The following is a 55,486-nucleotide window of genomic DNA, read 5'->3' as shown; positions in this document are numbered from 1 at the left end:
GGGCGTAGGCGGCGGCGGCCTCGCGGACCCAGGCGCCCTCCTCGTGGGCCTGGATGCGGCGGGCCATGCGCTGGGTGTTCATGGGGCCGTTGCCCTTGATCACGGACATGAACTCGTCCCAGTCCAGCTCGCCGAAGTCGTAGTGGCCGCGCTCCTCGTTCCACTTCAGGTCCGGGTCCGGCAGGGTGAGGCCGAGGGCCTCGGCCTGCGGGACGATCATGTCCACGAAGCGCTGGCGAAGGTCGTCGTTGGAGAAGCGCTTGACCTTCCACGCCATGGACTGGCGGGAGTTGGGGGAGTCCTCGTCCGGCGGGCCGAACATCTGCAGGGCCGGGCCGTAGAAGCGGTCCACGGCGTCCTGGGCCATCTGCTTCTGCTCCGGGGTGCCGTGCGAGAGCTCGTAGAGGATCTCCCAGCCCTGGCGCTGGTGGAACGACTCCTCCTTGCAGATGCGCACCATCGCGCGGCCGTACGGGCCGTAGGAGGCGCGGCACAGCGGCACCTGGTTGCAGATCGCGGCGCCGTCGACGAGCCAGCCGATCGCGCCCATGTCCGCCCAGGTGCGGGCCGGGTAGTTGAAGATCGAGGAGTACTTCGCGCGGCCGGAGAGCAGCTGCGCGTTCAGCTCGTCCCGCGGGGTGCCGAGGGTCTCGGCGGCGGAGTACAGGTACAGGCCGTGGCCGGCCTCGTCCTGGACCTTGGCCATGAGGATCGCCTTGCGCTTCAGGGAGGGGGCTCGGGTGATCCAGTTGGCCTCCGGCTGCATGCCGATGATCTCGGAGTGCGCGTGCTGGGAGACCTGGCGGGTCAGGGACCTGCGGTACGCCTCGGGCATCCAGTCGCGGGGCTCGATGCGTGAGTCCTCCGCGATCAGGCGATCGAAGTTCTCCTGGCCGGCCGCATCCTCGGGGGACGGGACGGAGGCCAGGTGCTGGGGGGAGCTGGTCTGCGTCATGGGGATCACCTCACGCTGAGTGCGGGCTGGTTCCGTGGTCAGGGCGCACCGGGGCGCATCGAATTACTGACCGCTCGTTCAGAATAGGCCAGGGTGTGACCTCGGTCAACACGCCGAAGCCGGCGCGACCCGGGTGCGACGCGGCCGCCGGGACGGTGCGAGAGGGTTGGCTCCTGCACAGGCGTCCCGACGGCGTCCCCCATCCCCGGATCGCCCCTCGCCGCAGTCGCGGGGCCCGGGCCCTCCCTACGGTGGCCGCATGTCACCCCTCATCGGACCTCAGCAGATCGCCACGGCCCTGCGGGCCGTCGGACTCGACGACGACGCCGCCCGCCTGGTCGCGTGGGCCGACCCCGCCCGGCGCGAGCGGGAGGCCGCCGAGCAGGCCCTCGCCGACCTCGCCGTGGCCCAGACGCAGCTGCGCACGGCGCTGGGCGGGCTGGTCAGCGCCGCCACGGACGTGCGCTCGGCGCTGCACACGGCATGGCGCGGCGAGGCCGCCGGCGCCTATGGGGAGGCCGTGCGGCGGGCGGCGACCCTGGCGGCGGGGCTCGAACGGGAGGCCGGGGAGTGGCTCGCCCTGCGGGCCACCGCCGAGCGGGAGGCGGAGGACGCACGCCGAGACGCCGAGGCCCGGGAGTGGGCGGCCGAGGAGACGGCGCTGGCCGTCCTGCGCTCGTTGGCGGTGGCGGCGTGACCGGCGGGCGGGGTGCCGGCCCGGGGGCGGTGGCCTTCAGCACGCACGGCGGACCGGGCTCGATCTACGCGGAGGCCGAGGAGATGCGCGTCGTGGCCGGGCGGCACGAGCACGCCGCCGACGAGGCGGCCGGAGCCTCGTGGCAGGTCGACGCGGCCGCCTTCGGGCTGGGCCGGTCGGCCACGTGGCTCGCCTCCGCCGCCCTGCTGCAGGACCGACTGGCGGAGGCGGTCGGTCGGGTGCGGAACCTGTCGGAGCAGTGCGCCGAGCTGCACCGTGACCTGCTCTCCGCGGCGGCCCGCTACGAGGAGGCCGAGCGCGCGGCGGCCGGCATCATGGCCGCCGAGGACGCCTCCCTGGGGGAACTGCCGGCGCTGCTCTGGCGGGACGGCCATGACGGCCTCACCACCCGCGAGGCGGAGCGGCTCGTGCAGGACGTCGTCCAGGCGGTGCCCGAGGCCATCGTGGCCGCCATGCTCGCGGCCGCCGGGTTCCCCTTGCTCGCGGCCCTGGCACGGATCGACGTGAAGATGCTGACGAGGGCGCAGAAGCGCGTGCTGAAGCGGCCCGTCTCCTCCGCCGCGAAGAAGGGGACGGATGCCGCGTCGGACCTCACCGAGGCGCTGCGGGTCTCCCCGGACGAGGCATGGACCGTGACGGCGGACGCCCTGACCCTCGCCGGCGCGGCGCCCCGGGGCGCGGTGACCCCGCACGGGGCGCCGCAGGACCGGCCGACGGCGCCCGCCCTGCTGGACGGCTCGGCCACGGGGCTGGCCTCGCTCATCCCGCGCGCGGAGGGGGACGGAGACCTCACGGTCACGGAGGTGGTGCGAGAGAACGGGAGTCGGGCCTGGGTGGTGGGCCTGCCGGGCACCCGCGGCGGCCTGATCCCGGATCCCGAGTCGACCGACCCGTGGGACGCCGGCGGACTGTTGGACGCCCTCGGCTCCGAGTCCGAGGTCACGGCCCCGGCGGTGCGGGCGGCGCTCGAGGCGGCCGGCGTCCCGCACGGCGCACCGCTCGTCCTGGCCGGCTACTCCCAGGGCGGGGTGCACGCCGTCAACCTGGCCGGTCGTGAGGACTTCACGTCCGTGTATCCGGTGGCCGGCGTCATGACGATCGCGGCGCCGTCGGGCAACGCGGTGGAGACCGGGCGGACCGCGGTGCTGGAGTTCTCCTCGGACGGGGACCTGGCCGTCGCCGCGGACGGGGCGCCCACCCCCGTCTCGTCGCGCCGGGCCGAGGTGGTCTTCCACCCGGCCGGCCACGGATGGGATGCGCCCGGGGGTGGCTTCCGAACCGCCTCTCCGCTGGCGGTCGAGGACGACCTGGGCGTCGCCCACGACTTCGACGCCCAGGTGGACCTGATCCGGCAGTTCGAGGCCGCCGAGCCCGCGTCCCGGGCGGAGGTCGCCGGGCTCTCCGCCGCGTTGGCCGGGCTGACCGCCGGCACCGTGGCCTCGAGCCGGGCGGTGCGCCTGCGCCGCACGCCGCCCGAGCGGGGCCACCTGCCCCCGGGATCCCGGTGAGCGCGCCGGCGGCGGGGTGCCCGTCGCCCGCTCGCTCAGTTCGCGTCGAGCAGCACGCCGGCGAAGAACGCGTTCAGGCGGTCGACCTCGTCCAGGCCGAAGACGCCGGAGACGTACTGGTCCGGGCGGACCACGACGACGGCGCCGTCACGGCTGATGCCGCGGGCCTCGAAGATGTCCTCGCCGTGCGTGGGCCGGCACGTGGCGAAGATGTTGTTCAGGTCGTGCAGGCCGAGGGAGCCGGTGGTCGGCCGGAAGATCGACGGCACGTCCGGGTGGGCGAACTCGGTCTGCTTCTGCTGGTACACGACCTTGATGTCGAAGCGGGCGTCCTCCGGCCCGTCCGACGGGGTGTGGCGGTTGCGGAAGGACCGCGGGTCCTCCTCGATCGCCTTCGCCCACGCCGCGACCTTCGAATCCTCGGCGCGCGGGGAGGCGGCGTCGGCGAACACGTAGACGCGCCAACGGCCGTCCGCGCGGTGCAGGTGGCCCAGGTGCTTGACGTTGGTGTCGCACGAGCGCTCCACCAGCGCCGACTTGAAGCGCTTGCCGATGGGGTAGCCCTGCGCCAGCGCCTGACCGGTGGCGTCCGTGGTGAGGAGGGAGGGCCGGTACTGCGTCATGAAGCCGGCCGGGAACTCGGCGGTCTTCGTGTAGAACTCGGCCACCTCGTTCGGGTCGCCCAGCTCGGAGGTGGGCTTGGCCATGAGCGTCGACCACTCCTTGTCGAAGTCGATCAGGTTCTTGGCGATCTCCTTGCGCTCCTCCGAGTAGGTCGGCACGAGCTCGGCCGGGGCCATCCCGGAGAGCACCTGGCCCAGCTTCCAGCCGAGGTTCCAGCCGTCCTGCATGGACACGTTCATGCCCTGGCCGGCCTTCGCGGAGTGGGTGTGGCAGGCGTCGCCGAGCAGGAACACGTTGGGGTGGGCCACGCGCTCGCGGTTGTCGAAGCCCGAGGTGAGGCGGTGGCCCACCTCGTACACCGAATGCCAGGCGACCTCCTTCACGTCCAGCGTGTAGGGGCGCAGGATCTGCTGGGCCCGGCGGATGATCTCCTCGAGCGGGGTCTGGCGCACCTGGTGGTTGTCGTCCGCCGGGACCTCGCCGAGGTCCACGTACATGCGGAACAGGTGGCCGCCCTCGCGGGGGATCAGGAGGATCGAGCCGCTGGACGAGTGGATCGCGCACTTGGTGCGGATGTCCGGGAAGTCCGTGTCGGCCAGCGCGTCCATGACGCCCCACGCGTGGTTCGCGGCGTCGCCGGTCAGGGTGTGGCCGATCGCCTTGCGGACGCGGGAGCCCGCGCCGTCCGCGCCCACCACGTACTTGGCGCGCACCTGGCGGGTTGGTCCCGAGGCGGGGTCCTCGAGGGCGTTGCCCTGGGCGTCCACGGTGCGGCGCAGGGTCACGAGCACGGGGTGCTCGCCGTCGTTCGTGTCCTCGAGGGTCTCGAACGCCCAGCCGTAGTCCGGCCGCGCGCGGGTGGGGGAGTTCTTCATGTACTCGGCGAACCAGTCCAGGATGCGGGCCTGGTTCACGATCAGGTGCGGGAACTCGGAGACGCCCTCCGGGTCGTCCTCGGCCAGCGAGGTGCGCACGATCGTGTCCGCGTCATCCTCGGCCGGGTTCCAGAACGCCATGGAGGTCAGGTCGAAGGCCTCGTCGATGATCTCGCTCGCGAAGCCGAAGGCCTGGAAGGTCTCCACGGAGCGTGCCTGGATGCCGTCCGCCTGGCCGATCTCGAGGCGGTGGGGGCGGCGCTCGATGATGCGGGTGTGGACGTCCGGGAACATCGCGAGCTGGGCGGCGGCGATCATGCCGGCCGGGCCCGAGCCGACGATCAGCACGTCCATCTCGTCCGGCAGCTCGGCGGGGCGGTCCAGGCCGATGCCGGCCGCCACCTGGACGCGCGGGTTCGTGGAGACGTAGCCGTGGTGGTGGAAGAGCATGAGGGTCCTTTCGCTGCGGGGGATGTCGCTGCGCGGCGCGCGTGCCACCCGACGGCGTGTTCTCTCAGAGAACACGGTGTTCCCCCTGGGAACACATGTGTGCCAGACTGTACGCGGACGTGACCGGGTTCACAACCGGCGCGCGGGTCGAACACGCCCCGGGCGCGTCACGTCCGGCACGCGAGGCGAGGAGCACGGATGGCGGAGCACGACGGCGGCCCGGTCCGGGAGGGCGCGCCCTCCCAGACGCTCTCCCGCGCGCTCACCCTGCTCGAGACCGTCGTGGAGGCGCCCGAGCCGCCCACCATCGCCGACCTCGCCGACGGCCTGGGCGTCCATCGCTCGGTCGCCTACCGTGTGCTGCGCACCTTCGAGACCCACGGCCTGCTGCGCCGCGACGGCCTCGGCCGCGTCCACGCCGCCCCCGGCCTGGCCGTCCTCGCCCGCCGGGTGGAGCAGGATCTACGCGCGGCGGCCATGCCGCACCTGACCGCCGTCTCCACGGACCTGGGCATGACCGCGTTCCTGGTGGTGTGGGACGGCGCGCACTGCCTCACCCTGGCCACGGCCGAGCCGCCGAGCGGCAACCTCGTCACGCAGCGGCCGGGGACCCGGCACCCCCTCGGGATCGGGGCGCCGGGGATGGCGATCGCCGTCGCCCTGACCGGACAGGAGTGGGCGCGGCTGCCCGGCGAGGCCCCGCCCGAGCGGCCCGAGCTCGACGACGTGCGGGAGCGCGGCTGGGCCGTCAGCTCCGACGAGGTCATCACCGGCGTCTCCTCGGTGGCCGTGCCGCTGCGGGTCCCGGGCCAGCTGCCCGCCGCCCTCGCCGTGGTCTACGCGACGCGGCCGGAGGACCCCGCGCGCCTCGGAGACCGGCTCGGTGAGGCGGCCCGGGCCGTCGCCGTCGCCTTCGGCGCAGCCTGAACCCCGGGGCCCGTGGGGCGGATCACAGCGTCCGCGGCCCGCATTACCCTGGTGGCCATGACTGATGACGCACCGCAGACGCCCGCCGTGGTCGCCCCCCACAAGAAGGTCGGCATGCTGCCGCCGTACGCCGCCGGCAAGCCGCCGGTCGCCGTCCCGGGCCTGCACCCCTACAAGCTCTCCTCGAACGAGAACCCCTACGCGCCCGTGTCCGGCGTGATCGACCGGGTGCGTCAGGTCGTGACCGGCCCGGAGGGCGCGCCCAGCACCCTCTGCCGCTACCCGGACACCCTCTCCACCGGCCTGCGCCAGGCCCTGGCCGCGCACCTGGACGTCCCGGCGGACGACGTCGTGACCGGCGCCGGCTCCCTCGGCGCCCTGGCCCAGGTCATCACCGCCTTCGCCGGCCACGGCGAGGCCGGGGAGGGCGACGAGGTGATCTTCGCGTGGCGCTCCTTCGAGGCCTACCCGATCGTGGTGCGCACCGCCGGCGCCGTGGACGTGCAGGTGCCGCTCACCGCGGACCACCGCCACGACCTGCCGGCCATGCTGGAGGCGATCACAGAGCGGACCCGCGTGATCCTGCTCTGCACCCCCAACAACCCGACCGGCCCCGTGCTCACGACCGCCGAGGTCGAGGACTTCCTGGCGCGCGTGCCCGCGCACATCCTCGTGGTCATCGACGAGGCCTACGTGGAGTTCGTCCGCGACGAGGACGCGGTCAAGGGCCTGGAGATGTACCGCAAGCACGCGAACGTCGTCGTGCTGCGCACCTTCTCGAAGGCGCACGGCCTGGCCAACCTGCGCGTGGGCTACTCGGTCTCGCAGCCGGAGATCACGAAGGCCCTGCGCACCGTGGCCACCCCGTTCGCGGTGTCCACGGTGGCCGAGGAGGCCGCGATCGCCTCGCTCGAGCACCTGGACGAGGTCCTCGAGCGCGTGCAGGTCGTCGTCGACGAGCGCGAGCGCGTCGCCGCCGCTCTGGCCGGGGCCGGCTGGGACCTGCCCTCTTCGCAGGCCAACTTCGTGTGGCTGCCGCTCGGTGAGCGCACGCAGGCGTTCGCCGAGGCCGCCCAGGCCCAGGCCCTGTCCGTGCGAGCGTTCGCGGGCGAGGGCGTGCGCGTGAGCATCGGCGAGCAGGAGGCCAACGACCGCTTCCTCGAGGTCGCGCGCGACTTCCTGACGTGAGCGGGTCGGCGCGAGCGGCACGTTGGACCGGCTGATCCGGGTCCGCTTCGCGTTCGACGCGGAGCGTCCGGTGTTGACCGTGGCGGCCCTGGCCCGGCGCACCGAGCTGCCCCTGGCCACCGCCTATCGGTGGGTGGACCGGCTGGTGCGCGCCGAGCTGCTGCAGAAGGACGAGGACGGCGTGGTCCGGCCCGGCCTGCGGCTGTGGGAGATGGCCTCCCGGAGCGCGCCGAGCATGTCCCTGGCCCGGACGGCCATGCCGTTCCTCGTGGACGTGCAGTCGGTCCTGCGGCAGCACACGCAGCTCGCGGTCCTCGACGACGACGGCGTCCTCGTGCTCGCCCGGCTCTCCTCCCAGGGGGCCGTGGTGAACCAGGCGGACGTCGCGGGTCGGCTGCCGCCGTTCACCACCGCCCTGGGACTCGTGCTGCTCACCCACGCCCCGGTCGAGACGGCGGAGCGGTTCATCGCCCGGCACCGGGACCGGCTCGGCGCCGTCGTGGATCACCATCCCCTCGAGTCGGGGCGTGCGGTGCCCGCGGGCGTGCGGGCGCGGGTGGCCACGCCCAGCGAGCCGCGGCTGCGAGCGCTTCTGGCGGATGTGCGGCGGGAGGGGTACGCGGCCGTGGACGGCGCGTTGGACGAGGAGTCCCGGGGGGTCGCCGTGCCGGTCCGCGGGGCCGACGGCGTGGCGGCGGCCGCGCTCGGGGTCGTCGTCCCCCGCGAGGCGCCGTACACCCCGGGGGTGCCGCCCCTGCTGATGACGGCCGCCCGGGGGATCGCCCGCGGACTCGGCGGCCATTCTCACTGAGTGAGAACGGCCGGGCGCGGGCCGTGTCCTGCGCCACAGGATGGTCGGGACCTCCGCCGCCGGCCCCGGCCGCGCGGCCCGACCCGCCCGGCCCGACCGGTGACGTCCCCCGGAAAGGACGCCATGACCCAGCCCCCCGTGACCCGCACCCGCGTCGGCATCGTCGGCGGCGGGCCCGCCGGCCTGATGCTCTCCCACCTGCTCGCGCGGCAGGGGATCGACAACGTCGTCCTCGAGTCCCGTGACCCCGAGACCATCGCGCACACCCACCGCGCGGGCATCCTCGAGCAGCCCAGCGTGGAGATGCTGACGGACATGGGCGTCGACGGCCGGGTGAGGACGGTGGGCGACGAGCACCGCGGCATCATCCTGCGCTTCGACGGCGAGTCGCATGCCCTGGACTTCCCGGAGCTCGTGGGTGCCACGGTCACCCTGTACGCGCAGAACGAGGTCTTCGTCGACCTCGCCGCGGCGCGGCGGCGCGACGGCGGCGACGTCCGCTTCGAGACCGAGGTGCTCGAGGTGCTCGACGTCGACTCGGACACCCCCGGCGTCCGGTTCCGCTCCGTGGCCGCTGGCGAGGAGGGGCCGGTCGAGGAACTGCGCTGCGACATCCTCGTGGGCGCGGACGGCTCGCGTTCCACCGTCCGCAAGGCCCTCCAGCGCGACACCGAGGGCGAGGACCACTTCCACGCGTACCCCTTCGCCTGGTTCGGCATCCTCGCCGAGGCGCCCAAGTCCTCGCCTGAGCTGATCTACGCCCGCTCCGAGCATGGCTTCGGCCTGATCTCGCAGCGCTCGGAGACCGTGCAGCGCATGTACTTCCAGTGCGACCCCTCGACCCGCGTGGAGGACTGGTCCGACGACCGGATCTGGGACCGGCTGCAGCGCATCGTGGCCGGCCCGGACGGCTTCACCCTCAAGACCGGCCCCATCATCGACAAGACGGTGCTCGGCTTCCGCTCCTATGTGCGCACACCGCTGAGTCACCGCAACGTCTTCCTCGCCGGCGACGCCGGACACACCGTCCCGCCCACCGGGGCGAAGGGCCTGAACCTCGCCTTCGCGGACGTGCGCGTCCTGGCCGAGGCGCTCGAGTCGTGGGCCGCCACGGGCTCGCGCGACCTGCTCGACGCCTACTCGGAGACGGCGCTGACCCGCGTGTGGAAGGACCAGAACTTCTCCTACTGGATGACCACCATGCTCCACGCCCGCCCGGACGCCTCGGAGTTCGAGGACATGCGCGTGCGCGGTGAGCTCCGCAACGTGGTCCAGTCCCGTTACGGACGGCAGTTCCTCGCCGAGCAGTACACCGGCTGGCCCTCCGCCTGAGCCCGACCGATCCCCGACCCCGCAGAGAAAGGAGCCGACGTGAGCATCGCCGCCCAGGCCAAGGACGACGACACGTTCGACAGCGCCCACGTGCTCGATCCAGCCGCCACCCGCGACTCACAGGGGCAGATCAGTGAAGAGATCGCGGCCGTCCATGCCCAGGCCCAGGGCGAGACCCAGCCGCGGCTCGACTTCCCGCCCTATCGCTCGTCGGTGTTCCGCCACCCCACCAAGTCGCTCGTGCACGCCGACCCCGAGACCGTGGAGCTGTGGTCCCCGGCCTTCGGCCACCGCGACGTGCACCCGCTCGAGGCGGACCTGACCGTCGGCCAGAACGGCGAGCCGATCGGCGAGCGCATCAAGGTGCGCGGCCGCGTGCTCGACGACGACGGCCGCCCCGTGCGCCACCAGCTGGTGGAGATCTGGCAGGCCAACGCGGCCGGCCGCTACGTGCACAAGCGGGACCAGCACCCCGCGCCGCTGGACCCGAACTTCACGGGCATCGGCCGCACACTGACCGGCGCGGACGGGACCTACGAGTTCACCACCATCAAGCCGGCCCCGTACCCGTGGAAGAACCACCGCAACGCGTGGCGCCCGGCGCACATCCACTTCTCCCTGTTCGGCACGGACTTCACGCAGCGCATGATCACCCAGATGTACTTCCCGGGCGATCCGCTGTTCCCGCTGGACCCGATCTACCAGGGCATCACGGACCAGGCCGCCCGCGACCGGCTCGTGGCCACCTACGACCACTCGGTGACCAGCCACGAGTGGAACACCGGCTACTGGTGGGACATCGTGCTCACGGGCAGCCACCGCACCTGGATGGAAGACGAGGAGGGCGATCACTGATGCGGATCGACGAGACCACCGAGCGCACCGCCGACGGGAGGCTGGTCCCCACCCCGGGCCAGACCATCGGCCCGTTCTTCGGCTACGCGAACGGCTACGAGCAGGTCCACCTGCCGTGGCGCGACGGCCACCAGCTGGTCCCCGCGGGCCGCGCGGACGCGATGCGCCTGTTCGGCACCGTCTACGACGGCAACGGCGATCCGATCCCGGACGCCATGATCGAGATCTGGCAGGCCGACGCCGAGGGCGTCATCTCGCAGGAGGACGGCTCCCTCGTCCAGGACGGCTTCACCTTCACCGGCTGGGGCCGCTGCGCCGTGGACAACGCGGGCCGCTACACCTTCTCCACCGTGGAGCCCGGCGTGGTGAACGAGGACCGCGCCCGGTTCATCCACGTCGTCGTGTTCGCCCGCGGCCTGCTGAACAAGCTGCACACCCGCGTGTACCTGCCCGAGGACGCCGAGGCGATCGTGCAGGACGCGTTCCTGACCTCCCTCGACGAGGACCGCCGTCGCACCCTGATCGGCACCCGGAACGACGACGGCTCGCTCGAGTTCGACATCTGGATCCAGGGCCCCGGGGAGCACGCACCGAAGGAGACCGTGTTCCTGCAGTTCCCCGGCATCGAGTACCCCGAGCTCGACTGACGCCGGCCTCGGCCGCAGGCCCGGCCCCTCCCACACGCGGGACGGGTCGGGCCTGACGCCGCCTCCGGAGCCCGATCCCACCCCTCCGACCCCAGGAGCCCGCCATGACCTCAGCCGCCGTCGCCGACGTCGGCCTCCTGGATCCGGCCTGGGCCGGCAGTCGGGCGGAGGCCGCCACCGCGGACCGCACCTTCCTGGGGCACCTGCTCGACGTCGAGGCGGCATGGGTGCGCGTGCTCGCCCGGCACGGGCTCGCCACGGAGGCGGAGGCGGCGGCCGCCGCGGCGGCGGGCGACCCGGACGCCTACGACCTCGCCGCGCTCGCCCGCGGGGCCCAGGGCGGCGGCACCCCCCCTGATCCCGGCGCTGAAGGCGCTGCGCGCGCAGCTGCCGGCCGGCTCCCGCGCCGTGCACCTGGGCGCCACGAGCCAGGACGTCGTGGACTCCGCGCTGATGGTCATGGTGGGCCGGGTGGGCGCGATCCTGGCCGAGGACCTCGCCGCCGCGCAGGACGCGCTTGCGGAGCTGGCCCGCGCCCACCGCTCGACGCCGATGGTCGCCCGATCCCTCGCCCAGCACTCCCTGCCCTCCACCTTCGGGCTGCGCGCCGCGAACTGGCTCGACGGCCTCGGCCAGGCCGCGGATCGGCTCGCCGCCGCCGTCGCGGACCTGCCCGTCCAGTGGGGCGGCGCCGCCGGCACCCTGGCCTCCCTGTCCGGGCACGTCGACCGCGCGCACCGCGCGGGGACCCTCGGCCCCGAGGTCACCGCGTTCACCCTGGTCGAGGACCTCGCCGCCGAGCTGGGCCTCGCCGCCCCCGCCGGGCCCTGGGACACGAACCGCATGGCCGTCACGGGCGTGGCCGCGGCCCTGGCCGACGTCGTGGCCGCGTGCGGGAAGATCGCCAACGACGTGCTGACATCGGCGCGGATCGAGAACGGCGAGCTCGGTGAGCCGCTTGCGGCCGGCCGCGGCGGCTCCTCCGCGATGCCGCACAAGCAGAACCCCGTGCTCTCCGTGCTGATCCGCTCCGCCGCGCTGTCCGCCCCCGGGCTCGCGGCGCGGGTGTACACGGCGGCCGGCGCCGCGGACGACGAGCGCCCGGACGGGGCCTGGCACGCCGAGTGGCCCGCGCTGCGCCGCCTGCTGCGGGTGGCCGGCGGGACCGCGGCCCTGACCCGCGAGCTCGTCTCCGGCCTGCGCGTCCACGAGGACCGCATGCGGCGCAACCTGGAGCTCACCGGCCCGCTGCTCGTCTCCGAGCGGATCATGGCCGAGCTGGCTCCGGAGCTGGACGAGGCCTCCGGCGAGCCGGGCTCCGGGAAGCGGCTGATCCAGGACGTCGTGGACCGCTCCCTGGCGTGCGAGGGGAACTTCCGCGCCCTGCTGCGCGCGGCGGTCCCGGAGTCCGTTCCGGACGCCCGCCTCGACGACCTCCTCGACCCCGCCGCCTACACGGGGGAGGCCGAGGCCCTCGTGGACCGCCTCCTCGCCGCCCGCCGGGGCACGACGACGCCGCCCCGCACCTGAGACCATCTCCGTCAGAACCGGCCGCGCCCCTCGGGGTGCGGCGCCGCCGCAGAGGAAGGACCGCCCATGAGCACCCCCCGTGTCACCACCACCCTCCTGAAGCCCGCCCAGGACCCCGCCCGCGTGCTCGTGGTCGGCGCCGGCCTCGGCACCGGCGTCCAGGCCCTGTGGAGCCTCGCCGCGCAGCAGCTCCCTGAGGACACCGTGGTGGTCGGCTACGACCTGCCCGGCCACGGCGCCTCCGAGCCCCACGCCGAGCCGTTCTCGATGGCGGAGCTGGCGGACGCCGTCGTCGCCGCCGTGCAGGCGCTGCAGGAGGACGGCACCGTTCCCGCGGACCTGCCCGTGCACTTCGCGGGCGTCTCCCTCAACGGGTGCGTGGCGCTGCAGCTGGCCCTGGACCACGCGGACACCGTCTCCGGTGTGGCCGTGATCTGCTCCGCCGCGAAGATCGGCGAGGCGGGGTCCTGGCGCGAGCGCGCCGAGCTCGTGGAGCGTGCCGGCACCCCGACCCTCGTCGAGGGCTCGGCGCAGCGCTGGTTCGCCGACGGGTTCATCGCGGCCCACCCGGAGCGGACGACGGGCCTGCTGCACACCCTGCAGGAGGCGGACCGCCATTCCTACGCGCGCCTGTGCGAGGCGCTGGCCGACTTCGACGTGCGCGGGCGCCTCGGGGAGATCGCCGTCCCCGTCCTCACGATCCACGGCGTGGCGGACCAGGTCACCCCGCCCTCGGCGGGCGAGGAGATCGCCGCCGCGGTGCCGGGCACCGTGACCCACGTGTTCGACGAGACCGCCCATCAGGCCCCCCTCGAGCAGCCCGAGCGCACCGCCGCGGCCCTGGCCGCCTTCCCGGCGCGCTGAGCCGCCCGCCCCCTCCCGCCCTGCCCCGCACGACGACGCCCCCACCACGAGGAGAGACTGCGCATGAGCGCCGAGCAGCCCATCGGGCACGACATGGACCGCACCTCCCAGGAGGTGCTCGACGCGGGCAGGGCCGTGCGCCGCGAGGTCCTGGGCGACGCCCACGTGGACCGCGCCGAGGCGAGGAAGGACGCCACCACCGAGGACTTCCAGAACCTGATCACCCGCTACGCATGGGGGACGATCTGGACGCGGCCCGGTCTGGACCGGCGGATGCGCTCAGCCGTGACCATCTCCGCCATGGTGGCCGGCGGCTACTGGGACGAGTGCGCCATGCACCCGCGCGCCGCCCTGCGCAACGGCCTGACCCGGGAGGAGATCCAGGAGATCCTCCTGCAGACCGCGGTCTACGCCTCCGTGCCGGCGGCGAACATCGCGTTCAAGCTCGCCCAGGAGGACGCCGACCTCGCCGAGGGCAGGCCGCTCTGAGCGCAACGTTCACAGCGCGCACGAGGCCCCATGCCCGGGAAGGACATGGGGCCTCGTCTGCGCGCTGATCAGTCGAGCTCGACGACCACCGGCTGATCGAGGGAGAGGCCGCCCCCGGAGACCTTGACCTGGGTGATCTCGGTCCCTGCCGGAACGTCGAACCACAGGTAGCCGCTGGCCACGTTGCCCGGGTTGGTCGGCTCGATGTTCATGCCGTTCTCGGTGCCGTAGATCGATGCGTCCGTGCTGTAGCTGTACTCGGCCCCGTCTGCGCTGACGAGCTTCACGCTGTCGGCGAAGAACGTCCGCTCCTCCTTGGCGTTGTTCTTCGCGCTGATCTGCACGGGCACGAACTCGCCCTGGGCCTCCGTGGAGAAGCCGGACGGGCCGACGCTCGCGACGGGCGTATCGACCGACTCAACGGTCGTGGCCCAGTCGCCCACGGTGAACTCCTGGCCGAGGCCGACCTTGGCTGCCTCGTCGCTGGAGCTGGTCTCGCCCTGGGAGGCGGCCTCTCCGCCCCCCTCCGAGGTGCTGTTCGAACCGCCGCCCATCATGGAGGCGAGGACGGCGATCACGATCAGGGCGAGCAGGCCGATCAGGGCGTACTTGAGACACCCCCCTTTCTTCTTCGCGGGGGGCTGCACGACATTGCCGTTGGCGTCGTAATACACAGGATTGCTCTTGCGGGCCACGATGCTCCTTCGGGAGGGCGCAGTGATGTCACATGCCGTTGTGGCCAACGGCTGCCATGCACGGCGCGTGAATTGAGTAATGAATGATGGGAGTATCGCATGCCGTAGAGGAAGCTGGGAGTACTCCCCGGAGCATCGCGTTCCAGCTGGCCCAGGAGGTCTTCGCCCGGCACGATGCCGACCTTGCCGACGCCGGGTCCGGCGTCGTGCTGGGCATGTGGGACCCGGCCGGCCTCCTCTACGGCCTCGGACTCATGGCCGTGGCGGCCGTGACCCTTGTCCGCCGCGCCCCGTTCGGCGGGTCGATCATGGTGCGGGTGGCCCGCTGCACTTGTGACCCTTCTGGCGGCCGTTCCACCCCGGAGAAGGGTCAGAACCGCAGTCGATTCGCGGGGGCCGGTGCTACGGTCGGGCCGAGCCGCCCCACCCCCACTCTCGGAAGGACACCCATGCGTGAGCGCGTCGCCCTGATCGGAGCCGGCCCGTCCGGCATGGCCCTGCTGAGGAGCCTCGCCCTGGCCGAGGACGCGGGGGCGGCGGTCCCGGAGGTCGTGGCGTTCGAGCGCCAGGACGACTGGGGCGGCCAGTGGAACCTGGACTGGCGCACCGGCGCGGACCGCCACGGCGAGCCCGTGCACTCCGCCATGTACCGGGACCTGTGGATCAACGGGCCCAAGGAGTGCATGGAGTACCCGGACTACCCGTTCGATGCGCATTTCGGCCGCGCCGTGTCCTCGTACCTCCCGCGGGAGGCCATGCGGGACTACATCGTGGGCCGGGTGGCCGAGGTGGCCGGGCGCATCCGCCCGCAGATCCGGTTCGCCACGGCCGTCCGCTGGGTGCAGCCGCTCGACGACGGCGGGTTCGGGGTGACCTCGGAGGACCTGGTCACGCGCGAGGCCGTCACCGAGCGGTTCGACCGCGTCGTGGTGGCCACCGGGCACTTCCACACCCCGCACCTGCCGTCCTGGCCCGGCGTGGAGACCTTCCCCGGGCAGGTCCAGCACGCCCACGACTACCGAAGCCCGGAGCCGTACACGGGCCGTCGCGTGCTCGTGGTGGGCTCCTCCTACTCCGGGCAGGACCTGGCCCTGCAGCTGCACCGCGCCGGCGCCGCCCACGTGACCACCGCCTACCGTGCCCGCCCGCAGGACATCGCGTGGCCGGCCGGCATGGACGAGGCCCCCGAGGTGCAGGGGTTCGACGGTGCGGAGGTCACCTTCGCGGACGGCTCCACCGCCGAGTACGACGCCGTGCTGCTGTGCACCGGCTACCGCCACCACTACCCCTTCCTGCCGGGCGAGCTGGCGCTGGCCGGCCCGAACCTGCTGGCCCCGTTCGGGCTGTGGAAGGGCGTGGTCTGGCACGCCGACCCGCGCGTGCTCTACCTGGGTGCCACCCAGCAGCTGTTCACCCTGACGCTCCTGGACGCGCAGGCCTTCTTCGCCCGCGACGTGCTGCTCGGCCGCGTCCCGGTGCCCGGCGATGAGGAGCGTCGGGCCGACATGGACGCCTGGTTCGAGCGGATGACGCGGATCGACGGGCCGCCGGCCGCGCTGGCCTACCAGGGCGCGTACATCCAGGACCTGTCCTCCCACACGGACTGCCCGGAGGTGGACGTCGAGGCGGTGGCCCGCACCTTCCTCGAGATGCGCGACGCCCGGATCGAGGACGTCCGGACGTTCCGCGACCGGCGGCACCGCTCGACCGTGACCGGCACGCTGGCCGCGGCGCACCCGGTGCCGTGGATGGACCGCCCGGACGACTCCCTCGAGGAGTACCTCCGCCGCTTCCCGGCCTGACCCCCCACCCTGCCCTTCCCGTTCCGAATCCACTGCACTTCCGACCCTTCTGGCGGCCGTTCCGGGCCTCAGAAGGGTCAGAACCGCAGTCGATTCGCGGGGGCGGGTGCTGGTGCTGGTGCGGATGCGGGTGCGGGGAGTGCTGAAGGGGGTGGGCGCTCAGCGCTGGAGCGCGGCCAGGGCGGCCTCGGCGTCGTCCGCGGCGGCGCGCAGCACCGGCAGGGCCTGCACGACGGCGGCCGCCACCTCCGGCGTGCGCGGCGCCGGCACGCGGGCCCCGGTCCGCAGGGCCGCCCGGCGCGCGCCCGGGTCGCGATGGTCCGGCCCGAGGGACAGCGCCGTGTTGATCGCCACGGCCACTCGCCCCTCGGCGTCGCGCACGGGCACGGCGACGCTGCTCAGATGGGCGTCCAGCTCCGCGGTCACCACGGCGTGGCCCTGCTCCCGCACGCGCGCCAGCTCGGCCATCAGCGCGTCCACGTCCGTGAGGGTGTGCTCCGTGGCGGGGGTGCGCGGGGCGCCTGCGAGCAGGGCACAGGCCTCGTCCTCGGGCAGGTCGGCCAGCAGCACGCGGCCCATGGACGTGGTGAACGCGGGCAGGCGCGTGCCGACGTCGAGGTTCACCCGCAGGATCCGCTCGGTGTGCACACGCGCGATGTACATCAGGTGCGCCCCGTGGAGCACGCCCGCGGAGCAGGACTGGTGCAGGCGCTGCGAGGCCTGGGTGAGGATCGGCCGGAGGATCTCGGAGACGGACCGGCCGGACCAGTAGCCGTGGCCGAGCTCCAGCACGCGCGGGGTCAGCGCGAACCGCCGCCCGTCCTGCACGGCGTAGCCGAGCTCCGTGAGCGTCAGCAGCATGCGCCGCGCCGTGGCCCGGGTGACCCCCGCGGCGGTCGCGGCCTCGCTCACCAAGAGCGTGGGGGTGTCCGGGGTGAACGCGCGCAGCACCGCCAGACCGGACGCCAGGGCGCGCACCACGTCCCCGCCCGACGCGGGACGTGCGCCGGGGGCGTCGACGTCGTCGGTCATGTCCGCCAGCGTAGTCCGCTATGCGCACAGCGCACGCCCGTGCGCGTCACGCACACACCCTTCCCCGCCCGCCGAGGCGGTCCTACGGTGAGGCCATGAGCCTCACCGATGCCTACGTGTTCGACGCCGTCCGCACCCCCTTCGGCAAGGTCGGCGGCGCGCTGTCGGGGGTGCGCCCCGACGACATGGCCGCCCACGTGGTCCGCACCCTCGTGGACCGCGCCCCGGGCCTGGAGGGCCTGCGCGCCGCGTCCGCCCAGGCCGTGGCCGACGCCGCCGCCGGCCGCCCGATCGAGGCCGGCACGGACGCCGCCGCCCCGCAGCGGATCGACGAGGTCGTCTTCGGCAACGCCAACGGCGCGGGCGAGGAGAACCGCAACGTGGCCCGCATGGCCACCCTCCTGGCCGGCCTGCCGCTGTCCATCCCCGGCACCACCGTGAACCGCCTCTGCGGCTCATCCCTGGACGCGGCGATCATCGCCTCCCGCCAGATCAACACCGGCGAGGCGGACGTGGTCCTCGTGGGCGGCGTGGAGTCGATGTCCCGTGCCCCGTGGGTGCTGCCCAAGACCACCCGCCCGTTCCCCATGCACGACCTGGCGGCGGCGAACACCACGCTCGGCTGGCGCCTGATCAATGACGCGATGCCGCCGGAGTGGACCGTCTCGCTCGGCGAGGCCACGGAGCTGCTGCGCGAGCGCTTCGGCATCTCCCGCGAGCGCCAGGACGAGTTCGCCGCGCGCTCGCACCGCCTTACCGCGCGGGCGTGGGACGAGGGGCGGTATGACTCTCTCGTGGCCGCCGTGCCCGGCACGGACCTGGAGCGGGACGAGACCGTCCGCCCGGACTCCACCCCCGAGACCCTCGCCGGCCTGCGCACCGTGTTCCGCCGGGAGAACGGCACCGTCACGGCGGGCAACGCCTCGCCCATGAACGACGGCGCCTCGGCCGCCCTCCTGGGCTCGTCGACGGGCGCCGATGTGCTCGGCCTGGAGCCCCTGGCCCGCATCGCCGGCCGCGCCACCGCCGCCAACGAGCCCGACTTCTTCGGCTACGCGCCGGTGGAGGCGGTGAACCGGGCCCTGTCCCGCGCCGGGATCGGCTGGAAGGACGTGGCCGCCGTCGAGCTCAACGAGGCCTTCGCCGCCCAGTCCCTGGCCTGCACGGACGCCTGGGGCGTGGACCCGGAGATCGTGAACGCCTGGGGCGGCGCGATCGCGATCGGCCACCCCCTCGGGGCCTCCGGCACCCGCGTGCTCGGCACGCTGGCCCGCCGCCTCGAGGCCTCCGGTGAGCGGTGGGGCGTGGCCGCGCTGTGCATCGGCGTGGGCCAGGGCATCGCCGTCGTCCTCGAGAACGTGGCCGCGCGCTGACGCGTCCGGCCGAGCACCCACCCGACCCCCTCATCCAAGGAGTCCCCATGCTGGAGTTCGTGGACACGGCCGCGCAGGCCGTCTCCCGCATCACCGACGGCGCCACGGTGCTGATCGGCGGGTTCGGCAACGCCGGCCAGCCGATGGAGCTGATCGACGCGCTGCTCGAGTCCGGGGCCACCGGCCTCACGGTGGTCAACAACAACGCGGGCCAGGCGGACGCGGGCCTGGCGCTGCTGATCAAGGAGCGGCGGGTCGCCAAGATCATCTGCTCGTTCCCGCGCCAGTCCGACTCGTGGCATTTCGACGAGGCCTACCGTGCCGGGGAGATCGAGCTGGAGCTCGTCCCGCAGGGCAACCTGGCCGAGCGCCTGCGCGCCGGCGGCGCCGGCATCGGCGGCTTCTTCACGCCCACCGGCTACGGCACGCAGCTGGCCGAGGGCAAGGAGGTCCGCGAGATCGACGGCACGCACTACGTGCTGGAGGCCCCGATCCGCGGCGATGTCGCGCTCATCAAGGCGTACGCGGCGGACCGCCACGGCAACCTCGTGTACCGCAAGACCGCCCGCAACTTCGGACCCGTCATGGCCGCGGCCGCCGCCACCACGATCGTCCAGGTGGACGAGGTCCGCGAGGAGCCGATCGACCCGGAGCACGTGGTGACCCCCGGCATCTACACGGACACCGTGGTGCGGATCGACACCGAGTCCGGGGAGAAGGAGCGCGCCGAGCGGGCTGCCCTGGCGGAGGGCCGGCCGAAGCCGTGCGCGGCCACGACGACCGCGGCCGAGCCGGCCGCCGAGGGGAAGTGAGGAGAGCGATGAGCATCACCCAGACCGACACCCCGCTGACCCAGGACGAACTGGCCCGTACGATCGCGGCGGACATCGCCCCCGGCTCCTTCGTGAACCTGGGCATCGGCCAGCCCACCACGGTGTCCAACTACCTGGAGGCGGAGAAGAACGTCACCCTGCACACCGAGAACGGCATGCTGGGCTTCGGCCCGCAGGCCGAGGGCGAGCAGATCGATGAAGACCTCATCAACGCCGGCAAGATCCCCGTCACCGAGCTGCCCGGGGCCGCGTACTTCCACCACGCCGACTCGTTCGCCATGATGCGCGGCGGCCACCTGGACGTGTGCGTCCTCGGCGCCTACCAGGTCTCCGCGACCGGCGACCTCGCCAACTGGTCCACGGGCAAGCCCGGGGCGATCCCCGCCGTCGGGGGTGCGATGGACCTGGCGATCGGCGCCAAGGACACCTACGTGATGATGGATCTCTTCACCAAGAAGGGCGATCCGAAGCTGCTGGCCGAGTGCACGTTCCCCCTCACCGGCGTCGGCTGCGTCTCCCGCATCTACGCGGATCGGGGCGTCTTCCTGCTGGACGCCTCCGGGGTCGTGCGGGTCCGCGAGCTGCACGGCATCACGTGGGAGGAGCTGGAGGCGGCGCACCCCGGCGTGCGGTTCGAGAAGCTCGAGGACTGAGCCGCCGCGCCGCAGTCACCGGCCCCACGGGCTCCCGGAGGCCTGCGCCGTCGTCGACTTCTCGTGGGGAGGAACGCCGGTTGACTTATCCCGGGTGCGGCGGCCTGCGACCGGTGATAACTCAACCGACGACGGCGGCCCGCACCTTCGCGCGCAGGTGCGGGCCGACGTCGTCCCGGCGGGGTGCTCAGGCGGTGCGCAGCACCATGCCCGGGTGGAGCAGGGTCGAGACCGTCATGCCGTTGAGGCGCTGCAGGCGCTCCATGGAGACGCCCGTGCGCTGGGCGATGAGCCACCAGCCGTCGTTCGCCTGGACCACGTAGGTGGCGGGCGAGGGCGCCGGGGCGGAGGCGGTCTGGCCGGTCCGCAGCACCATCCCCGGGTGCAGCACGGTGGTCGCGGTCATGCCGTTGAGGCGCTGGAGGGTCTCCATCGTCACGCCGGTGCGGTGGGCGATGATCCACCAGCCGTCGCCCTCGCGGACCGTGTACGTGCCCGGGGCCGGCGCGGGGGCGGGCGTGGGAGCCGGCGCCGTGGCGGCCGTGATGAGCACCATGCCGGGGTGCAGGACGGTGGACGCCGTCATGCCGTTGAGCCGCTGGAGCTCCGCGGCGCTGACGCCGGTCCGTCGGGCGATGACCCACCAGCCGTCGTTCGGCTGCACCGTGTAGGTGCCGGTGGTGATCGGGGTGGGCTCCGGGGCGGTCGGGTCGGCGACGGTGCGCAGCACCATGCCCGGGTGGAGCACGGTCGACTCGGTCATGCCGTTGAGCTCCTGGAGGGTGGCCGCGGGCACGCCGGTGCGGCGGGCGATGGTCCACCAGCCGTCGTTCGGCTGCACCGTGTACGTGCCGGCGGTCGACGGCTCGGTCGTCGGGGCCGGCGTCGGAGCCGGGGTGGCCGGTGCCGGCGGCTGGCCGGCCGCCGTCGCGATGGCCTCGGCGCGGTCCCGCAGGTCGTCGAAGCGGGCCATCAGGTGCTGCCCCGGGCACGCGGTCGCGGACGTGGCCCGGTGCGGGAAGATCGTGTCCACGGTGACGGGCGTGCCCGCGGCGTACTTCGTGCTGCCGCCCGAGGTCAGGGTGACTCGGCCCCGCGCGTCGATGCCGTCGCGGTACAGGTAGTAGGCGGTGGCGCGGGCCATCGCGTCCACCACCTCCTCGGACGGGGCGACCACGTCGTAGTTGCCCATCGTGGAGATGCCCATCGTGCCCCGGTTGAACCCGCCCGCGTGCGTGCCCAGCGGGTTCGAGTCCAGGGCGCCGCGGCGGCCCTCGTAGATGTTGCCGAAGCGGTCCGTGATCAGGTGGTACGGGAAGTCGCCCCAGCCGAGGGTCCTCGTGTAGTACGCGTAGATGCCGCGCATCTGCTCCACGGCCTGGGCGCGCGAGTAGTCGTTCGTGCCGGCCGTGTGGTGGATGGTCAGCGCGCGCACCTGGTCGAACTGCGGGGAGGACTCGGCCCAGGACTCGTCCGCGCCCCACTGCGCGCGGGTGATCACGTCCGGGAGGATCTTCGCGCGCGCATCCGAGGCCGTGGCCACGGTGCGGGCCTCGGCGGGTGCGGCGCCCCCGACGACGGCGCTCGACTTCACGCCCCGCGGCAGGCCGGCCGTCTCCGCGGCCTGCTCGGCGGTCACCGCCGGGTGCGCGCTCGCGACGGTCTCGTCCGTGGCGGCCGTGCCCGGGTCGATGAGGGACAGCTCGAGGCCGGCCGGGGCTGCGCCGTCGGCGGTGGTCACGCGCAGCTGGGCGCCGTCCGCGCCGAACGCGACGAACGGGTCCGTGCCGGTGCGCGCGGGGGCGGCGTCCTCAGGCAGGACGGGCCGATCCAGGACCTGCCACGGGCCCCAGGCCCCGTCCTGACGCACGCGGATCTCCACGCGCTCGACGGCGTCGTCCGCCGCGGTGTCCCACACGGCGGCGGCCACCGTGAACGGGCGGTCCACCACGGGCTCGCCGAGCACGACGCCGGCCGGAGCCTCCTCGGCCGGGACGAGGTTCTCGCCCTCCTGCGGGACGGTCGCGACGCCGGCGCCCTCGACGGGAGCGGCCGACGCGGGGGTCGCGGCCGCGCCGACGGTCGTGGCGCGGGCGGCGTCGTCGAGCGGGCGCACGTCGGGGGCGCCCTCCGTGGTCGCGGACGGCGGCTGCGGGAGCAGGCCGCCGACGAGGACGGAGAGCGCGGCGACCGCGACGGCGGGCGCGAGCGGGCGGGGGGACGCGGCGGAACGCGGCGGGAGAATCTTCATGCGGATGCCTTCGGAAGGTGGAGTGCCCGAGGAACGACAGGCGTGGGCCGTGTCGCTTTCCCGGGTCGGTGACGTGGTGAGGGCGGGATGAGGGCCGGAGAGCCGTCGTGATCGTAGCGTGATCGACCATTCCCGGGAACATTTTTCGAAGGCTTGTCGGGTGATTTCACGCCCCCGTGATGTCCGGTTCACCCATTCACAGGTGGGCGCGGTGTGGCACCGGGGCGGAGCACAGCGGAGGGGTGTCGGGTCCGCGCCGGGGGATACGGTGACGGGAGACCACCACGGGCCGCCCGGCCCGGGAACCAGAGGAGGCAGACCATGGCGGAGCCGATCCACATCGGCGCGGCGGCGGACGTCCCGGAGGGCGAGGCGATCGTCGTCCCGGCGGCGACGGCGGGGACGAGGGACGACGTCGCGGTGTTCCACACGGACGCGGGCGAGTTCCACGCGATCGACGACACGTGCACCCACGAGGACGCCTCGCTGGCCGAGGGCTGGCTCGAGGACGACCGCGTGGAGTGCCCCCTGCACGCCGCGCAGTTCTGCCTGCGCACCGGCGAGGCGCTCTGCCTGCCCGCCACCAAGGGCGTCGGCGTGCACCGCGTCGAGGAGCGCGAGGGCCAGCTCTACCTCGTCCCCGGCGCATGAGCCACGACGTCGACGCCCCGGCGGGCGTGCCCGGCTCGGTCGTGGTGGTGGGCGGCGGCGTCGCGGGCTTCGCCGTGGTCCGCGAGCTGCGGCGCCGCGGTTTCGCGGGCGGGATCGCCCTCGTGGACCCGCAGGGCGTGCCCTATGACCGGCCGCCCCTGAGCAAGGAGTTCCTGACCGGCGACGCGGACGCGCACCGCCTGCTGCTCGCCCCGCCGGCATGGTTCGCCGAGCACGGGGTGGAGCTGGTGGAGGACGAGGCGGTCCGGGTGGTGCCGGGCGGCGTCCACCCCGACGGCGGCCCCGCGCCCCACCGGGTGGAGACGGCCTCCGGGCGGGTCCTGGACGCGGACGCGGTCGTGCTCGCCACGGGCGGGCGACCCCGGGCCCTCGACGTCGCCGGCGCCGACCACCCGGACCTGATCACCCTGCGCACCCGCGCCGACGCCGAGACCCTGCGCGACCGCCTGACGTTCGGGACCGAGGTGGCGGTCGTGGGCGGCGGTTTCACGGGGGCGGAGGTCGCGGCCGCGGCGCGCCGCTCGCTCGCCGCGGTGACGCTCGTGACCGGGACGGACGCCCCGGCTCGCGCGGCGGTCGGGCCAGCGCTGGCCGCCCGCCTGCACCGGATGCACGCCGAGCACGGGGTCGCGGTCGAGGTCGGGCGGGCGGCCTGGATCGAGCACCGGGACGCCGACGGTGGCGCCGCGCTGCCGGCCGCCCACCGGCTCCACCTCCACGACGGGCGGACCGTGGACGCCGACGTCGTGGTGCTGGCCGGCGGCACCGTGCCGGACACCGCCCTCGCCGAGGACGCCGGTCTGGAGGTGGCCGACGGCGTGCTCACGGACGCGATGGGCCGCACGACCGTGCCCGGGATCCTGGCCGTGGGCGATGCCGCGCGGGCCCGGGGGTCCGCGTGGGCGCCGTCGCGGCACTGGGAGCCGGCGCTGCGTTCCGGTGCGGCCGCCGCGGCGGCGATCCTGGGGGAGCAGGCGGACGCCCCGGGCGCCCCGTGGTTCTGGTCCGACCGGTACGACGCCCACGTGGAGGCCGTGGGGGACATGACGGTGCCGGCCGGCGGGCGGATCGTGGACCGCGAGGTGCGCGGCGTCGTGGTGGCGAGCTTCGCCCTGGCCGCGGACGGGACCCTGCGCGGGGCCGCGTCGATCGACGACCCCATGACCGTCAAGGCCGCCCGGCGCATCATCGACCGGGGGATCGTGGTGGACGCCGCCGCGCTCGCGGACCCGGCCGTGCCGGTCAAGTCGCTGGCGCGGGGGTGAGAGCGCCCGTTTCGTCAACGAAAGTGCCCTGGAGGGCGTCCGTTTCGTCAACGAAAGCGGTCAGGTGCCGCAGTAGGTGACGAACGGGGCCCCGTCCGCCGGACCCGGCTCCGCGTACCGCTCGAACCCGGGGCGCGGAGTGAAGGGATCCGTCACGGCCTCGAGCAGCCGGTGGACGGCGGTGAGGTCCCCGTCCTCCGCGGCCGTCAGGGCCTCGTCGAGCAGGTGGTTCCGCGGGATGTAGACGGGGTTCACCGCGCGCATGCGGGCCGGATCGGGACCCATCGCCCGCCAGTCCGAGAGCCAGGCGGCGAGCCCCGCGGGGTCCGGGGCGCCGGGGACGAGCCGTGCCGCCTCGGTGCGGGCCGCGTCGTCGTCCACGGGCGGCGCCGTGTGCTCGGCCAGCCGCACCCAGAACGAGGTCCAGTCGGCCCGCGCCGCGGCCAGCCACGGGAACAGGCGGTCGGTGAGCGCGGCGACGTCGTCCTCCGCCACCGACGCCGGGAGGCCGAGCTTGTCCCGCAGTCCGCCCCGCCACGCCGCGAGATGGGCGCCGTGGAACCTGCCCAGCGCCTCCTGGGCGAGTGCGACGGCGCGGTCGGGGTCGTCGTCGAGCACGGGCACGAGGGCCTCGCCGAGCCGGGCGAGGTTCCACGCGGCGATGGGCCCCTGGTTGCCGTACGCGTACCGGCCCTGGGTGTCGATCGAGGAGAAGCTCGCGGCCGGGTCGAAGGCGTCGATGAACGCGCAGGGGCCGTAGTCGATGGTCTCGCCGGACAGGGTCATGTTGTCCGTGTTCATCACACCGTGCACGAAGCCGACGAGCATCCAGCGGGAGATGAGCTCGGCCTGCGCGGCGATCACCGCCTCGTAGAGCGCGAGCGCGGGGTGCTCGGCGTCGGTGGCGTGCGGGTGGTGGCGGGCGATGGCCTCGTCGACGATCCGGCGCAGCACCTCCGTGGGGTGCGCCTGCTCGGGGAGGGCCGCGGCGTACTGGGCCGTGCCGACGCGCAGGTGCGACGCGGCCGTCCGGGCCAGCACCGCACCCGGCAGCACGGTCTCGCGGCGGACCGGGTGGCCCGTGCCGACGACGGCCAGCGCCCGCGTGGTCGGCACGCCGAGGGCGTGCATCGCCTCGGAGACCACGTACTCGCGGAGCATGGGGCCGAGCACGGCCTGCCCGTCGGCGTTGCCGCGCGCGAAGGGCGTGCGACCGGAGCCCTTGAGATGCAGGTCGTGGAGCCGACCGTCCGGAGCCGTGAGCTCGCCGAGGAGGAGGGCGCGCCCGTCGCCCAGGCGGGGGGAGTAGTGGCCGAACTGGTGGCCCGCGTACGCCTGCGCGACCGGCCGCGCGTCCGGGCCGGGCTGCTCGCCGGTGAGGAAGGAGACGCCGTCGTCGGTGGCGAGCCACTCGGCGTCGAGGCCGAGCTCCGCCGCGAGGCCGGCATTGAGCAGGACGAGCTGCGGGCCGTCCGTGGCCTGGGCCTGCCAGGGCAGGGCGAGCTCGGGGAAGGTGTCGGCGAAATGCGAGCTCAGGGCGGGAACGGACGTGGTCATGGGGCCACGCTACGTGGGGGAGGACGGGTGTTCACGGACCGGCTCCCACCGGGCCCGTCCTTTCGAGGCGGGAAATCGACCCCATGGGCGTGGACCAGAGCCCTATGACCTGGATTTCGCGCCTCGAAACGGGGGGCCGTGGCGGACTGCGGTGACCGTGGATCTCACCGGGTCACCCACCGAACGCGGCCGCCCGGCGCCGCACCCGGGCGACGACGTCCGCGTAGTCGTCCCGGGCGTCGGCCCACATGACCTTGATCGAGAGCCAGTCGCGGTCGGCGCACCAGCGGTCGCGCAGCACGTCCCGGGCCTGCTGCTCGGCGGTGCGGTGGTGCTCGCCCTCGTATTGCAACGCGAGGCGCCACGGCCGATACCCGAGGTCGACCGTCGGAGCGCGGCGGTCTGACGGGTCCAGCCGGCACTGCACCTCGGGCTCCGGCAGCCCGGCATCGACGAGCGCCAGCCGCAGACGTGTCTCGCGCGGCGAATCCGCCCCCACGCGCATCCTCGCCAGCGCCGCCCGGGCCAGTCCTCGCCCCTGGAAACGTCCCCGTTCGGCCAGCGATCGGACGAGCTCCTCCGGGGTGTAGGCGGGAGCCCCGCGTCCGCCGCCGGGCAGCCACGGCGGGCAGAGCAGCGCGTCACCGGCGGCGACGACGTCCCGCTCGGTGAGCGCCGACCGTGCCGCGCACAGGTCCCACAGCGTGCGGGCCGGCGTCGTCACGAGCACGCCGCCCCGCGTCATCCGCTGTCCCTCCGGCACCTCGATGCGGTGCGGCACCAGACCCGCCTGGACCGGCCGGCCGCCCGAGGTGCCGACGCTGACGTGCACCGCACCGGGGGCCAGCAGCCGTGCGGGCACGGTCAGGCCGTGCAGGCGGGCGGCGGTCTCATGGCTGACGACGACGCCGGGGTGGCGCCGCTGGTACGCGCGGACCTCGTCCATCGTCCACTCACGGACGGAGACCGCCGCAGGGCCGGCCGGCCCGTAGATGCCGTGGCGCAGCCGCCGCAGGTCTGAGGACTGCAGACGGGACCACGTCACACCCGCCCGGCGCGCGTCATCGACCGTGAAGGCGGTGGGGTCGATCGACGGCGGCAGCGGGGCGGGACGACGGGGCATGCGGCGAGCGTGCTCCGTCGGTCGGCATCCCGAGACAGACGAGCGGGGGCCTGGGGACGCGCGAGGGGGCCCGGCGCGGTTGTGCAGGAGGCGGTGACGTCCCCCGGGGCGCCGGCCCCGAGCCATTCGAGGCGGGAAATCCACGTCATGGGCCAGGATCGGACGTCCATGGGGTGGATTTCGCGCCCCGAAGTGAGGGGATGACCAGGTCAGTACGACGCGCGGGGCGCGCCCTCCCCGCCGGCCGCGACGTCGCTCGGCGCCGGGCACCAGCGGTCGGCGAGGGCCTCGGCGGCGCGGGCCAGCAGGGCGACGTCGGCGCCCACGTTGACGTAGTCCGCACCGGCGGCGGCGTAGGCGTCGGCCTGCGCGGGCACGAACGCGTTGACGCCCACGATCTTCCCGGCGGCCTTGACCTTCGCGATGACCTCCTCCACCGCCGCCACCACCTCCGGATGTGACTGCTGGCCGAGCAGGCCCAGGGACGCGGAGAGGTCCGAGGGACCGATGAAGACGCCGTCGATCCCGTCCACCGCCGCGATCTCGTCCGCGTTCCGCACGCCGGCGGCCGTCTCGATCTGCACGATCACGGAGACGTGGTCCGCCGCGCCGGGCAGGTAGCCGGGGATCCGGTTCCAGCGGCCGGAGCGTGCCAGGGCGGAGCCCACGCCGCGCACCCCGCCCTCGGCGGAGCCGTCCGGGTAGCGGGCGGCGGCCACGGCGCGGCGGGCCATCGCGGCGTCGTCGACCATGGGCACCAGCAGCGTCTGGGCGCCCAGGTCCAGGAACTGCTTGATGGCCACGGTGTCCAGCGCCGGCACGCGCACCAGGGTGGGCACGCGGTAGCCGGCGATCGTGCGCAGCTGGGCAAGGACGTCCTGCAGGGTCAGCGGGGCGTGCTCGGCGTCGATGAGCAGGTAGTCGAGGCCCGCGCCGGCGCAGATCTCCGCCGTCGTCGGGTCCCCGGAGGAGAGGAACATGCCGGCGGCGGGGCGGCCCCCACGGGCGGCGACGGCCTCGGGCGTGAAGAGGTCGCGGAACAGCGGCTGCGGGTTGTGGCGGACGGGCATGGGACGTTCCTCCGGGGTTCTCCGCGCCCTCCACCCGACGCGGGTTGAGTTGTCGCGGGTGGAGCGGGGTCGTACTGGTGATAGGTCAACCCGCGTTGCGGGCGGGCGGGGCGACGACGACGGGCGGGTCAGGCGAAGCGGCAGGTGATGGTGCCGAGCGGGCCGTAGTCGGCGTAGACGGTGTCGCCCTCGTACACCCACATCGGGCGGGTGAAGGAGCCGGCGAGCACGATCTCACCGGCTTCGAGCGCGTCTCCGTGCTCGGCGATGCGGTTGGCCAGCCAGTGCACGCCGTTGGCCGGGTGGTTCAGCACGCCCGCGGCCACGCCGGTCTCGATGATCTCCTCGTTGCGGGAGAGGATGCCGGAGACCCACCGCAGGTCGACGTCGTGCACGCCCACGGGGCGGCCGCCGATCACCAGGGAGCCCAGGGCGGCGTTGTCCGAGATGGTGTCCGTGATGGTGCGGCCGGCCATCTCGATGCGCGAGTCCAGCACCTCCAGCGCGGGCACCACGTACTCGGTGGCGCGCAGCACGTCCATCAGGTTCAGGCCGGGCCCGCGCAGCTCGTCCCGCAGCACGAACGCCAGCTCCATCTCGATGCGCGGATGGGTGTACTTCTTCCACTCGTACACGTGGCCGGACTCGAACACCTGGTCGTCGAAGATCACGCCGTAGTCCGGTTCGTCGATCCCGGTCGCGTCCTGCATGGCCTTGGAGGTCAGGCCGATCTTGTGGCCCACCTTGCGGCGGCCCGCCTCGACCTGACGCTCGGCCCAGATGCGCTGGATGGCGTACGAGTCCTCGATCTCCATCTCCGGGTAGCGCGCGGTCAGCCGCGGCACGGGCACGCGGTCGATGCCCGCGCGGTGCAGCTCGTCGGCGATCTTGAGGTGGGTCTCGTGGTCCAGCACAGCGGTCTCCTTCACGACGACGGGCAGGGGCCTGGCCTTGATCGTATACGATTACGCGGCTCTGCCCCCGGCCCCGTCGCCATCCTGTCACCGCCCCGGATCAGTCCGGGGCGCGCGTCCCGATGCCCAGCCCGGGCTTGCGGCGGTGCACCGTGAGCCAGGCCAGCCCCCCGACGCCCGTCTGCGAGGCGGGACACCCCTGCTCCCCACGCTTTGAGGCGGGAAATCGAGCTCAAACTGGCCCTCCCGGCTCGAATGAGGTGGATTTTCCGCCTCGAACGGCGTGGGGCGGGGAGACGCGGAGGATGGTAGGGAGGGCGGACGCCGACGGCGGGCACCTGCGTTGGGTGCCCGCCGTCGTCGTGGTGTCCCGAAGCGGTGCCGGCCGTGCCGGTCAGAGCTGGTTGCCGAGCTTGTACTCGCCCTGCTTCCACTCCGGCATGGACTCCTCGCCCTGCCCCTCGCGGGTGTAGGAGAAGCCGTCGGCGCCGATGGTCACGGCCATCTCCGAGTCGTCGGTGCGGGAGACCAGCGGCTGCAGGTTGCCGTCGAGGTCCAGCACGCGGGAGGCATCGGTGTACCAGGACGGCACGATCGGGGTGCCCCACCAGTCGCGGCGCTGGTTGTCGTGCACGTCCCAGGTGACCACGGGGTTGTCCGGGTCACCGGTGTAGTAGTCCTGGGTGTAGACCTCCACGCGGTGGCCGTCCGGGTCGCGCAGGTAGAGGTAGAACGCGTTGGAGACGCCGTGGCGGCCCGGGCCGCGCTCGATGTGGTCGGACATGCGCAGGGCGCCGAGCTTGTCGCAGATCGCCAGGATGTTGTGCTTCTCGTGCGTGGCGAAGCACACGTGGTGCATCCGGGGGCCGTCGCCGCCGGTCATGGCGGTGTCGTGCACGGTGGGCTTGCGGCGCATCCACGCGGCGTAGACGGTGCCGTTCTCGTCCTGGATGTCCTCGGTGACGCGGAAGCCCAGGTCCTGCATGTAGCGGGCGGCGCGCGGCACATCCGGGGTCACCTGGTTGAAGTGGTCCAGGCGGACCAGGGCGCCCGGGGTGTAGAGGTCGTAGCGCCAGGCCAGGCGCTCCACGTGCTCGACGTCGTGGAAGAACTCGTAGGGGAAGCCCAGCGGGTCCTCGACGCGCACGGAGTCGCCGACGCCCTTGACGAAGCCGTCCTTCCGGCGCTCCACGCGGCAGCCCAGCTCCTCGTAGAAGGCGACCGCCTTGTCCAGGTCCTCGGGGGTGCGCACGCGGTAGGAGAACGCGGCCACGGCGGCGGTCTCGCCCTGGCGCAGCACCAGGTTGTGGTGGATGAACTCCTCCATGGAGCGCAGGTAGACGGTCTCCTCGTCCTCCTCGGTGACCACCAGGCCGAGCACGTCCACGTAGAACTCGCGGGAGGCGGCGAGGTCCGTGACCACGAGCTCCATCGAGGCGCAGCGCAGGATGTCCGGCGCCTCGGACGTCGGGGTGGGGAGGGGGTTCTCCGGGTCGATGGGGACTTCCTTGGTGACGAAGAAGCCGGAGGAGGTCTTCTGGCGGCTCTCGAGGTTGGTCATCGGTGCTCCTTGGTGAGGGGGCGGTGCGCTGTGGCCTGGGACACGGTCACGGGCTCGATCGTATACGATCCGGGCGACCGGCGGGAAGGCGGTCGAGGAACGCGGGTTGAGTTGTCGCGGGTCCGGGGCGCCCGCACCCGCGACAACTCAACCCGCGTCGGTGGGCCGGGGGAGAGGCCCGGCCCGGCCCCACCACGACGACGTCGCCCGCACCGTCGCGGGGACGGTGCGGGCGCCGTCGTGGTCACCGGTCGGCGCGGGCTCAGCCGTCGATCTTCGCCGCGGCCTGCTCCTGCTTGCCGAACACCGGGTTGTGGACCTCGCCGAGGTTGATGTGCACGGCCTGCTGATCGGTGTAGAAGTCGATCGAGCGGTAGCCGCCCTCGTGGCCCAGGCCGGAGGCCTTCACCCCGCCGAACGGGGTGCGCAGGTCCCGCACGTTGTTGGAGTTCAGCCACACCATGCCGGCCTCCACGTTCTGCGCGACGTTGTGGGCGCGCTTGAGGTCGTTGGTCCAGATGTAGGCGGCCAGGCCGTACTTGGTGTTGTTGGCCAGCTGCAGGGCCTCCTCCTCCGTGTCGAAGGGGGTGATGGCCACCACCGGGCCGAAGATCTCCTCCTGGAAGATCCGGGCGTCCGGGGCCACGTCCGCGAACACGGTGGGCTGCACGAAGTTGCCCTCCGGGAAGCCCTCCGGGCGGCCGCCGCCGGCCACCAGGCGAGCCTCGGTCTTGCCGATCTCCACGTAGGACATGACCTTCTCGAAGTGCTCCGGGTGCACGATGGCGCCGACCTCGGTGGTCTCGTCGTCCGGCAGGCCGACCTTCACACGGGAGGCCTGGGCGGCGTAGCGCTCCACGAACTCGTCGTAGACGGAACGCTGGACCAGGATGCGGGAGCCGGCGGTGCAGCGCTCGCCGTTCAGGGAGAACACGCCGAAGATGGTCGCGTCGATCGCCGCGTCCAGGTCCGCGTCCTCGAACACCACGGCCGGGGACTTGCCGCCGAGCTCCATGGACAGGCCCTTCAGGTGCGGGGCGGCGTTGGCGAAGATGATCTGGCCGGTGCGGGACTCGCCGGTGAAGGAGATCAGCGGCACGTCCGGGTGCTTCACGAGCGGGTCGCCCGCGTAGCCCTCCTCGCCGAAGCCGTGCACCATGTTGAACACGCCCTGGGGCAGGCCGGCCTCCTCGAAGATCCCGCCCCACAGGGAGGCCGAGAGCGGGGTGAACTCCGCCGGCTTCAGGACCACCGAGTTGCCGGTGGCGATGGCCGGGGCCAGCTTCCAGGACTCCAGCATGAACGGGGTGTTCCACGGGGTGATCAGGCCGGCGACGCCGATCGGCTTGCGGTTCACGTAGTTGATCTGGCGACCCGGCACCTTGAAGGTGTCGTCGTGCTGGGCCACGATCAGGTCCGCGAAGAAGCGGAAGTTCTCGGCGGCGCGGGCGGCCTGGCCCCTCGCCTGCTTGATCGGCAGGCCGGTGTCGAAGCACTCCATCTCGGCCAGCTGGTCGCCGCGGGTCTCCATGATGTCGGCGATCCGGTGCAGCACACGGGAACGCTGGCGCGGCAGGGCCTGGGACCATTCGCCGGACTCGAAGGCCCGCTTCGCGGCGGCGACGGCGCGGTCGATGTCCGCGGCCTTGCCGGAGGCGGCCGTCAGGTACGGCTCGTTGGTCACCGGGTCGAGCACCTCGAAGGTGTCGCCGTCGATCGAGTCGACGAACTCGCCGTCGATGTAGTGGCGCAGGACGTCGGGCAGGCCCTCGGGCTTGCGGGCCTCGATGCTGGTCTTCTCCGTCATGGTGTCTCTTTCGCTGAGTGCTTCGGGGGCGGATGGTCGGGGTCTGGCGCCGACGACGTCGGCGCCGGTCCGGCCGGCGGTCACGCGGACGGCTCGGCGCTGTGCTCCAGGTAGGCGCGCAGGGTGTTCAGGCGGTGGGCGCGGGCGGCGGCCTCGATCTCCTCGAAGCGCGCCCCGTCCTCGATCAGGCGCAGCAGGTGCTCGTGCTCGTCCACGGAGGCCACCGCCCGGCCGGGCACGTACGCGAACGTGGAGGAGCGCAGCGCGGCCAGGCGGTTCCAGCCGCGGTGCACCAGGTCGTGCACGTGCTCGTTCTGGTGATGCTCGAACAGGATCGAGTGGAAGCGGCGGTTGAGCTCGGTGAACGTCACCGGGTCCCAGGCCGTCTCCGACTCCGTCATCGCGCGCATGGTCGCGTTCACCTCGCGGGCCGCCGCGAGGTCCTCGGCGGTCACGTGCGGGGCGCACTGGGCGGTGGAGAACCCCTCCACCAGCGCCAGCGTCTCCATGGTGTGGCGGTACTCGACCGGGTCGATGCCCACCACGGTGGCGCCCACGTTGCGCTCGTAGGCCACCAGCTTCTCGGACTGCAGGCGGCGGATCGCCTCCCGCACGGGCACCACGGACATGCCCAGCTCCGCGGCGATCTGGGACAGCACCAGCCGATCGCCCGGCTCGTGGCGCTGGTCCCGGATCCCCTCCAGGATCGCCTGGTAGGCACGGTCCGCCTTGGAGACGGGGGCGCTTCCGAGGCTGACCGTTCCGATGCCCGTACGGCTCATGCTCGCCCGTCGCCCTCCGGGGCCGGGGCGTCCGGCAGGGTCTTGCGGTACTCGTCGAATTTGGCCTTCCACTCGGCGTTCGGGGGGAACATCCCGTCCACCGGGTGGCCGGCCTTGACCTGCTCGTACGCCCAGGCGTCCTGGAGCTCCTGCTCGTAGGCGTCGTCCACGACCTCCTGGAGCAGGGACGGCGGGATGACCACCACACCGTCGTCGTCGCCGACGATGATGTCGCCGGGCTGCACGGTGGTGCCGCCGCAGGCGATGGTGCCGCCGACCTCCCAGGGGATGTGACGGCGGCCCAGCACGGCCGGGTGCGTGGCGCCGGCGTACACCTGGAGGCCGACCTCGGCGACGGCGGCGGAGTCGCGGATGCCGCCGTCCGTGATCACGGCGTTCGCGCCGTTCACCTGGGCGCGCAGGGCCAGGACGTCCCCGAGGGTGCCGGTGCCGTGCTCGCCACGGGCCTCCATGACCACCACGTCGTCCGGCTGCACCGAGTCGATGGCCCGCTTCTGGGCGTTGAAGCCGCCGCCGAACTCCTTGGCCAGGTCCTCGCGCTTGGGGATGTAGCGCAGGGTCTTGGCGTAGCCGAGGACGCGCCGACCCCGGTGGATCGGGCGCGGGCCGTCGATGGTCGCGTTCTGGACGCCGCGCTTCTGCAGCTGGGCGGTGAGGGTGGCCACCGCGATGGCGTCGATCTTGGCGCGCAGCTCCGGGGTCAGCAGGGAGCGGTCCGGCTGCGGGGCGCTCGCGACCCAGTGGCCGTTCTCGTCCACCGCGGACGACGACGGCGCCGCGGCCTGCGGGGCCAGGCCGGCGGCCTCGCGGGAGCCCCAGGCCTCCTCGCGCTGCACGTCGTCCACCTGCGGCTGCGCGCCGAACGGGGCCAGGGAGTGCTCCGAGTCGACGACCGTCGTCACCAGGCGGCCGGTGGTCGGTGCGCCGGGGGCGCTGGGGGCGTCCACCTCCACCTCGACGACGTCGCCCGGCTGGGCCACGGAGGACCCGGCGGGGGTGCCGGTGAGGATGACGTCGCCCTCCTCGAGCGTCATGAGCTGCGAGAGGTCGGCCACGAGCTGGCCGAACGGGAAGACGAGGCCCTCGGTGGTGTCGTCCTGGACGATCTCGCCGTTGACCCAGGTGCGCACGCGCAGGGCGGCCGGGTCCAGGCCCGCGGCGGAGATCACCGCGGGGCCGAGCGGGGTGTAGCCGTCGCCGGACTTGTTCTTGACGTTGGAGCCCTTGTCCGCGTGGCGGAGGTCGTAGAGGCCCCAGTCGTTGGCGGCGGTGATGCCGGAGACGTGCGACCAGCCCTCCTTCGGGCTGACGCGCCGGGCGGTGCGGCCGATGATCAGCGCGATCTCGCCCTCGTAGGCGAGCAGCTCGGTGCCGGCGGGGCGCTCGATGGTGTCGCCGGTGCGGGCGAGGGAGGTGCCGGCCTTGAGGAAGTAGCCGGGGGCCTGCGGGGACCGGCCGCGCTGGGCGATGCGGGAGGGGTAGTTCAGGTGGACGGCGAGCACCTTGCCCGGCCGGTTCTCCCGGACGGTGAAGTCGTGCTCGGTGACGGTGGGCGTGGGATCCGGTGTGCTCTGCGTCATGGTCGAGATCGTATACGATCTCGCGGGCTCGGGGAAGAGGTCGCACGTCCGGCAGACGCGCCGGGCCGACGTCGTCGTGGGCGCCCGCCGCGGCTCAGCGGGCCCGGTCGATCGACTCGTTCACCGCCGGGGCCAGGCGCCGCACGCCCTCCAGGAGCTTCTCGGCCGCCACGAACGAGTACGCCAGGCGCAGGGTGGAGTGCGTGCCCTCGACGGGGGTGAAGGCCGCCCCCGGCACGAACACCGCGCCCGCCTCGATGCCGCGGTGCATCACCTCGAGGGTGTCCACCCCGGCCGGCAGGGTGGCCCACAGGAAGAAGCCGCCCTGCGGGGTGATGAACTCGACCGCCGGGTCCCAGTGCTCACGCACCGCGTCCACGAGCGCCGCGGCCCGCTCGCGGTACAGCCCGGTCACGTGGCGGACGTGGCCCTGCCAGTCCAGCTGCGTGACGAAGGCGGTGGAGAGCATCTGCGAGTACGTGGACGCGTGGATGTAGGCGGACTCCGCGCACAGGTAGAACTCGCGCTTGAGCGCGGCCGGCACGAGCGCCCAGCCGATGCGCACGCCCGGGGAGAAGATCTTGGACATCGTGCCGAGGTGGACCACGTTGTCCCGGTGGTCTGCGGCGATCGGGGCGACGGGCTCGCCGTCGAACGCGATCTGCCCGTACGGGTTGTCCTCCACGATGAGCACGCCGTGCTTCTCGCAGATCGCGCCCACCTCGGCGCGGCGGCCCGGGGGCAGCAGGGCGCCCGAGGGGTTCGCGAACGAGGGGATCGTGTAGAGGAAGGCCACGCGGCGGCCCTCGGCGGCCAGGCGGGTCAGGGTCTCGTCGAGGGCCGCGGGCACCAGGCCGTGGTCGTCGGTGCCCGTGGCCACGGCCTCGAGCTGCCAGGTGGTGAAGGTGGTCAACGCGCCCACGAACGTGGGGTCCTCCACCACGACGACGTCGCCCGGGTTCGCGAACGCCCGGCAGGCGGTGTCGATCGCGGCCTGCGAGCCGGGGGTGATGACCACGAGGTCGGGATCCGCGTCCGGGATGCCGTCGGCGGCCATCACGGCGGTCGCGGCGGCACGCATCTCCTCGGTGCCCTGGCCCGGGCCGTACTGCAGGGACTCCGTGCCGAACCGGGTCATCAGGTCGGAGGCGATCCGGCCCAGCTCGTCGAGGGGCAGGTCGGCGAGCCACGGGTTCCCGCCCGCGAGCGAGATGAGGTTCGGGTCCATCGCGATGTCGAAGACGTCGCGGACCGCGGACTGCTTCACGCCGACGGCGCGCTGGGACAGGTGTTCTCGGAGGTTCCGCACGCTCGGCACCCTATAGCACGACGCGGCCGACGATGCAGGCCCGATGACGGGCGACGACGGCGGGTCGCCCGGTCAGGGGGCGCTCGGCTCCTGGCCGGGGGACCACGTGCCCTGGGTCGGCTCGGCGGGACCCCACGACGACTCCTCGTCCGGCGCCCACGTCTGCTCACCGGATCCGTCGCTCGGCTCCCCACTCGGCGCGGGGTCCCCCTGCGGGACGTCCACGGGCTCGCCGAGGCGGAGCGGCTCGAGCCCCAGCACGTCGTCGAGGTCCCGGCCGTCCACCTCGAGCCGGACCTGTCCCGCTGACGTGAAGGCGGCGGCGGTCGCCTGCAGCTGGGCGCGGATCCGCTCGGCCGTGCACTCGTCCTCCGGCGTCACGGTGCCGGTGAAGGTGAAGATCTCCACGTCGCCCTCGCGGCGGTGCCCGGTCGGGGTGAGGGTCTCGCGCACGTCGAACACGGCGTTCCACAGCGACGGGTCGCCGTGCCAGCCGCGCTCGTCCGCGAACAGGAAGTCCAGGGCGGCGTCCGCCTCGTCCTCGGTGTCCGTCGGCACGGTCTGCACGGGCACCAGCAGGTCGCCGCAGCCGAAGGGCCGGCCGCTCGTCCCCGGGACCGCCTCCGGTTCCGCGACGGCGAGGTAGACCGTCAGCGGCTGATACCCCTCCGTCGCGGGCAGGGGCACGCCGTCGTCGGACGCCGAATCCTCGGCCAGTCCGGGGTCGACCGCGCAGCCGGCCAGCAGGCACGCGGCGGCCACGGCACCCGTGATCCGCAGGGCGCGGGAAGGGGAGGGCGGGCGCATCGGGTACTCCTGGCGGTCGGGGGTCGGCGGCGTCGGACGGACCGACGGCCTCTCCATGCTACGGCCGTCCGTCTCGCCCGCCGCGAGCGGATGTGAGGCCTCCCGCGGGTGGGAAGGGGCCCGCGGGCGGACGGCCGCGGCGGGCTAGGCTGGAGGCCATGCCCGTGAGGAACCGTCGCGCCGCCGCCCTGCCCGCCAAGCTCAGCCGCTCCTGGCTGCTGGTCAACGCGGCCACCCCCGACGCGTTCGCCCCCGCCCTGGCCTCCGAGGCCGACTCCGTCATCTTCGACCTCGAGGCCGCCGTGCCGGAGGAGCAGAAGGACGCGGCCCGCCAGCACGTCGTGGACGCCCTCTCCGGCGGCATGACGGCGTGGGTGCGCATCTCCGCGACCTCCACGGACCACTGGCAGCGGGACCTCGAGGCGCTCGCGGGTCTCGACGGCGTGCGCGGCGTCGTGCTGGCCGAGACCGAGGAGCCGGAGCAGGTCACGTTCACCGCGATGCGTCTGCGCGCCGGCACCCCGGTGATCGCCCTGCTGGAGTCCGCCCTGGGCATCGAGAACGCCACGGCCGTGGCCAAGGCGCCGGGCACGTTCCGTCTCGCCTTCGGCGTGAACGACTTCCGCAAGGACGTCGGCGTCGGCGAGGACCCGCTGGCCATGGCCTACGCCCGCTCCCGCATGGTGATCGCCTCCCGCGTGGGCGGTCTGCCCGGGGCGATCGACGGACCGCCCGGCAACGCGGACGGTGAGGACGCGGTCGTCGACTCCAGCGCCGTCACCGCCTCGATGGGCATGACCGGCCGCCTCGTCCTGAACCGGGATCAGGTGGACTGGGTCAACCGGGCGATGTCCCCGTCCGAGGACGAGCTCGCGTGGGCCCGCGACCTGCTCGAGAAGCATGCTCAGGGCGCCGCCGTCGGCGACGGTTCGTACCTGCCCCGCGTGCTGCGCGCCCAGAAGATCGCGGACCTCGCGGACTCGTACGGGCTCTGGAACGCGTGAGCACGGCCGGGGCGCGCGCATGAGTCCCCGCACCGACGGGTGGCTCCGCCCATGATGGCGTGGATCGACGGGCTGCCGCTGCTGTGGTCCATCGGGTTCTTCTGGATGCTGGCGATCCTGCGCACCCTGATCGTGTTCTCGCTCGGGCGGGGGCTGGCCTCCGGCGTCGAGCGGACCCGCTGGTTCGCCCGCGTGATGGAGGGGCCCGTCTATGTCCGCGCCCAGCGCTTCATCCAGCGCCACGGGGTGTGGGCCATCCCGTTCTGCTACCTCACGGTGGGCATCCAGACGGCGGTGATCGGCTCCGCCGGCGTCGCCCGCATGCCCTGGCGCCGGTTCCTGCCGGCGGCCGCGCTCGGCACGTTCCTGTGGGGCGTGGTGTACGGGACCGTCGGGATGGCCGTGGTGTGGGCCGTCATCGGCGCGGCGCTCGGAGAGGGCCGGGGTGTCCTCGCCCTCGTGCTGATCCTCGCGGCCGTGGCTGCGTTCGTCGTGTGGCGCCGACGCCGCACGCTGCGCCGGCACGGGGCCGGGTGACGTCGTCGTCCGTGACGCGGGCCGGGCTGCGCCGCCGGGGGACTAGAGTTGACCGCGTCTTCGCCCCGGCCAGCCGCCCCGCGGCCGGGGCCGCCACCCCTTCGGAAGGACCACCATGAGCGACGAGCGCGCCCGCAGCTTCTCCGCCTCCACCGCCTCCGCCGCCGACGACGGCGCCCGCGGCACCGGCACGACCCGCGTCAAGCGCGGCCTGGCGGACATGATGAAGGGCGGCGTGATCATGGACGTCGTCAACGCGGAGCAGGCGCGCATCGCCGAGGACGCCGGCGCCGTGGCCGTCATGGCGCTCGAGCGGGTCCCGGCCGACATCCGCGCCCAGGGCGGCGTGGCCCGCATGTCCGACCCCGACCTGATCGACGGCATCGTCGAGGCCGTGTCCATCCCCGTGATGGCCAAGGCGCGCATCGGCCACTTCGTGGAGGCCCAGGTGCTGCAGGCGCTCAAGGTGGACTTCATCGACGAGTCCGAGGTGCTCTCCCCGGCGGACTACGTGAACCACATCGACAAGTGGGACTTCGACGTGCCCTTCGTGTGCGGCGCCACCAACCTCGGCGAGGCCCTGCGCCGCATCACCGAGGGCGCGGCCATGATCCGGTCCAAGGGCGAGGCCGGCACCGGCGACGTCTCCGAGGCCGTGAAGCACATCCGCACCATCCGCAAGGAGATCGCCCAGCTCCAGGGCCTGGCCCAGGATGAGCTGTACGTGGCCGCGAAGGAGCTGCAGGCACCGTACGAGCTGGTGCGCGAGGTCGCCGAGACCGGTGCCCTGCCCGTCGTGATGTTCACCGCCGGCGGCGTGGCCACCCCGGCCGACGCGGCCCTGATGATGCAGATGGGCGCCGACGGCGTGTTCGTGGGCTCCGGCATCTTCAAGTCCGGCAACCCGGCCGAGCGCGCCCGCGCCATCGTCAAGGCCACCGCCCAGTTCGACGACCCGATGGCGGTCGCCGAGGCCTCCCGCGGCCTGGGCGAGGCCATGGTGGGCATCAACGTGGGCGACCTGCCCGCCCCGCACCGCCTGGCCGAGCGCGGCTGGTGAGTCCACAGAAGACCGTCGGCGTGTTCGCCCTCCAGGGCGACGTGCGGGAGCACGCCCACGTGCTCGAGTCCCTCGGCGCGCGCACGCGCCCCGTGCGCCGCCCCGCGGACCTCGAGGGTCTGGACGGCATCGTGCTGCCCGGCGGCGAGTCCTCCGTGATGGACCGCCTCGCCCGGATCATGGGGCTCAAGGACCCGCTCATCGCCGCCCTCCGCGACGGGCTGCCCGCCTACGGCACGTGCGCGGGGCTGATCATGCTGGCCCGCGAGATCCGCAACCCGGCGCCGGATCAGGGCGGGCTCGGCGTGCTGGACGTGGCCGTGCGGCGCAACGCCTTCGGCGCGCAGGTGGACTCGTTCGAGGAGGACCTGGACATCCCCGCGGTCGCGGCGGAGCCGGTGCACGCCGTGTTCATCCGCGCCCCCGCCGTCCTCCAGGCGGGGGAGGGCGTCGAGGTCCTGGCGAGCGTGCCGGCGTCGCGTCTGTCCGTGCCCGCGGCGGACCCGGGGCTCGACGGCGACGCGCGGCTGCCCGTGGCCGTGCGGCAGGGCCACCTGCTCGCCACGGCCTTCCACCCCGAGGTGACCGGCGACTGGTCCTTCCACCGGGCGTTCCTCGCGGGGCTCAGGCCTCCGCGAGCACCTCGGAGGTGAGGCGGACGTCCTTCCGGGGGTCCAGGCCGAGCTCGTCGGCCACGGCCGTGGCGACGGAGGGCAGGGTGAGCACGCCGTCGTGGGCGTTAAGGCCCCCGGCGAAGCCCTCGTCCGCGGCCAGCGCCGCACGCCATCCGAGGTCGGCGATGCGCTTGATGTAGGGCAGCGTCGCGTTGGTCAGGGCCGAGGTGGAGGTCTGCGGCACGGCGCCGGGCATGTTGGAGACGCAGTAGTAGATCTTGTCCCCCACGAGGTACGTCGGATCCTGGTGGGTGGTGGCCCGCGAGTTCTCGAAGCAGCCGCCCTGGTCGATCGCGATGTCCACCAGCACGGAGCCGGGCCGCATGGATTCCACCATCTCGGCGGTCACCAGCTTCGGGGCCGCGGCGCCGGGGATCAGCACGGAGCCGATCACGAGGTCCGCGTCCGCCACGGTCTCGCCGATGTTCAGGTGGGACGAGGCCAGCGTGCGGATCCGACCCTGGTGGACGGCGTCCAGCTGCGCGAGCCGCTCGAGGGAGATGTCCAGGACGGTCACGTCCGCGCCCATGCCCGCGGCGATCACGGCCGCCGCCTCGCCGGCCACCCCTCCGCCGATCACGGCCACCCGGGCGCGGCGGGTGCCGGGCACGCCGCCCATCAGCACGCCCGAGCCGCCCTGCGGCTGGAGGAGGTGGTAGGCGCCCGCGGCGGGGGCCAGGCGGCCGGCCACCTGGCTCATGGGGGCCAGCAGCGGCAGGGAGCGGCCGCGGGTGACCGTCTCGTAGGCGATCGCCGTCGTGCCGGCGTCCAGGATCGCCCGCGTGCACGCGGGGGAGGCGGCCAGGTGCAGATAGGTGAAGAGGACCTGGCCGCGGCGCAGGCGGCCGTACTCCTCCGGCTGGGGCTCCTTGACCTTGAGGACCAGCTCGGCGCGCTGCCAGAGCTCGTCGACGTCATCGACCAGTTCGGCGCCGGCGTCGCGGTAGTCCTGGTCCGAGGCGCCGGAGCCGACGCCGGCCCCCGACTGCACGAGGACCTGGTGGCCCGCGCGCACCAGCTCCTGGACCCCGCCCTGCGTCAGGGCGACACGGAACTCGTTGTTCTTCACTTCGGTGGGCACGGCGACCAACATGCGGCGAATCTAGCCGATCCGGCCCGTTCCGGCGAGGGCGCGGGGGCCGCTGCGCGCTCGCCCGTGCATACGTCACCGCGGTGCCCGTCCCGTCATACTGGTGAGGTGACTCCCGCGCTGATCTCCCTCGTGGCCGTGCTCCTGCTCCTGGTGGGGCTGGTGGGCACCGTGTACCCCGTCCTGCCCGGCTCGCTGCTCAACCTCGTGACGGCTCTCGGGTGGGCCGCGCTGCTGGGTTCCCCCGCGTCCTGGACGTTCGGCGTCATCGCGGCCGGTCTCGCCGTGGCGGGGCTGAGCGCGTCCGCGGTGCTGACCGGCCGACGGCTGCGACGTGAACGCGTCACCCGCGGCCCGATCCTGTGGGGGGTGGCCGGCGCCGCCGTCGGGTTCTTCGTGATCCCGGTGGTGGGTCTGTTCCTCGGCTTCGCCGTCGGCCTGTTCGCCTCCCAGTGGGCCCGCACCCGGGACGCCCGGGCCGCGCTCAGCAGCTCGATCGGCGCGCTCACGGCCATGGGCATGGGCATGCTCGTGGAGTTCTGCTGTGCGCTGGGCTCGCTGACCGCCGTGGGCGTGGGCGCCCTGGTGCACGGCGTCACCGCCTGAACCGCCGGAGCCGTCCGTCCGGCGGGACCCCGCGCGCGCCGGACCCTTCGCCGGCTCAGCCGCCGGCGGGCACCCTGCCGGTCTGGGCGAGGGCGGCGAAGCCGAGGACGTGCTCCCGCAGCTCCTGCGCGGCCGCCCGGCCGTCCCCGGCGGCGGAGGCGGCCAGGATCCGCCGATGGTCGGCCTGCAGGCCGGCGCGCACGGCGGGCCAGTCGGACAGCCCGGCCACGGTCTCGGTCACGTAGCCGATGGTCGCCTGACGCAGGGAGTCCAGCATCATCGCCGTCACGACGTTCCCGCCCAGGGTGGCCAGCCGCACATGGAACTCGGTGTCGAGCAGGTGGAAGTCCTCTTCCGGCAGCGCGGGGTCGTCCATCCGGTCCAGCAGGGTTTCCACCTCGGCCAGGACGGCGACGCTCTCGGGGTCGCCGGAGGTGGCGGCGGCCGCCTGCGCCGCATCGGTCTCGAGGAGCACGCGCGCGGCGACGACGTCGGCCATCGGCAGGGACCGGGTGGCGATGTGCAGGCGCAGCGCCCAGCCCAGCGCCGCGGACGGCTCGGAGACGACGACGGCGCCCGAGTTCGGCCCGGAGCCGGCGCTGGCGCGGATCAGGCCCATGGCCTCGAGTATCCGGGTGGCCTCCCGCACGGACGCCCGGGAGATGCCGAAGCGTTCGGCCAGGGTGCGTTCGCCGGGCAGCTTGTCCCCCACGACCACGGCGCCGGAGCGCAGCTCGGCCTCGAGCCAGTCGAGCACGATGGTGTAGGCGGGGGCAGCGGTCATGGACGGACCTTCCGAGGGGGCGGGGCGGCGACCGTCCATCCTACCGATGGACGCCGCCCCGCTCGGGTGGTGCAGGCGGTCAGCCCGCCGCCGGCAGCATCCACGCCAGCACGTTGGACTGCAGGTACACGAGCGTGCACACCGCCAGCAGGAGCACGAGCGACCACACCACCACGCGGCGCAGGATCTCGGACTCCCGGCCCTCCATGCCGACCGCCGTCGCGGCGATCGCCAGGGACTGCGGGGAGATCATCTTGCCCACGACGCCGCCGGAGGTGTTGGCGGCCACCAGCAGGGCCGGATCGGCGCCGATGTTCGTGGCGGCGGTCTGCTGCAGGGTGGAGAACAGGGCGTTCGCGGAGGTGTCCGAGCCGGTCACGGCGGTGCCGAGCCAGCCGAGCACCGGGGACAGGAACACGAAGGCCGCGCCCAGGCCGGCCACCCACGTGCCCATGGCGACCGTCTGGCCCGAGAAGTTCATGACGTAGGCCAGGGAGAGCACGATCACGATCGTCAGGGCGGACCAGCGCATGCGGGCGAAGCAGCGGCCGATCTCGGCGAGCGCGTTCCCCACCGAGAGCGGGAACCGGCCGTCGTGGTCGAACCGGGAGTAGACCACGGCCATGATCAGGCCGGCGATCAGCAGCAGCGTGCCGGGGGAGGCCAGCCACTCGAACTTGTACACGGTGCTCGCCAGGGGCGCGCCGGAGGCGTCGACGAGGTGCCCGTCGAGCCCGGGCCACGGGATCTTGGCGGTGGCGGAGTTCAGGGCCGCGGTGATCGAGGGGACCAGCTTGGCCAGGGCGAACACGGCCACGACCACGATGTAGGGCAGCACGGCCATGAAGATCCGGCCGGGGGTGAGGTCCTGCGCCGCCGCGCGGGCGGGGGCGTCGAGGCGCTGGCGGGCCTCCTCGGCGCCCCGCGGCCGCCAGAAGCGCAGCAGCAGGACGGCGGCGGCGAGGGAGACCAGGGAGGCCACGACGTCGGTGAGCTCGTAGGAGAAGTAGGTCGAGGCCAGCCAGATGGCGACGGCGAAGCTCGCGCCGATCACGATCAGTGCCGGCCACGTCTGCCGCACGCCGCGCAGCCCGTCGATGATGAACACGAGCAGGAACGGCACGAACACGGCCACGAACGGGGCCTGGTGGCCGACGATCGCGCCGATGTGCGTGGCGGGGATGCCGGTGAGCGTGCCCGCGGTGGTGATGGGGGTGCCCACGGCGCCGAAGGCCACGGGCGCGGTGTTCGCCAGCAGCACGGCGGTGGCCGCCCGCAGCGGGGGCACACCCAGGCCGAGCACCATGGTGGCCGTGATGGCCACGGGGGCGCCGAAGCCGGCGAGGGCCTCGAGCAGGCCGCCGAAGCAGAACGCGATGAGCACGGCCTGGATGCGGATGTCTCCGCCGCCGAGCGAGTCGAAGATCGCGCGCATGTCGTCGAATCGCCCGGAGAGCACGGTGACCTGGTAGAACCACAGCGCCATCACGACGATCCAGACGATCGGGAACAGGCCGAAGGTCGCTCCCTGGGCGGCGGCCAGCGCCGCCAGGTGGGCCGGCATGTGGAAGCCCAGCACGGCCACGAGCAGGGCCACCACGAGCGCGGCGAGCCCCGACTGCCAGGCCTTGAGGCGCAGACCGAGGAGGGTGGCGAAGAACGTCAGCAGGGGCAGGACGCCGAGCGCGGCGGAGAGCGCGACGCTGCCGGCGGCATCGGGGGTGGGGGTGAAGGTGTGCACGGGGGTCTCCCGGTGGGCGAGGGGACGGGGCGGGATCCGGTCGGGCCGGTGATGGTCGGACCACTGTGGTCAGACCAAGGAGCGTACTGTGAGGGCGGTCACCTCGCAAGCAGCTGGCATGATATGGTCTGACCACTACGGCACCCGTGTGCTGCGGCACCGCACGGCGCCCCAGGCGCCCCGTCCGGAACGGAGACCGGCATGAGAATCGCCCTGTTCGCCACGTGCATCGTGGACGCGATGTACCCCAAGGTGGCCCTCGCCACCGTCCGCATCCTCGAGCGGCTCGGCCATGAGGTCGTCTTCCCGCCCGGCCAGGTCTGCTGCTCGCAGATGCACGTCAACAGCGGATACATGGAGGACGCCCTGCCCGTCGTGCGCAACCACGTCCGCACCTTCATGAAGGCCGACTACGACCTCGCCGTCGCCCCCTCCGCCTCCTGCGTGGCCTCGCTCGGCCACCAGCAGCCGGACGTCGCCCGCTCCGGCGGGGACGAGGGTCTGGCCCGCGACGCCGAGGTCGTCGCCTCCCGCACCCTCGAGCTGTCGCAGCTGCTCACGGACGTCCTCGGGGTGACGGACGCCGGGGCCCAGCTCGGCTCCTGGTTCCCGCACACCGTGACCTACCACCCCTCCTGCCACGGCATGCGCCTGCTGCGCCTGGGCTCGCGCCAGGAGGACCTGCTGCGCACCGTCGCGGACATCGACCTGCGACCGCTGCCGGACGCCGAGGAGTGCTGCGGCTTCGGCGGCACCTTCTCCCTGAAGAACCCGGACGTCTCCGCCGCCATCGCGGAGGAGAAGATCGAGAAGGTCACCGCGTCCGGCGCCTCCCTCTGCACGGGCGGCGACGCGTCCTGCCTGCTCCACCTGGACGGGGCCATGCACCGTCGAGAGGCGCGCGGCCAGGACGGCCGCCCGCTGCGCACCGTGCACCTCGCCGAGATCCTCGCGGCCACCCGGGAGAACCCGCTCGAGGTCGACGGCCCCGTCGAACTGTCCATCCCCGCGTCCGCCGGCGTCCGCCGCGGACTGTCCGCCCGTGTACAGGAGGCCCGCCGATGAGCACCGCACCCACCCGCGTGCGCCTGGGAATGCCCACCGTCCGCCCCGTCCACGGCGAGGGCGAGATCCTGCTGAACACCCCGTTCCCCGAGTCCGCCCGCGAGCAGCTGAAGAACGGCCAGATGCGCGCCAACATCCGCCGGGCCACCCACACCATCCGTGCCAAGCGTGCCGGCGTCGTCGAGGAGCTGCCGGACTGGCAGGAGCTGCGCGCCGCCGGCTCCGCGCTGAAGCAGTCCGTCATGGCGGACCTGCCCGCGCTCCTCGAGCGGCTCGAGTCCGAGGTCACCGCCCGCGGCGGCGTCGTGCACTGGGCCCGGGACGCGTCCGAGGCCAACCGCATCATCACGGAGCTCGTCACCGCCAAGGGCGTGGACGAGGTGATCAAGGTCAAGTCCATGGCCACCCAGGAGATCGGCCTGGACGCCGCGCTCGAGCATGCCGGTGTGGCCGCCGTCGAGACGGACCTGGCCGAGCTCATCGTCCAGCTCGGCCACGACCGGCCCAGCCACATCCTCGTCCCGGCGATCCACCGCAACCGCCAGGAGATCCGGGACATCTTCCTCCGGGAGATGCCGGAGACGGACGAGAGCCTCACCTCCGAGCCGGCCGACCTGGCCGAGGCCTCACGCCGGCACCTGCGTGAGAAGTTCCTGAGCGCGAAGGTGGCGATCTCCGGGGCGAACTTCGGCGTCGCCGAGACGGGCACGCTGGCCGTCGTCGAGTCGGAGGGCAACGGCCGCATGTGCCTGACCCTGCCGGAGACGCTGATCACCGTGATGGGCATCGAGAAGCTCGTGCCCACCTTCGAGGACCTCGAGGTGTTCCTGCAGCTGCTGCCGCGCTCGTCCACGGGCGAGCGGATGAACCCGTACACCTCCATGTGGACGGGCGTCACCGAGGGCGACGGTCCCCAGGAGTTCCACCTGGTCCTGCTGGACAACGGCCGCTCCGCGGTGCTGTCCGACCCGAAGGGCCGTTCCGCGCTGCACTGCATCCGCTGCTCGGCGTGCATGAACGTGTGCCCCGTGTACGAGCAGACCGGCGGCCACGCCTACGGCTCGGTCTACCCGGGCCCGATCGGCGCCATCCTCTCCCCGCAGCTCACCGGTGTGGACGCGGGGGAGAACGGCACCCTGCCCTACGCCTCCACGCTGTGCGGGGCGTGCTACGACGTCTGCCCCGTGGCCATCGACATCCCCTCGATCCTCATCCACCTCCGGGACGAGGACGTGCAGGCCACCCACGCCGCCCGGAAGGCGCTGCGCACGGAGGAGGACGCCGTCGGCGGCCCCCTGGCCCGCGCCAAGACGGCGGTGGAGTCCGTCACGCCCTCGCAGATGGACGTGGCGATGAAGGGCGCGTCCGTGGTGATGTCCTCGGGTCGGCGCATGTCGCTGGCCGAGCGGGGTCTGGGGCTGGGCCGGGTCGCGGCCGGGCCGGACCGGGTGCTCGGCTGGCTGCCGGGCATCGCCGGCGGCTGGACCGACGAGCGCGACGTGCCGGCGCCCCCGCGGGAGTCCTTCCGCAACTGGTGGGCCCGCCACAAGGATGAGACCGAGCACCGGGTCGCCATGGACGGCGTCACCGGGCTGGACCGGCCGGAGGACGAGCACGTCGAGGAGGACGGACGATGAGCGAGGCGAAGGCCGAGATCCTGCGGCGCATCCGCGAGGCGACGGCGGACGGGCCGGTCGCGGACCCGGTGCAGCGCACCTACCGGCGGACCTCCTCCCGGGACCGGGCCGAGGTGGTGGAGATGCTGCGCGATCGGCTGATCGACTACCGGGCCTCCGTGCGGGACGAGACCGAGGAGACGGTGGCCGCGGCCATCGCCGAGCTGCTCGGCCCGGACGCCCGGTACGTGGTGCCGGCCGGCCTGGAGCCGGACTGGCTCCCCGCGGACTCCCGCGGGGCCGGCCGGGAGCGCATCACGGAGCCCGCGGTGGGCCACACGGGGGAGCGGGCCGCGGTCCGCGGCGCCCACGACGGCGAGCGCGAGCCCCTCAGCGTGGACGCGCTGAACGAGGTGGACGCGGTGGTGACGTCCTCGACGGTCTCCTGCGCGGAGACCGGGACGATCTTCCTCAGCGGCCGCCCGGACGAGGGCCGCCGGGCGATCACCCTGGTCCCGGACCACCACGTGTGCATCGTGCCGCTGGACTCCGTGGTGGAGCTCTTCCCGGAGGCGCTGGCCCGCGTGGAGGCGACGGCGCCGATCACCATGATCTCCGGTCCCTCGGCCACGAGCGACATCGAGCTCGAGCGCGTCGAAGGCGTGCACGGGCCGCGCCGCCTGGACGTGATCCTGCTCGACCGCGCTCGCTGACGCGGGCGCGGTATAGCAGGGGATCGAGCGGGTCAGGCCCCCTCGACGACGGCGCCGCCGGCGCGGCCCGTCTCGAGGTGGGCCTGACGCTCCCGCACGCCGCCGTACAGGGCGACGAACAGCAGCGCGAGACCGGCGGTCACGAGCAAGTGTTCGAGCCCGGCGATGCCCGGGATGGCGGCCGAGGTCTCGGCGGGCGTCAGGCGGACGACCGTGTCGAGGGCGAGGACCACCAGGGTCACGGGCCGCCCCCGGCGGAGGCCTCAGATGATCGAGCGGCCCTCGCGGCGGGCCGCGGCCCAGTCGGCGACGAAGCCGCGGGCGATCGCGACGAGGACGGCCAGCACGAGGACGGGCCACATCAGGACGTACAGGGTGAGACCGACGGTCATGCGGATGCTCCTTGTGAGTCGGTGGACGGGGGATCAGGACACGGGGGCCGAGGCGCGCTCGACCTGCGGCAGGTCCTCGGTCGCGGGGTCGAAGTCGCCGGTCACGCGCGCGATCCGGTCGAAGTCGAAGTCCTGCCCGGAGCGGACGGACAGCCCCCAGCACACGAGGAAGGACACGGCGTAGGCCACGAGCGAGCCCGTGAGGGTGGCGTAGTCCCGCAGGAAGCCGTAGCCGAGGAACAGCATCACGACCGAGGCGATCGCGCCGACCACGACCGCCGGACGCAGGCCGAAGAAGCCGAAGGACATGATGCCCAGCACGACGCCCACGCCGAGGATCGCGAGGGTCTCGACCACGATCGCCCAGGCGCCCTCGAGCGGGATCCACTCGAAGCGGACCGGCAGGAACACGGCCAGCGCGGCGAGCACGGACACCGTGAACGCGGCGTTGGTGATCTTGCCCCAGTAGAAGGACGCGATGACGGGGAACACGAGGCAGCCCCACAGGGCGCCCACGAAGACCAGCAGGTCGAGGATGTCGAACTTGGCGGTGGCGAAGTACAGGGCCGCCGCCGTCGCCACGATCATGGTGATCCGGCCGATCAGCAGCATGGTCTTCGGGTCGGCGTTCTTGCGGCCGACCGACTGGCCGTAGACGTCCGTCATCACGATCGACGAGAGGGCGGACAGGTCCGAGTCGGCGGTGGAGGACAGCGAGCCGATGATCATCAGGAACGCCAGGGCCACGAGCGCCAGCGGCAGGTGGTCGGCGACCATCTGCGGCAGGAGGTTGTTGACGTCGCCGTCGAGCGGCTCGACGCCCAGGTAGAGCGCCATGACGCCGAGCATGCCGACGCCGATCACGGTGCCGCCGTAGCCGAGGGTGGCCGTGATGAAGGTGGGCTTGATGAGGTCCTCACGCACGGCGAAGAGGCGCTGGGCGATGGTCTGGTTGCCGATCGCGTAGGCCAGCACGGCGGCGATGTACGGCGCCCCCTGGTTCATGAACGCCTCGGAGGAGAAGAAGCTCTGCTGCTGGGCCGTGACGTGGCCCGCCTCGACGCCGGCCTGGAACATGTCCGGGCCGCCGGCGGCGAAGAACACGGCGGGGATGATGATGACGGTCGCGCCGAGCATGGCCATCACCTGGGCGAAGTCGGTGAGCACGGAGGCGCGGAAGCCGGACCACAGGGTGTACAGCAGCACGCCCGCGGCCACGATCAGGATGCCCGCGCCGAAGGACAGCGGGGACAGCAGGGAGATCAGGGCGCCGCCGGCGATGAAGTTGGAGGTCAGGGAGATGACGGAGCCGAGCACGTTGGAGCCGGCCAGCATGAGCTGCGACGAGCGGCCGTGCCGGGCGTACATGACCTCGGCGAGGGTGTGGGCGCGCGGCGCGACCGCGCGGATGCGGCGGCCGAACGGGTAGATGAACAGGATCATCAGGGCGCCCCAGAGGCCGTAGTGGAGGGGGCCGGAGACGCCGTACGTGTAGCCGGCGGTCACGGAGGCGTACATGGAGGCGGCCCAGATCCAGGTGGCCGTCATGGAGGCGGCGGACACGCCGAAGCCGATCCGGTTGCCCGCCGTCATGTAGGCGTCGGCGTTCTCCTTCTTCTTGGAGATGGCCACGGACATGATCATGGTCCCGCCGTAGAACAGCACGACGAGCAGGATCACCCCGATCACGCCGAGCTGGGTCAGGGATGCTGCGTCCTGGGAGGGCGGCATCGAACTTCCTTTCGCGCGAGTGACTACGGACGTCCCGATCTCCCGGCGCGGTCCGGTCCGGGCATGGCTCCGCAGGGCGGAGGGTGGCGTACCGATCACGTCGCGGCCAGGGGCCGGGGAGGTGGAGGGCATCCCGCCGGGTCCCGAGTCCACGAACGGCGAGCTCTCTGCTCAAGCCATCGCGGTCCCTCGGCCCTGGGCGGCGCTGTCAACACCGGCATCCCGGCGGGACGAGCCCGCCCGGATGGGCTGATCCTCACATGGTCGGCGCAGAAATGGCAAAAACATAGAGCCTTTTCAGCGGGGTCGGGATCAGGAGCGCCCGGCACGGAAGCCGGACAGAATGGGCGGATGACCGTTCCCCCCGGCTCCCCGACCACCTCCGCTTCCCGACGACGGCGCCGCGCCCTGGCGGCGGCGCTGGCCGTCGCCGTCGTGGTGCAGCTGGTGGTGCTGTACCTGCCGGGCGAGCAGGTGCCGGAGGCCGGGTTCGCCGTGCCGGGGCTGGACAAGGCGATCCACGTGGCCGTGTTCGCGCTGCCCGCGTTCCTCGCCGTGTGGCGGGGGCGGAGCGCGTGGTGGGCGCTGCCGTTCGCGGTGCACGCGCCGGTGAGCGAGCTCGTGCAGCACGCGTGGGTGCCGCTGCGGACGGGGGACCCGGTGGATGTCGTCGCGGATCTGGCGGGTGTGGTGCTCGGCGTGGTCGCCGCGCGGCGTCGCCGAATTGGAGGATCGGGGGCGTCGGGCGTATGATGGTCCGGTGCACTCCCGCGGGAGGGCACGACCTGGGGCTATAGCTCAGTTGGTAGAGCGTTTCGTTCGCAATGAAAAGGTCAGGGGTTCAATTCCCCTTAGCTCCACGGACCGTCCCGGTCCGCGATCCTCGAGGTCGCGGGCCGGGACTTTCTCGTGACGGGGGCGTGAGCGCCTGCCCTGCCCTCACCCCCGGGAGGGGGGCCGGCGCTTCCGGGGGGACCCCCCGGGTGTCTACAGTGCCGGGGTACGTCAGCGCGGACGTGATGCGGTCGTGTCACCGCAGGTCAGTCGCGCTTCTGCCGCCCCGCACGGGGCCGTTCGGCCCGGCCCGGGCCGGGAAGGGGACGCCGATGCGCATCAGCGTGCTCACCCACATGCTCCACCCCATCCGTTCGCCCTACGAGGGCGGGCTGGAGATGCACACGGCCATGACCGTGGAGCACCTCGTGCGCCGGGGCCACGACGTCACCGTCTACGCGCGGGAGGGCACCCGGCTGCCGGGCGACGTCGTCGCCGTGCTGCCCGCCGAGGGCGCCGGCCCGGGCCGCGCGGGCACCCGCGTGCGCGAGGCGGCCGCCCGCCGGGCCTGCGCGCTGATCCTCGACGACGACTCCGACGCCGTCCTGAACAACTCCCTCTCCCCGGCGCCGCTCGAGCTGCTGCGCGCCCGCCCCGTGGTCACCGTCCTGCACACGCCGGCCACGCTGGCGGAGGTGCTGGCCGTCGTCGACGCCCCGGGCTGGACGGCTCCCGACCACCACCGGTGGGCCTCGGTGTCCGCGTCGAACGCGCTGGCCTGGCAGCATCGGCTGCCGCGGGTGGATGTGGTGCCCAACGGGATCGAGCTGCACCAGTGGGTCTCCGACGCCGTCCCCGTGCGCGGCCGCGCCGTGTGGTCGGGCCGGATCACGGCGGAGAAGGGCCTGCACGTGGCGATCGACGCCGCCCGGATCGCGGGCATGGAGCTGCACTTCGCCGGGCCGATCTCGGACGAGGAGTACCACGCCCGCGAGGTCGTGCCGCGGCTCGGCCCGGACACCGTCTACCACGGCCACCTCGACCACCACGCGCTGCCGCACATGCTCGCCACGGGCGAGGTCTTCCTGGCCACGCCCCTGTGGGCCGAGCCGTTCGGGCTCGCCGTGGTGGAGGCCATGGCGCTCGGCGTGCCGGTGGCCGCGCTGCTCAGCGGCGCGATGGGGGAGATCGTCGCCCCGCAGGCCGGCGCGCTGGCCGTGCACCACACGGCGCAGGAGCTCGCGGTCTCGATCCGCCACGCCCGCCGCAAGGACCGGGGACGCGTGCGTGCGTGGGCCTGCCGGTTCAGCGCGGAGACCATGGTGGAGGGCTACGTGGACCTGCTCGAGCAGGCCGCGGAGGACGCCCGTGACCTCGCCGCCGCCGAGGACGCGTACGGGTTCGACCCGCATGGGGTCCCGCGCCCGTCCGCCGATGCGGCGGACCTGGAGTCCCTCTGATGGCCCCGGCCCGCAGGCGGGTCCTCTACTACGCCCACCAGCACGGGGCGGGGCACCTGCGGCACGCCGCGGGCCTGGCGTCGACCGGGGCGTTCGACGTGACGGTCGTGACCGCCCACCCTCGGGCGGCCGAACTGCTGCCTGCGGACGTCCCCGTCATCCCGCTGCCCTCGGACCTCGTGCCCGGCCACGAGCAGCCGGCGCGCTCGCCCCTGCACTGGTCCCCGGTGGGGCCTGAGATCCGGGCGCGCTTCGACGCCCTCCACGCGGCGGCGCAGCGGGTGGGCCCGGACGTGTGCGTGGTGGACGTGTCCGTGGAGGCGGCCCTGTTCCTGCGCCTGGCGGGCTGGCCTGTGCTGCACCGCCGCATGCACGGCGAGCGCACCGACCCCGCGCACGCCCTCGTCTATGCCGAGGCCGACGGCCTCTTCGCCCACTACGCCGCCGAGCTCGAGGTCCCCGCCTGGCGCGCCGCCCACGCGGACCGGGTCACCTACCTCGGGGTCGCGGACGTCACCGGCCGGCTCGGCACCCGCACCACGACGACGTCGACGGCCCGCGCCGCCCCGCGCGTCGCCGTGATCGCCGGGACGGGCGGCGGCGGGGTGCGGGCCGCGGACCTGGCCCGGGCGGCGTCCGCCGTGCCGGAGGCGACATGGGAGGTGTACGGCCCGATCGCCGGGGTGGGCGAGCCGGAGGCGCCGGGCGGGCTCGCGGCGGAGGCGATGCCCGCCACCGTGACGCTGCACGGCTGGGTCCAGGCGCCGGCCCGCCGGGCCGCGGACGCCGACGTCGTGGTGGTCTCGGCCGGGCACAACGCCGTGGTGGACGCCGCCCGCTCCGGCCGCCCCGTGGTGCTCGCCCCCGAACCGCGGCCGTTCGACGAGCAGCGCGTGTTCGTCCGCGAGATCCACCGGGCCGCGGGCGTGCCGTGGTGCGCGTGGGAGGACCCGGACGCCGACTGGGCCGGCGCGGTGCGCGGCGCCCTCGCGGACCCGACCGCCGCCGACCGGCTCGCGGGCCTGCTGCTCGTGGCGCCGGACGAGTACCGGCGGCGCTGGGAGGCGGCGATCGAGGGCGCCCTGGGCTGAGTCCGCCCCGCCGCCCCCGGCCGTCACCGCGCTCAGTACGCGGCGTCGTCGCGGCGGGCGGCCGTCAGCTCCGCCTCCGTGGGGTGACGCAGCAGCTCGAGCCGCTCGCCCTCGGGGTCCCACGCGATCAGCCCCGCGTCCGCGAACGCGCGCAGCCACCCCTCCATGGCCCATCGGCCGTGCACCTGCCGGAAGCGGCGGGCATTGACCAGGATGTCCTCGAGGTGGTGCAGCGGCGGGGTCATCACGCCGTGGTGCTGGTGGAACGCCTCGGCGGGGCTGAACCGCAGCGTCAGGCCGGCGTCGCGGGCGCGGAAGGCCAGGTCCGTGTCCTCGGCGCCGTAGCCGGTGAAGCCCGCGTCGAAACCGCCGATGCGGGCCAGGTCCGCGCGCCGCAGCGCCAGGATCAGCGTCCACACGAGGTGCCACTCGTCCGAGGGGCCGGCGGTCAGGTGCGCGCGTGCCCGGTGGGGCACGGAGAGGCGGCGCAGCAGGGCGTCGGCGCGGTGCGAGGTCAGGTCGGCCTCCCCGACGTCGCGGGTCCAGCCCGGCCGCAGGTAGCGGGGCCGGCCCATCACCACGGACCCGGGGTGGGCCGCGACCTCGGTGGCCAGCACGCCGACGGTCTCGGCGGCCGGGATGCAGTCCACGTCGAGGAAGACGAGGATCTCGCCGGTGGCGAGCTCGGCCGCGCGGTTGCGGGCCTGCGCCAGGGGCAGCCCGGCCTCGGCGGCCACGTGCCCCACCGTGACGGGCAGGTCCGTGGCCGGGACGCGCCCGTCCGGCTGGCCCATGAACACCACGACCACCTGGTCCGGGCGACGGTGCGAGCGCTCCAGCCCGGCGATCACGCGGGCCAGGTGCTCGTCCCGGTGCCCCGTGATGACCAGCACGGACACGCCCGGCAACGCCCCGCGCGCCCGGGCGAGGGCCTCGCGGTAGACGGCCACGTGGGCGGCGGCCACGCGACGACGCTGCCGGGCCCGGGCGGCCGGGTCGGCGGGGGCCGTGCGCGCGCGGGCGCGCACCAGCGTCTCGAGCGCGTCGGCGAGGGAGTCGGGATCCTCCGGGTCGAACGCGGCGAGCGAGTCGGGGGTCAACCAGGCGCCGGACTGGTCCGCGATGTGCCCGATGTCCGCGACGGCCACCGGCACCCCCAGGTCCCGGCACATCTCCACCCAGCCCGAGTGGGTGCCGATGCGGTACGGCAGCACGGACACGTCCACGTCGCGCAGCAGCGCGTGCAGGGCGGGGTCGTCGAGCCGGTCGTGCTGCCACAGCTCGAAGCCGTGGTGGGCACAGCCCGCGCGCAGCGCGGCCAGGGCGTCCTCGTCCTGCACGGTGTCCTGGACCTCCACGGTCACCCGCGCGTCGACACCGCGCTCGGCCAGCGTCCCGACGGCGGCGGCGAGCACCGGCAGCAGCGCCACCGGGGCCACCTGGGCGCGCAGGTCCTTGGCGTGCACCAGCAGGCGGGCGGGGGCGGCCGCGCCGTCGCCGTCGTCGGACGCGTCGGGGGGCAGCGCGCCGGGGGCGTCGTCGTCGCCCTGCGCCACGAGGTCCTCGAGCGGGACGATGTGCGGGTGGGGGACCACGAGGGCGCGCACGCCGTAGTCGCGGGCGAGGGTCGCCGCGGCGCCGGGGGTGAGCGTGAGCACGGCGTCCGCGCGGCCCAGCAGCACGGCCAGGCGGTCCCGGTGGGGGCCCTGGTCCGTCAGGTGCGGGTTCTCGAGGTCGTGCACGGTCACGACGACGGCGCCCCCGTGCGCGTGCTGCGCGTCCAGGGCGGCGGCCAGCTGGGCGGGGCTGAAGTGCTCGAAGCCGAAGTGCACGTGCAGCACGTCCGGGCGGTGCTCGGCCAGCCACTCCGCGTGCAGGGCCCGGGGCGGCCACCACTGGTGCGCGGGCGCGCCCGGCACCGGCGGGTCCGGCAGGAACTCCACGTCCGGCGCGGCGCCCGGGTCGAGGGGGCGGATCGCGCGGGTGTACGGGTGCTGCGCGGGCACGTGCTGGACGGTGATGCTCACGGGGGAGGGCCTCCTGACCTGGGGGATGCGATGCCGCGCGGGCGGCGTGTCCCCGTCCCGGGTCGGGGGTCGCGAAATCTAGTCTGTCAGGGCAGGATCGGAGAATCGGAGCAGCGGCATCCTGTCCGTTCCGGCGCGCCGCCGCGTCGAGGAGCGCCGCCGCAGGTGAAGGGGATCGTGGACGTGGACTCGCAGCCGCAGGGGCGTGTGCTGTACGTGACCGTGGGCGCGCCGGAGCACG

Annotated in this window: 51 protein-coding genes and 1 tRNA gene (2 of these 52 only partly in view); 30 read left to right on the top strand and 22 right to left on the bottom strand. The window is 73.7% G+C overall.

The window, feature by feature from the left end; translation table 11 throughout:
- Nucleotides 1-955, bottom strand: the 5' portion of a protein-coding gene (gene paaA, locus AC3RJ9_RS09565; RefSeq protein ID WP_144859535.1) for a 1,2-phenylacetyl-CoA epoxidase subunit PaaA. Its footprint begins 53 nt before the window's first position; only the first 955 of its 1,008 coding nucleotides appear in the window; it begins with the start codon at nucleotides 953-955; its stop codon lies beyond the left edge, outside the window.
- A 259-nt stretch (nucleotides 956-1,214) separates the two neighbouring features.
- Here paaA and AC3RJ9_RS09560 point away from each other — a divergent pair, with 259 nt between their 5' ends.
- Both AC3RJ9_RS09560 and AC3RJ9_RS09555 read left to right on the top strand, forming a co-directional pair.
- Nucleotides 1,215-1,652 carry a hypothetical protein gene (locus AC3RJ9_RS09560; RefSeq protein WP_159833540.1) on the top strand — a complete coding sequence of 146 codons (438 nt, stop codon included), beginning with the start codon at nucleotides 1,215-1,217 and terminating at the stop codon, nucleotides 1,650-1,652.
- A gap of 29 nt (nucleotides 1,653-1,681) precedes the next feature.
- Nucleotides 1,682-3,181, top strand: coding sequence for a hypothetical protein (locus AC3RJ9_RS09555; RefSeq protein WP_240335734.1), 1,500 nt, complete (start codon nucleotides 1,682-1,684; stop codon nucleotides 3,179-3,181).
- 35 nt (nucleotides 3,182-3,216) lie between these two features.
- Here AC3RJ9_RS09555 and AC3RJ9_RS09550 read toward each other — a convergent pair whose 3' ends face one another.
- A complete protein-coding gene (locus AC3RJ9_RS09550) occupies nucleotides 3,217-5,130 on the bottom strand; it encodes an FAD-binding monooxygenase (protein WP_159833536.1) in 1,914 nt (637 codons plus the stop codon).
- A gap of 198 nt (nucleotides 5,131-5,328) precedes the next feature.
- Here AC3RJ9_RS09550 and AC3RJ9_RS09545 point away from each other — a divergent pair, with 198 nt between their 5' ends.
- From AC3RJ9_RS09545 to AC3RJ9_RS09505, 9 genes are all read left to right on the top strand, one after another.
- Nucleotides 5,329-6,057, top strand: a complete 729-nt coding sequence (locus AC3RJ9_RS09545) for an IclR family transcriptional regulator (RefSeq protein WP_049146523.1) — start codon at nucleotides 5,329-5,331, stop codon at nucleotides 6,055-6,057.
- Nucleotides 6,058-6,114: 57 nt separating this feature from the next.
- Nucleotides 6,115-7,245, top strand: a complete 1,131-nt coding sequence (locus tag AC3RJ9_RS09540) for a histidinol-phosphate transaminase (RefSeq protein WP_201294451.1) — start codon at nucleotides 6,115-6,117, stop codon at nucleotides 7,243-7,245.
- Nucleotides 7,246-7,267: 22 nt separating this feature from the next.
- Nucleotides 7,268-8,056: an IclR family transcriptional regulator gene (locus AC3RJ9_RS09535; RefSeq protein WP_119217762.1), complete on the top strand. Its 789-nt coding sequence runs from the start codon at nucleotides 7,268-7,270 to the stop codon at nucleotides 8,054-8,056.
- A 123-nt stretch (nucleotides 8,057-8,179) separates the two neighbouring features.
- On the top strand, nucleotides 8,180-9,388 hold the full coding sequence (locus AC3RJ9_RS09530) for a 4-hydroxybenzoate 3-monooxygenase (protein WP_036316631.1): 1,209 nt from the start codon (nucleotides 8,180-8,182) through the stop codon (nucleotides 9,386-9,388).
- 45 nt (nucleotides 9,389-9,433) lie between these two features.
- Nucleotides 9,434-10,243: a protocatechuate 3,4-dioxygenase subunit beta gene (gene pcaH / locus AC3RJ9_RS09525; RefSeq protein WP_196489408.1), complete on the top strand. Its 810-nt coding sequence runs from the start codon at nucleotides 9,434-9,436 to the stop codon at nucleotides 10,241-10,243.
- Nucleotides 10,243-10,890, top strand: a complete 648-nt coding sequence (gene pcaG / locus AC3RJ9_RS09520; RefSeq protein ID WP_020625037.1) for a protocatechuate 3,4-dioxygenase subunit alpha — start codon at nucleotides 10,243-10,245, stop codon at nucleotides 10,888-10,890. Before pcaH ends, pcaG begins: the two co-directional genes overlap by 1 nt.
- Nucleotides 10,891-11,298: 408 nt before the next feature.
- A complete protein-coding gene (locus tag AC3RJ9_RS09515; protein ID WP_236557167.1) occupies nucleotides 11,299-12,420 on the top strand; it encodes a lyase family protein in 1,122 nt (373 codons plus the stop codon).
- 66 nt (nucleotides 12,421-12,486) lie between these two features.
- Complete coding sequence (locus tag AC3RJ9_RS09510; protein ID WP_020625038.1) at nucleotides 12,487-13,284, top strand: alpha/beta fold hydrolase; 798 nt, start codon at nucleotides 12,487-12,489, stop codon at nucleotides 13,282-13,284.
- Nucleotides 13,285-13,347: 63 nt separating this feature from the next.
- Nucleotides 13,348-13,773: a carboxymuconolactone decarboxylase family protein gene (locus AC3RJ9_RS09505; protein ID WP_044658774.1), complete on the top strand. Its 426-nt coding sequence runs from the start codon at nucleotides 13,348-13,350 to the stop codon at nucleotides 13,771-13,773.
- 68 nt (nucleotides 13,774-13,841) lie between these two features.
- On the opposite strand, the gene AC3RJ9_RS09500 is transcribed toward AC3RJ9_RS09505, so the two are convergent.
- Nucleotides 13,842-14,468: a DUF4352 domain-containing protein gene (locus tag AC3RJ9_RS09500; protein WP_129867092.1), complete on the bottom strand. Its 627-nt coding sequence runs from the start codon at nucleotides 14,466-14,468 to the stop codon at nucleotides 13,842-13,844.
- Between the two features lie 449 nt (nucleotides 14,469-14,917).
- Between AC3RJ9_RS09500 and AC3RJ9_RS09495 the strand changes: the two genes are divergently transcribed.
- Complete coding sequence (locus AC3RJ9_RS09495) at nucleotides 14,918-16,270, top strand: NAD(P)-binding domain-containing protein (protein ID WP_020624472.1); 1,353 nt, start codon at nucleotides 14,918-14,920, stop codon at nucleotides 16,268-16,270.
- 159 nt (nucleotides 16,271-16,429) lie between these two features.
- Here the strand turns inward: AC3RJ9_RS09495 and AC3RJ9_RS09490 are convergent, their stop codons facing one another.
- A complete protein-coding gene (locus AC3RJ9_RS09490; protein ID WP_135101543.1) occupies nucleotides 16,430-17,302 on the bottom strand; it encodes an IclR family transcriptional regulator domain-containing protein in 873 nt (290 codons plus the stop codon).
- A gap of 95 nt (nucleotides 17,303-17,397) precedes the next feature.
- Here AC3RJ9_RS09490 and AC3RJ9_RS09485 point away from each other — a divergent pair, with 95 nt between their 5' ends.
- The 3 genes from AC3RJ9_RS09485 to AC3RJ9_RS09475 are packed head-to-tail and all read left to right on the top strand — an operon-like array spanning nucleotide 17,398 to nucleotide 20,161.
- Nucleotides 17,398-18,675, top strand: a complete 1,278-nt coding sequence (locus AC3RJ9_RS09485; RefSeq protein WP_020624470.1) for a thiolase family protein — start codon at nucleotides 17,398-17,400, stop codon at nucleotides 18,673-18,675.
- 47 nt (nucleotides 18,676-18,722) lie between these two features.
- A complete protein-coding gene (locus AC3RJ9_RS09480) occupies nucleotides 18,723-19,487 on the top strand; it encodes a 3-oxoacid CoA-transferase subunit A (protein WP_020624469.1) in 765 nt (254 codons plus the stop codon).
- An 8-nt stretch (nucleotides 19,488-19,495) separates the two neighbouring features.
- The gene (locus AC3RJ9_RS09475) at nucleotides 19,496-20,161 is read left to right on the top strand and encodes a 3-oxoacid CoA-transferase subunit B (protein ID WP_020624468.1); all 666 of its coding nucleotides are present in this window, start codon (nucleotides 19,496-19,498) and stop codon (nucleotides 20,159-20,161) included.
- Between the two features lie 187 nt (nucleotides 20,162-20,348).
- On the opposite strand, the gene AC3RJ9_RS09470 is transcribed toward AC3RJ9_RS09475, so the two are convergent.
- Nucleotides 20,349-22,412, bottom strand: coding sequence for a LysM peptidoglycan-binding domain-containing protein (locus AC3RJ9_RS09470; protein ID WP_041102608.1), 2,064 nt, complete (start codon nucleotides 22,410-22,412; stop codon nucleotides 20,349-20,351).
- 321 nt (nucleotides 22,413-22,733) lie between these two features.
- Between AC3RJ9_RS09470 and AC3RJ9_RS09465 the strand changes: the two genes are divergently transcribed.
- Both AC3RJ9_RS09465 and AC3RJ9_RS09460 read left to right on the top strand, forming a co-directional pair.
- Nucleotides 22,734-23,063 (top strand): bifunctional 3-phenylpropionate/cinnamic acid dioxygenase ferredoxin subunit, encoded by a 330-nt coding sequence (locus AC3RJ9_RS09465; protein ID WP_002857882.1) that lies wholly within the window; start codon nucleotides 22,734-22,736, stop codon nucleotides 23,061-23,063.
- Complete coding sequence (locus AC3RJ9_RS09460) at nucleotides 23,060-24,349, top strand: NAD(P)/FAD-dependent oxidoreductase (protein WP_129867094.1); 1,290 nt, start codon at nucleotides 23,060-23,062, stop codon at nucleotides 24,347-24,349. Before AC3RJ9_RS09465 ends, AC3RJ9_RS09460 begins: the two co-directional genes overlap by 4 nt.
- A gap of 60 nt (nucleotides 24,350-24,409) precedes the next feature.
- On the opposite strand, the gene AC3RJ9_RS09455 is transcribed toward AC3RJ9_RS09460, so the two are convergent.
- The 10 genes from AC3RJ9_RS09455 to AC3RJ9_RS09410 form a co-directional block, all read right to left on the bottom strand.
- Complete coding sequence (locus tag AC3RJ9_RS09455; protein ID WP_129867095.1) at nucleotides 24,410-25,906, bottom strand: protein adenylyltransferase SelO; 1,497 nt, start codon at nucleotides 25,904-25,906, stop codon at nucleotides 24,410-24,412.
- Nucleotides 25,907-26,078: 172 nt separating this feature from the next.
- Nucleotides 26,079-27,029, bottom strand: coding sequence for a hypothetical protein (locus AC3RJ9_RS09450; protein WP_144825171.1), 951 nt, complete (start codon nucleotides 27,027-27,029; stop codon nucleotides 26,079-26,081).
- A 209-nt stretch (nucleotides 27,030-27,238) separates the two neighbouring features.
- Nucleotides 27,239-28,099: an HpcH/HpaI aldolase family protein gene (locus AC3RJ9_RS09445; protein WP_144825172.1), complete on the bottom strand. Its 861-nt coding sequence runs from the start codon at nucleotides 28,097-28,099 to the stop codon at nucleotides 27,239-27,241.
- 128 nt (nucleotides 28,100-28,227) lie between these two features.
- A complete protein-coding gene (locus AC3RJ9_RS09440; RefSeq protein WP_119217764.1) occupies nucleotides 28,228-29,013 on the bottom strand; it encodes a 2-keto-4-pentenoate hydratase in 786 nt (261 codons plus the stop codon).
- A gap of 394 nt (nucleotides 29,014-29,407) precedes the next feature.
- Nucleotides 29,408-30,574 (bottom strand): 3,4-dihydroxyphenylacetate 2,3-dioxygenase, encoded by a 1,167-nt coding sequence (gene hpaD, locus AC3RJ9_RS09435; protein ID WP_113914330.1) that lies wholly within the window; start codon nucleotides 30,572-30,574, stop codon nucleotides 29,408-29,410.
- A gap of 262 nt (nucleotides 30,575-30,836) precedes the next feature.
- Nucleotides 30,837-32,381: a 5-carboxymethyl-2-hydroxymuconate semialdehyde dehydrogenase gene (hpaE, locus tag AC3RJ9_RS09430; RefSeq protein ID WP_070708902.1), complete on the bottom strand. Its 1,545-nt coding sequence runs from the start codon at nucleotides 32,379-32,381 to the stop codon at nucleotides 30,837-30,839.
- 80 nt (nucleotides 32,382-32,461) lie between these two features.
- The gene (locus AC3RJ9_RS09425; protein WP_070708901.1) at nucleotides 32,462-33,163 is read right to left on the bottom strand and encodes a GntR family transcriptional regulator; all 702 of its coding nucleotides are present in this window, start codon (nucleotides 33,161-33,163) and stop codon (nucleotides 32,462-32,464) included.
- On the bottom strand, nucleotides 33,160-34,764 hold the full coding sequence (locus AC3RJ9_RS09420; RefSeq protein ID WP_070708900.1) for a fumarylacetoacetate hydrolase family protein: 1,605 nt from the start codon (nucleotides 34,762-34,764) through the stop codon (nucleotides 33,160-33,162). The genes AC3RJ9_RS09425 and AC3RJ9_RS09420 overlap by 4 nt, the downstream gene beginning before the upstream one ends.
- Nucleotides 34,765-34,858: 94 nt before the next feature.
- A complete protein-coding gene (locus AC3RJ9_RS09415; RefSeq protein WP_170748015.1) occupies nucleotides 34,859-36,073 on the bottom strand; it encodes an aminotransferase-like domain-containing protein in 1,215 nt (404 codons plus the stop codon).
- A gap of 72 nt (nucleotides 36,074-36,145) precedes the next feature.
- On the bottom strand, nucleotides 36,146-36,880 hold the full coding sequence (locus tag AC3RJ9_RS09410) for a hypothetical protein (RefSeq protein ID WP_159833532.1): 735 nt from the start codon (nucleotides 36,878-36,880) through the stop codon (nucleotides 36,146-36,148).
- A gap of 158 nt (nucleotides 36,881-37,038) precedes the next feature.
- On the opposite strand from AC3RJ9_RS09410, the gene AC3RJ9_RS09405 reads away from it, so the two are divergent.
- The 4 genes from AC3RJ9_RS09405 (at nucleotide 37,039) to pdxT (ending at nucleotide 40,134) form a co-directional block, all read left to right on the top strand.
- Nucleotides 37,039-37,884, top strand: coding sequence for an HpcH/HpaI aldolase/citrate lyase family protein (locus AC3RJ9_RS09405; protein WP_113914326.1), 846 nt, complete (start codon nucleotides 37,039-37,041; stop codon nucleotides 37,882-37,884).
- A 51-nt stretch (nucleotides 37,885-37,935) separates the two neighbouring features.
- Complete coding sequence (locus AC3RJ9_RS09400) at nucleotides 37,936-38,421, top strand: DedA family protein (RefSeq protein ID WP_041102620.1); 486 nt, start codon at nucleotides 37,936-37,938, stop codon at nucleotides 38,419-38,421.
- A 115-nt stretch (nucleotides 38,422-38,536) separates the two neighbouring features.
- Nucleotides 38,537-39,481, top strand: coding sequence for a pyridoxal 5'-phosphate synthase lyase subunit PdxS (gene pdxS, locus AC3RJ9_RS09395; RefSeq protein WP_036313496.1), 945 nt, complete (start codon nucleotides 38,537-38,539; stop codon nucleotides 39,479-39,481).
- Nucleotides 39,478-40,134, top strand: a complete 657-nt coding sequence (gene pdxT, locus AC3RJ9_RS09390; RefSeq protein WP_201294450.1) for a pyridoxal 5'-phosphate synthase glutaminase subunit PdxT — start codon at nucleotides 39,478-39,480, stop codon at nucleotides 40,132-40,134. The genes pdxS and pdxT overlap by 4 nt, the downstream gene beginning before the upstream one ends.
- Here pdxT and ald read toward each other — a convergent pair.
- The gene (gene ald, locus AC3RJ9_RS09385; protein WP_159833530.1) at nucleotides 40,106-41,248 is read right to left on the bottom strand and encodes an alanine dehydrogenase; all 1,143 of its coding nucleotides are present in this window, start codon (nucleotides 41,246-41,248) and stop codon (nucleotides 40,106-40,108) included. The genes pdxT and ald overlap by 29 nt on opposite strands.
- Before the next feature lie 105 nt (nucleotides 41,249-41,353).
- On the opposite strand from ald, the gene AC3RJ9_RS09380 reads away from it, so the two are divergent.
- Entirely contained in the window at nucleotides 41,354-41,851 is a 498-nt protein-coding gene (locus AC3RJ9_RS09380; protein WP_036339666.1) for a DUF456 domain-containing protein, read from the top strand.
- A gap of 55 nt (nucleotides 41,852-41,906) precedes the next feature.
- Here AC3RJ9_RS09380 and AC3RJ9_RS09375 read toward each other — a convergent pair whose 3' ends face one another.
- Together AC3RJ9_RS09375 and AC3RJ9_RS09370 are read right to left on the bottom strand one after the other, a co-directional pair.
- On the bottom strand, nucleotides 41,907-42,635 hold the full coding sequence (locus AC3RJ9_RS09375; RefSeq protein WP_159833528.1) for a FadR/GntR family transcriptional regulator: 729 nt from the start codon (nucleotides 42,633-42,635) through the stop codon (nucleotides 41,907-41,909).
- 79 nt (nucleotides 42,636-42,714) lie between these two features.
- Nucleotides 42,715-44,376, bottom strand: coding sequence for an L-lactate permease (locus AC3RJ9_RS09370; protein WP_020628227.1), 1,662 nt, complete (start codon nucleotides 44,374-44,376; stop codon nucleotides 42,715-42,717).
- A gap of 201 nt (nucleotides 44,377-44,577) precedes the next feature.
- On the opposite strand from AC3RJ9_RS09370, the gene AC3RJ9_RS09365 reads away from it, so the two are divergent.
- From AC3RJ9_RS09365 to AC3RJ9_RS09355, 3 genes are read left to right on the top strand one after another with little or no spacing between them, the layout of a single operon-like run.
- Nucleotides 44,578-45,441 carry a (Fe-S)-binding protein gene (locus AC3RJ9_RS09365; RefSeq protein WP_489727650.1) on the top strand — a complete coding sequence of 288 codons (864 nt, stop codon included), beginning with the start codon at nucleotides 44,578-44,580 and terminating at the stop codon, nucleotides 45,439-45,441.
- A complete protein-coding gene (locus tag AC3RJ9_RS09360; protein ID WP_144862389.1) occupies nucleotides 45,438-47,078 on the top strand; it encodes a LutB/LldF family L-lactate oxidation iron-sulfur protein in 1,641 nt (546 codons plus the stop codon). Before AC3RJ9_RS09365 ends, AC3RJ9_RS09360 begins: the two co-directional genes overlap by 4 nt.
- A complete protein-coding gene (locus tag AC3RJ9_RS09355; protein ID WP_044658796.1) occupies nucleotides 47,075-47,770 on the top strand; it encodes a LutC/YkgG family protein in 696 nt (231 codons plus the stop codon). The genes AC3RJ9_RS09360 and AC3RJ9_RS09355 overlap by 4 nt, the downstream gene beginning before the upstream one ends.
- 32 nt (nucleotides 47,771-47,802) lie before the next feature.
- On the opposite strand, the gene AC3RJ9_RS09350 is transcribed toward AC3RJ9_RS09355, so the two are convergent.
- The 3 genes from AC3RJ9_RS09350 to AC3RJ9_RS09340 are packed head-to-tail and all read right to left on the bottom strand — an operon-like array spanning nucleotide 47,803 to nucleotide 49,893.
- Complete coding sequence (locus tag AC3RJ9_RS09350) at nucleotides 47,803-48,012, bottom strand: hypothetical protein (protein ID WP_440315713.1); 210 nt, start codon at nucleotides 48,010-48,012, stop codon at nucleotides 47,803-47,805.
- Nucleotides 48,013-48,033: 21 nt separating this feature from the next.
- A complete protein-coding gene (locus AC3RJ9_RS09345; protein WP_036339645.1) occupies nucleotides 48,034-48,162 on the bottom strand; it encodes a putative transporter small subunit in 129 nt (42 codons plus the stop codon).
- Nucleotides 48,163-48,195: 33 nt separating this feature from the next.
- On the bottom strand, nucleotides 48,196-49,893 hold the full coding sequence (locus AC3RJ9_RS09340) for a sodium:solute symporter family protein (RefSeq protein WP_145950698.1): 1,698 nt from the start codon (nucleotides 49,891-49,893) through the stop codon (nucleotides 48,196-48,198).
- Nucleotides 49,894-50,244: 351 nt separating this feature from the next.
- Here AC3RJ9_RS09340 and AC3RJ9_RS09335 point away from each other — a divergent pair, with 351 nt between their 5' ends.
- The 4 genes from AC3RJ9_RS09335 to AC3RJ9_RS09320 all read left to right on the top strand — a co-directional run bounded on the left by AC3RJ9_RS09335 (nucleotide 50,245) and on the right by AC3RJ9_RS09320 (nucleotide 53,218).
- Nucleotides 50,245-50,646: a VanZ family protein gene (locus AC3RJ9_RS09335; protein WP_049146581.1), complete on the top strand. Its 402-nt coding sequence runs from the start codon at nucleotides 50,245-50,247 to the stop codon at nucleotides 50,644-50,646.
- 34 nt (nucleotides 50,647-50,680) lie between these two features.
- Nucleotides 50,681-50,753: transfer RNA gene (locus AC3RJ9_RS09330), tRNA-Ala, on the top strand.
- Between the two features lie 246 nt (nucleotides 50,754-50,999).
- Nucleotides 51,000-52,127, top strand: coding sequence for a glycosyltransferase (locus AC3RJ9_RS09325; protein ID WP_473764062.1), 1,128 nt, complete (start codon nucleotides 51,000-51,002; stop codon nucleotides 52,125-52,127).
- Entirely contained in the window at nucleotides 52,127-53,218 is a 1,092-nt protein-coding gene (locus AC3RJ9_RS09320) for a glycosyl transferase (protein WP_078026229.1), read from the top strand. The genes AC3RJ9_RS09325 and AC3RJ9_RS09320 overlap by 1 nt, the downstream gene beginning before the upstream one ends.
- Nucleotides 53,219-53,250: 32 nt before the next feature.
- On the opposite strand, the gene AC3RJ9_RS09315 is transcribed toward AC3RJ9_RS09320, so the two are convergent.
- A complete protein-coding gene (locus AC3RJ9_RS09315) occupies nucleotides 53,251-55,245 on the bottom strand; it encodes a glycosyltransferase (RefSeq protein WP_170747989.1) in 1,995 nt (664 codons plus the stop codon).
- A 165-nt stretch (nucleotides 55,246-55,410) separates the two neighbouring features.
- On the opposite strand from AC3RJ9_RS09315, the gene AC3RJ9_RS09310 reads away from it, so the two are divergent.
- Nucleotides 55,411-55,486 carry the 5' portion of a glycosyltransferase family protein gene (locus AC3RJ9_RS09310; protein ID WP_489727649.1) on the top strand. 1,037 nt of this gene lie beyond the right edge of the window, so only the first 76 of its 1,113 coding nucleotides appear in the window; the start codon lies at nucleotides 55,411-55,413; the stop codon falls past the right edge of the window.

It is taken from the genome of Micrococcus sp. 63XJN7_6_ISO-PGPR-S23-444, from assembly GCF_058072765.1.
The sequence above is the reverse complement of the archived record's forward strand: the minus strand, read 5'-3'. Positions and strand labels throughout refer to the sequence as shown.

Bases quoted from the DNA above. Each gene is read 5' to 3' on its own strand.
- AC3RJ9_RS09560 (WP_159833540.1), top strand. From the start codon at position 1,215: ATGTCACCCCTCATCGGACCTCAGCAGATCGCCACGGCCCTGCGGGCC.
- AC3RJ9_RS09550 (WP_159833536.1), bottom strand. From the start codon at position 5,130: ATGCTCTTCCACCACCACGGCTACGTCTCCACGAACCCGCGCGTCCAG.
- AC3RJ9_RS09545 (WP_049146523.1), top strand. From the start codon at position 5,329: ATGGCGGAGCACGACGGCGGCCCGGTCCGGGAGGGCGCGCCCTCCCAG.
- AC3RJ9_RS09540 (WP_201294451.1), top strand. From the start codon at position 6,115: ATGACTGATGACGCACCGCAGACGCCCGCCGTGGTCGCCCCCCACAAG.
- AC3RJ9_RS09530 (WP_036316631.1), top strand. From the start codon at position 8,180: ATGACCCAGCCCCCCGTGACCCGCACCCGCGTCGGCATCGTCGGCGGC.
- pcaG (WP_020625037.1), top strand. From the start codon at position 10,243: ATGCGGATCGACGAGACCACCGAGCGCACCGCCGACGGGAGGCTGGTC.
- AC3RJ9_RS09510 (WP_020625038.1), top strand. From the start codon at position 12,487: ATGAGCACCCCCCGTGTCACCACCACCCTCCTGAAGCCCGCCCAGGAC.
- AC3RJ9_RS09505 (WP_044658774.1), top strand. From the start codon at position 13,348: ATGAGCGCCGAGCAGCCCATCGGGCACGACATGGACCGCACCTCCCAG.
- AC3RJ9_RS09495 (WP_020624472.1), top strand. From the start codon at position 14,918: ATGCGTGAGCGCGTCGCCCTGATCGGAGCCGGCCCGTCCGGCATGGCC.
- AC3RJ9_RS09490 (WP_135101543.1), bottom strand. From the start codon at position 17,302: ATGACCGACGACGTCGACGCCCCCGGCGCACGTCCCGCGTCGGGCGGG.
- AC3RJ9_RS09485 (WP_020624470.1), top strand. From the start codon at position 17,398: ATGAGCCTCACCGATGCCTACGTGTTCGACGCCGTCCGCACCCCCTTC.
- AC3RJ9_RS09480 (WP_020624469.1), top strand. From the start codon at position 18,723: ATGCTGGAGTTCGTGGACACGGCCGCGCAGGCCGTCTCCCGCATCACC.
- AC3RJ9_RS09475 (WP_020624468.1), top strand. From the start codon at position 19,496: ATGAGCATCACCCAGACCGACACCCCGCTGACCCAGGACGAACTGGCC.
- AC3RJ9_RS09470 (WP_041102608.1), bottom strand. From the start codon at position 22,412: ATGAAGATTCTCCCGCCGCGTTCCGCCGCGTCCCCCCGCCCGCTCGCG.
- AC3RJ9_RS09465 (WP_002857882.1), top strand. From the start codon at position 22,734: ATGGCGGAGCCGATCCACATCGGCGCGGCGGCGGACGTCCCGGAGGGC.
- AC3RJ9_RS09460 (WP_129867094.1), top strand. From the start codon at position 23,060: ATGAGCCACGACGTCGACGCCCCGGCGGGCGTGCCCGGCTCGGTCGTG.
- AC3RJ9_RS09455 (WP_129867095.1), bottom strand. From the start codon at position 25,906: ATGACCACGTCCGTTCCCGCCCTGAGCTCGCATTTCGCCGACACCTTC.
- AC3RJ9_RS09450 (WP_144825171.1), bottom strand. From the start codon at position 27,029: ATGCCCCGTCGTCCCGCCCCGCTGCCGCCGTCGATCGACCCCACCGCC.
- AC3RJ9_RS09445 (WP_144825172.1), bottom strand. From the start codon at position 28,099: ATGCCCGTCCGCCACAACCCGCAGCCGCTGTTCCGCGACCTCTTCACG.
- hpaD (WP_113914330.1), bottom strand. From the start codon at position 30,574: ATGACCAACCTCGAGAGCCGCCAGAAGACCTCCTCCGGCTTCTTCGTC.
- hpaE (WP_070708902.1), bottom strand. From the start codon at position 32,381: ATGACGGAGAAGACCAGCATCGAGGCCCGCAAGCCCGAGGGCCTGCCC.
- AC3RJ9_RS09425 (WP_070708901.1), bottom strand. From the start codon at position 33,163: ATGAGCCGTACGGGCATCGGAACGGTCAGCCTCGGAAGCGCCCCCGTC.
- AC3RJ9_RS09420 (WP_070708900.1), bottom strand. From the start codon at position 34,764: ATGACGCAGAGCACACCGGATCCCACGCCCACCGTCACCGAGCACGAC.
- AC3RJ9_RS09410 (WP_159833532.1), bottom strand. From the start codon at position 36,880: ATGCGCCCGCCCTCCCCTTCCCGCGCCCTGCGGATCACGGGTGCCGTG.
- AC3RJ9_RS09405 (WP_113914326.1), top strand. From the start codon at position 37,039: ATGCCCGTGAGGAACCGTCGCGCCGCCGCCCTGCCCGCCAAGCTCAGC.
- AC3RJ9_RS09400 (WP_041102620.1), top strand. From the start codon at position 37,936: ATGATGGCGTGGATCGACGGGCTGCCGCTGCTGTGGTCCATCGGGTTC.
- pdxS (WP_036313496.1), top strand. From the start codon at position 38,537: ATGAGCGACGAGCGCGCCCGCAGCTTCTCCGCCTCCACCGCCTCCGCC.
- ald (WP_159833530.1), bottom strand. From the start codon at position 41,248: ATGTTGGTCGCCGTGCCCACCGAAGTGAAGAACAACGAGTTCCGTGTC.
- AC3RJ9_RS09375 (WP_159833528.1), bottom strand. From the start codon at position 42,635: ATGACCGCTGCCCCCGCCTACACCATCGTGCTCGACTGGCTCGAGGCC.
- AC3RJ9_RS09365 (WP_489727650.1), top strand. From the start codon at position 44,578: ATGAGAATCGCCCTGTTCGCCACGTGCATCGTGGACGCGATGTACCCC.
- AC3RJ9_RS09360 (WP_144862389.1), top strand. From the start codon at position 45,438: ATGAGCACCGCACCCACCCGCGTGCGCCTGGGAATGCCCACCGTCCGC.
- AC3RJ9_RS09355 (WP_044658796.1), top strand. From the start codon at position 47,075: ATGAGCGAGGCGAAGGCCGAGATCCTGCGGCGCATCCGCGAGGCGACG.
- AC3RJ9_RS09345 (WP_036339645.1), bottom strand. From the start codon at position 48,162: ATGACCGTCGGTCTCACCCTGTACGTCCTGATGTGGCCCGTCCTCGTG.
- AC3RJ9_RS09340 (WP_145950698.1), bottom strand. From the start codon at position 49,893: ATGCCGCCCTCCCAGGACGCAGCATCCCTGACCCAGCTCGGCGTGATC.
- AC3RJ9_RS09335 (WP_049146581.1), top strand. From the start codon at position 50,245: ATGACCGTTCCCCCCGGCTCCCCGACCACCTCCGCTTCCCGACGACGG.
- AC3RJ9_RS09325 (WP_473764062.1), top strand. From the start codon at position 51,000: ATGCGCATCAGCGTGCTCACCCACATGCTCCACCCCATCCGTTCGCCC.
- AC3RJ9_RS09320 (WP_078026229.1), top strand. From the start codon at position 52,127: ATGGCCCCGGCCCGCAGGCGGGTCCTCTACTACGCCCACCAGCACGGG.